The organism is Paracoccus haeundaensis, assembly GCF_006239215.1.
Classification (GTDB): domain Bacteria; phylum Pseudomonadota; class Alphaproteobacteria; order Rhodobacterales; family Rhodobacteraceae; genus Paracoccus; species Paracoccus marcusii.
Genome location: NZ_VDDC01000012.1, coordinates 56296 through 111160, shown reverse-complemented (window position 1 = coordinate 111160; position 54865 = coordinate 56296). Strand labels below are relative to the sequence as shown.

Below are 54865 nucleotides of genomic sequence, written 5' to 3'. Positions count from 1 at the left end.
ATGCCCCGTCAGCGGCCGATGGACCAGCAGGTCCGACAGGTTGACCAGCTTGCCCACCGCGCGCCGGCGCGACAGCTGTCCGGTCGCGTCCACGGTCGCCACGCCGGCGCTGTCATAGCCGCGGTATTCCAGCCGCTTCAGCGCATCGACCAGCTGCGGGGAAACCTCGTGGTTGCCCAGGATTCCGATGATGCCGCACATCAGCGCGCCTCCTTCTTCAGCCGCAGCGCCGCCATCAGGCGGGTCGCCAGGCCCGGTTTCGTGACCTGGCGGGCCCGGCCGATGGCCAGGGCGCCGTCCGGGATGTCCTCGGTGATGGTGCTGCCCGATCCGGTCATGGCGTCCGCGCCGACATGGACGGGGGCCACCAGCATCGTGTCGCTGCCGATGAAGGCGCGCGGGCCGATCGTGGTCCGATGCTTGGAGACGCCGTCGTAATTGCAGGTGATGGTACCAGCGCCGATATTCGTGTGCTCGCCCACATGGGCGTCGCCCAGATAGGTCAGGTGGCCGACCTTGACGCCCTCGTCCAGGACGGCGTTCTTGATCTCGACGAAGTTGCCGACATGGACATCCGTGCCCAGTTCGGCGCCGGGGCGCAGACGGGCAAAGGGTCCGACGGTGGCCCCTTCACTGACATGGCAACCCTCCAGATGGCAAAAGGGCAGGATCTCGGCGCCCGATTCCACCGTCACGCCGGGGCCGAAGACGACGTTCGGCCCGATCACCGCGTCGCGCCCGATGACCGTGTCCAGCGCCAAAAAGATGCTGCCCGGATCGGTCAGGGTCACCCCATCCTCCATCAGGGCCGCACGGGCACGGGCCTGGAAGGCGGCCTCGGCTGCGGCCAGTTCGGCGCGGGTGTTGATGCCAAGCGTCTCGGCCTCGTCGCAGATCACGACGTCGGCGCGGCGCCCCTCGGCGCGGGCCAGGGCCACCAGGTCGGTCAGATAGTACTCGCCCGCGGCATTGTCGTTGCCCAGTCCCACGATCAGGCGGCGCAACAGATCGGCCTGCAGCGCCATGACGCCGGAATTGCACAGCACGATCTCGCGGGTCGCAGCGTCGGCGTCCTTGTACTCGACGATACGCTCCAGCCCGCGGTCGGTGACGACCAGCCGCCCATAGCGGCCGGGATCGTCCGCCTCGAAGCCCAGGACGACCAGATCGGCGGGGTGGGCTGCCAGTTCGTCCAGCGTGTCCTGGGCGATGAAGGGGGTGTCGCCATAAAGGATGATCACCCGCCCCTCAAAACCTTCCAGGCTGGGCAGGGCCTGGCGCACGGCGTGCCCGGTGCCCAACTGTTCGGCCTGCAGCACGGTCTCGGCCTCGGGGTCCAGCTTGGCCACCGCCCGGGCGACGGCGTCCGCGCCGTGGCCCGTCACGACCACGATCTGTTCCGGCTGCAGGTTGCGCGCCGCGCGCAGCGCATGCCCGACCAGCGGCACCCCGCCAAGACGGTGCAGGACCTTGGGCAGGTCCGATTGCATCCGGCTGCCCTGTCCCGCCGCCAGAACCACGACCGCCAATCCAGCTTCCGACATCACCGCCCCCATCGCCTGTTTGCTTTTTCGTCACGGCGTTCTAATCGGGGCGGGACGCGCTGGAAAGGCCCGGCGCGGTCACCTTTGTTTTCCGAACATTTCCACGGGGGATGGCGCATGGCGGGTACGGTGGTCTTCGATCTGGACGGAACGCTGGCGGATACGTCAGGCGATCTGGTCGCGGCGGCGAATGCGTGCTTTCGCGCGCGGGGCCTGGGCGACCTGCTGGACCCGGTCGCGGATGCGCTGATCGCGTTTCATGGCGGACGGGCGATGCTACGGGCGGGCTATGGCCGGATGTCGGATGATACGCTGCTGCCGCCTGGTGCCGAGGATGAGGATTTCGACAGCCTGCTGTCCCATTACGGCGCGGCGATCGCCGTGCACACGCAGCTGTATCCGGGGGTCGAGGCGGCGCTGGACCGTCTGGCCGCCGACGGGCACCGCCTGGCCGTCTGCACCAACAAGCCAGAGGGCCTGGCCGAGACGCTGCTGCGCGAACTAGGCATCCGCGACCGGTTCGGCGCCATGATCGGCGCAGACACGCTGCCGGTGCGCAAGCCCGACCCGCGCCCCTATCAGGCCGCCGTCGAGGGCGCGGGCGGCACCGTCGCGCGGTCGTTCCTGGTGGGCGATACCGAGACCGACCGCAAGACGGCCGCGGCTGCCGGGGTGCGCGTCGCACTGGTCAGCTTCGGTCCCGAGGGCGAGGCGATCTCTCGCCTGGCGCCCGAGGTTCTGCTGGCGCATTTCGACCAGCTGCCCGCCATCGCCCGCGACTGGCTGGGCTGAGGGCCTATTCGGCCTCGTCGGCGGACTTGGCGTTCAGCTGGCCATAGTTCTGGGCGCCGATCGTCTCGAACAGGTGGATCTGCGTCTCCAGGAAGTCGATATGGCCTTCCTCGTCCTGGATCAGCTCCTCGAACAGCATCTTGCTGGGATAGTCGCCGACGGCGTCGCAATGGTCGCGCGCCTCGATGTACAGCGTGCGCGCGTCATGTTCCGCGGCCAGATCGCTGTCCAGCGTCTCGCGCAGGTTCTGTCCGATTCGCAGCGGGTCCAGCCGCTGCAGGTTGGGATGACCCTCCAGAAAGATGATCCGCTGGATCAGCTTGTCGGCGTGGTTCATCTCCTCGATGGATTCGGCGCGCGACTTGGCGGCGATCTTGCCGAAGCCCCAATCCTCCTGCAGACGATAATGCAGCCAGTACTGACTGACCGCCGTCAGCTCAGAGCGCAGTGCGGCGTTGAGATACTCGATGACCTTGGCGTCGCCCTTCATGGGTGGCATCCTTCTTGCTGTCGGTTCTGGCCCGCAAAATCGGCGGTGCGACGCCCAGCTTATCGCACGCGCGCATGGTGTCCAGAAACAGCGGCATGCAGCCCCCGCAATCGGCGCGCTTGCCCAGGGCGTGATAGATCTTGCCCGGCGTGATGATGGTCTGTGCATCCGCCGCGCGCATCCAGTCGATGGCAGCGCCGATGTCGTGATCCGAGATCATGGCGCAGTGGCAGACGATCATGGCGGGCTCCTGTCGGGCGGAGACTTACCAATTCTGTCGGGCTTGTAAAGTCCGACGTTTTCGCTTTGGCATCACGGCTGCTTGACGCGGGCGCGGGCGGGCCGCAAAACCCCGTGCCATGAAGCTGTCCGATTTCGATTTCGACCTGCCCGCCGACCTGATCGCCACGCGGCCCGCCAAGCCGCGCAGTTCCGCACGCCTGCTGCTGGCGGAAGGCGGGGCCATTGCCGATCGCCATGTGGGCGATCTGCCGCAGATCCTGCGCCCCGGCGACCTGCTGGTGCTGAACGACACCAAAGTCATTCCCGCCCGCCTGACCGGCACCCGCGCCCGCCAGACCCCGCAGGGCGAGGCCGTGGCGCGGATCGAGGTCACGCTGCTGGAACCCGCGGCCGAGGGCTGGCAGGCGCTGGCCAAGCCGCTGCGCAAGCTGCGCGTGGGCGAGGTGATCCGGTTCGGCGACGCCCTGTCCGCCAGCGTGGCCGAGATGACCGCGACCGGCCTGCGCCTGGTCTTCGACGCCACGGGTGATGCGTTCGACGCGGCGCTGCAGCAGGTGGGGGCGATGCCCTTGCCGCCCTATATCGCGGCGCTGCGGGCGCCGGACGACCAGGACCGCGACGACTATCAGACGGTCTGGGCCGCGCGGCAGGGCGCGGTCGCGGCCCCCACGGCCAGCCTGCATTTCGACGCCCCCCTGCTGGAGACGCTGGCGGCGCAGGGCGTCCAGTTCGTGCATGTGACCCTGCACGTGGGGGCGGGGACGTTCCTTCCGGTCAAGGTCGACGACGTCACCACCCACCGGATGCACGCCGAATGGGGAGAGGTGTCCCCCGAGGCCGCCGAGGCGATCAACCGCGCCAAGGCCGAGGGCCGCCGGGTGATCCCGGTGGGCACCACCGCCCTGCGCCTGATCGAATCGGCCGCCCCCCAGGTCGGGCGGATCGCGCCGTTCCGGGGCACGACCGACATCTTCATCTATCCCGGTTATCAATTCCGGGTGACCGACGGGCTGATGACGAACTTTCACCTGCCCAAATCCACGCTGCTGATGCTGGTTTCGGCCCTGATGGGGTCCGAGAAAATCCGGGAAATCTATGGACATGCGGTCGAACGGGGCTATCGTTTCTTCAGCTATGGCGACGCGTCGCTGCTGATCCCCTGAGGTCGGTTTCCTGCTGGCATCGGGGCCCCGTCGGGCATAGGTCGGGCATTCCGCCCCCACGCCCCTGAACAAGACGAGACCCGCGATGATTTCGGTGTTGCGCACCACATGGCCGCTGCTGCTTGGCATCCTTCTGCTGATGGTCGGCAACGGCATGCAGGGCACCCTACTGGGCATCCGCGGCGGGATCGAGGGCATTCCGACCTTCCAGATGTCCATCGTCATGGCCAGCTATTACGGCGGGTTCCTACTGGGCAGCCTGACCGTGCCGGACCTGATCAAGAACGTCGGCCATGTCCGCGTCTTTGCCGCCCTGGGGTCGCTGATCAGCGCCGTGCTGGTCCTGTTCGCGGTCGAGCCGCACTGGATCAGCTGGACGGTCCTGCGGTTCCTGATCGGGTTCTGCTTCTGCGGGGTCTATGTCACGGCGGAAAGCTGGCTGAACGCCGGCTCGACGAACGAGAACCGCGGCCAGGCGCTGTCGCTCTACATGATCGTGCAGTTGCTGGGCATCGTGATCGCACAGGCCCTGCTGAACGTCAGCAGCCCGGCGGGCTATCTGTTGTTCATCATCCCGTCCGTGCTGGTGTCGCTGGCCTTCACGCCGATCCTGCTGTCGGCCCAGCCCGCGCCGCAGTTCCAGACGATCAAGCGGATGTCCTTTGCAAAGCTGTACAAGGCATCGCCGCTGGGCTGCGTGGGGATCTTCCTGATCGGGGGCGTGTTCTCGGTCCTGTCGGGCATGTCGTCGGTCTGGGGCGCCCAGATCGGGCTGTCGGTGGCGCAGATCAGCCTGTTCGTGGCCGCGATCTATGCAGGGGGGCTGGTCCTGCAATATCCGATCGGCTGGATTTCGGACCGCTATGACCGGCGCAAGCTGGTCCTGGGCATGTCGGCCATCGGCGGGCTGTGCGGTCTGGTGACCGTCGCGGCGCAGCCGGGAACCCTTGGCCTGGTCATCGCTGGGGCGATCATGGGCGGGGTCGCGAACCCGGTCTATGCGCTGCTCTTGGCCTATACCAACGACTATCTGGATCAGTCCGACATGGCGTCGGCATCGGCGGGCCTTCTGTTCATCTATGGCATCGGCAGCATGGGCGGGCCGATCATCACCGGCTGGATGATGGGGATCATCGGGCCCGACGGGTACTGGGTCTACATGGGCGTCCTGCTGGCGCTGCTGACGGCCTATGCGGGATGGCGCACCACGCAGCGTCGTGCCCTGACCCCGGACGAACAGGGCAGCTTTGCGGTCATCACGCCCAACGCGACCCCCCTGGCGGTCGATGCGGTGCTGGAGGAGGCGCAGTCGGACGACCCGTCGCCCCAGCCTGCGACCTGACCGCCCGCTTGCCGCCTTGGGGCAAATGGTTTAACGCTGAACTATAATTCATCAGCGGGGGACCCGATGGCCCAGAATTTCGACTTGGTGGTGATCGGCGCAGGGCCGGGCGGCTATGTGGCCGCGATCCGGGGCGCGCAGCTGGGCCTGAAGGTGGCCTGCATCGAACGCGAGCATCTGGGCGGCATCTGCCTGAACTGGGGCTGCATCCCGACCAAGGCCATGCTGCGCTCTGCAGAGGTCTATCACCTGATGCACCGGGCCAAGGAATTCGGGCTGAAGGCCGAGGGGCTGGGCTATGACCTGGACGCGGTCGTGAAGCGGTCGCGCGGCGTTGCCAAGCAGCTGTCCGGCGGCATCGGCCACCTGTTCAAGAAGAACAAGGTGACGGTGATCATGGGCGAGGCCAAGCTGGCCGGCAAGGGGAAGGTCACCGTCAAGACCGATAAGGGCACCGAGGAGGTGACCGCGAAATCCATCGTGCTGGCCACCGGCGCGCGGGCGCGCGAGCTGCCGGGGCTGGAGCCGGACGGCAAGCTGGTCTGGAACTACAAGCACGCGCTGGTCCCGCCGCATATGCCGAAGAAGCTGCTGGTCATCGGGTCGGGCGCCATCGGCATCGAATTCGCCAGCTTCTTCAACACGTTGGGCGCCAAGACGACCGTGGTCGAGGTCATGGACCGCGTCCTGCCCGTCGAGGATGCCGAGATCAGCGCCTTTGCCAAGAAGCAATTCGTCAAGCAGGGCATGACGATCATGGAAAAGGCCGCGGTCAAGAAGCTGGACCGCAAGGGCTCGACCGTCACCGCCCATATCGAGGTCGGCGGCAAGGTCGAGACGCAGGAGTTCGACACGGTGATTTCCGCCGTGGGCATCGTCGGCAACACCGAGGGACTGGGCCTGGAGGAGGCCGGGATCAAGGTCGATCGCACCCATGTCATCACCGACGAATACTGCCGCACCGGGGTCGAGGGCGTCTATGCCATCGGCGATCTGGCCGGCGCGCCCTGGCTGGCGCACAAGGCCAGCCATGAGGGCGTGATGGTGGCCGAGCTGATCGCGGGCAAGCACCCCCATGCGATCAAGCCGGGCAGCATCGCGGGCTGCACCTATTGCCACCCCCAGGTCGCCTCGGTCGGCCTGACCGAGGCCAAGGCCAAGGAGCAGGGGCTGGACATCAAGGTCGGCCGCTTCCCCTTCGTCGGCAACGGCAAGGCCATCGCGCTTGGGGAACCGGAAGGCATGATCAAGACTATCTTCGACGCCAAGACGGGCGAGCTTCTGGGGGCGCACATGGTCGGCGCCGAGGTGACCGAACTGATCCAGGGCTATGTCATCGGGCGCCAGCTTGAGACGACCGAACAGGACCTGATGGAGACGGTCTTCCCGCATCCTACCTTGTCCGAGATGATGCACGAATCCGTGCTGGACGCATACGGGCGGGCCATCCACTTCTGATCGCGGCTGGAACACGGGAACGAAGGGGGGCGGTTTTGCCCCCCTTTTTTTTCGTTAGTCGGCCGGTGTCAGCGTGGTGATGCCCGCGGCCGCGGCACGGGCCAGGTCGGGGTCCAGCGACATGCCGATGTATTCGCCTCGCCGCCACAGGCCTGCCAGGTCGTCGTAATGGCGCGACAGCGGATGACCCGACTGTCCGGTCGAGGTGATGAACACCGAACTGTCCGGGTCCGCCAGGTCGATCACGCTGCGATAGCCGGCCCCGCCGATCGCCTGATAGGGGTCGTCGCCGGTGCCGATCATGCCGGTGCGGGCCACGGTGAACTCTCCGCCCGAGATCGACTGGGTGATGTTCATGATCCAGCCAAGCGCGGGCAGCGCGCCCAGGCCCGGATGCACGTGACGCGCCTGATGCGCGTCGCCCCACCGCCAGCTGGTCACGTCGGGACCGTATTCGGCGGTCAGGTCCAGTATGGCGCGGTCCAGCGACTGGCGGGCAATGGTCGCGCAATCCTCGGTCGCGGCGCTTTGGACCACGTCGCACCAGGCGGCGGCGCCGTCGCGATCGCGGAACACCGCGTCGATGAAATGCGGCTGAAGGCGGATCAGGTCGTCGGCCAGCGGCCCCAGCTCGTCCCGAACCAGGCGGTCCTGCAGCGCGCCCATCCAGGCGGCATAGATCAGGGGTTCAGGCAGGTGCTCGTTCATGGCGCCGTCCCATTCGGCCAGCAGGGTCAGGGCGTCCTGACGTTGGCGTTCCGGAGTGCCGGGCGCCGCCGGATCGCCGGTGAACCACAGGTTCGCCCCCACCAGCGGCAGCAGGGCGCGGGCCGCAGGGCTGACGACGTCCAGCTGTGCGGCGATGAAGCTGTCGCGGGAATGCACCTCGCGCCCGCCCAGCAGCCCGGACAGCCGGTCATGGCGCAGCCCGTCGGCCTCCGGCTCCTCCGTCGCGAGGGCAAGCCCGTCCTGCGGGCGACGCGCCTGGGTCGCCAGCGACACGGTGCCCTGCCATGCGGTTTCGGTCAGCCAGCCGGGCGAGGGCAACGCGCCCTTGGTCGGATGGTCGTCGGCCCGCTGGGGTGCCGCGCCTGCGGCCAGCCGGGTGACGATCTCTCCCTGCGCCAGGGTTACGTCCAGCGCCGGGGCGACCACGTCGGCCAGGGCGCGGGTCGCCTGATCGGCGTCGCCGGCCCGCATCAGCGCCATCAGCGCGGACATCGTGCGGTCGCGCTGCGACAGCCCCGTCCAGCGCAGCGATGGGACATGCCCGATGGGCGTCACGTCGCGCAGACCCGGGTCCAAGCCGGGAACGACGGGACCGTTCTGCGTCTCCCGCAGGGTGATGGTCTGGGGGGGCGCGTCCAGAACGCGGATCACCTCGGTCCGGGTCTGGAACTCCGTCCAGCCCTGCGTGCCGCGATAGCGGTCGGTGTTGCCGGGCTGGACCTCCTCGATGGCGATGTCGGCCACGTCCAGGTCCAGCGGCGTCAGCGCCCAGGACAGCGTCGGATTGCGCCCCGACAGGACCAGCGGCATGCCTGGCACCGTGGCCCCGATCACCCCGCCGCCTTTTAGCTCCAACCGTGCCAAATAGTACAGCGACGGCACCGTCAGCCCGGCATGCAGGTCGTTGGCCAGCAGCGCGGCCCCCGCGGCCGTCCGCTGTGCCTCGGCGCCGAAGGCGTTGCCGCCAAGCGCCTGTTCGGGGCGCAGGAAGCCAAGCGGGTCATAATCCGCCTGCGGGTCCAGGCGCCGTTCGGGCGCACCAAGGCGCGCACCGGGAAATAGCCCCGCATAGTCGGGCAGGGCGGCAGGTATGCCGGCCCGGTCGACGATCTGCATGCCGCGTTCGGGCCAGGCCAGGGCCAGCCGGGCGCGCAGGATCTCCTCTCCCGCGGAATCGGTTCCGGCCGCCGCCATCAGCTTCAGGATCGCCAGCGAATCGGCGGGCTGCCAGAAGGTGATGACATCCGGGAACAGGAAGAATTCGGGCGCGCCGCGCCCCATCGCACCGTCGTTGACGATGCGGATCCACTGGTTCACCCCGTCGGCATAGGCCTGCAGCGCCGCAAGCGTGTCATCGTCCTGCACCTCCAGCGAAGCCTGGGCCGCGCGCTGCAGGCCCAGCCTGCGGATCAGGTCGTCGGCGGGCAGGGCGCGAGGGCCATGGACCTCGGCCAGCCGGCCCTGCGCCGCGCGGCGCAGCAGAGTCATCTGGAACAGCCGGTCCTGCGCATGGGCCAGGCCCAGGGCAAAGAACACGTCCGCGTCGGTCTTGCCGAAGATGTGCGGCACATTCTCGGTCGAGCGCACGATCTCGACCGGGGCGGTGATGCCCGTCACCGGATAGCTGGCGGTATAGTCGGGCAGGGACCGCACGGCGAAATACCAGACCAGCACGGCGGACAGGACCGCCAGGACGATCAGCGCGATGGTCAGCCGCAGAAGCCAGCGAAACAAGGTCAGCATGTGCGGGCAGGTCCTTGGCCGGGGGCGCGGCACGGGTTGACCCTGCGGCGCATGGATGGTGGTGTGTTGCATAGGACAGGCGCGCGGGCATTTCAACGCACCCCCGCGCGACGGGCAGCGACCCGAGGGAGATTTGCATGGCCAAGACGGCGTTTCTGGGACTGGGCGTGATGGGCTTTCCGATGGCCGGGCATCTGGCCGCAGCGGGACATCAGGTGACGGTGTTCAACCGCAGCCCGGCCAAGGCCGAGGCCTGGGTCGGCCGGCACGGCGGCGCCTCTGCGGCGACCCCGCGCGAGGCGGCGCAGGGCGCGGATCTGGTGATGTGCTGCGTAGGCAATGACGACGACCTGCGCCAGGTATGCCTGGGGCCCGACGGGGCCTTCGCGGGCATGGCGCAGGGTGCGGTCTTCGTCGATCATACGACGGTGTCGGCCAAGGTGACGGAGGAGCTGGCGCAGGCGGCGGCGGAGGCGGGCATCGGCTATGTCGATGCACCCGTATCCGGCGGTCAGGCGGGGGCCGAGAACGGCCAGCTGTCGATCATGTGCGGGGGCACGGTCGCGGATTTCGATCGCGCCGCGCCGGTCATCGATGCCTATGCCAAGATCTGTCGCCGGATGGGCGATGTGGGCGCGGGACAGATGACCAAGATGTGCAACCAGATCGCGATCGCGGGGTTGGTTCAGGCGCTGTCGGAATCGCTGGCATTCGCGCAGAAGGCGGGGCTGGACGTGGCCGATGTCGTCGAGGTGATCAGTCAGGGTGCGGCCGGCAGTTGGCAGATGGTCAACCGTCATGCGACCATGCATCGCGGCGAATTCGAACACGGGTTCGCCGTCGACTGGATGCGGAAGGATCTGGCGATCTGTCTGCAGGCAGGGGACCAGCTGGGTGCGGCGCTGCCGGTCACGGCACTGGTCGACCAGTTCTACAAGGACGTGCAGGCGATGGGCGGCGGCCGGTGGGACACCTCGTCCCTGATCGCGCGGCTGACCCGCTAGGGACGGGGAACGACAAAAGGCGGGATGTCCGCCTCTAACGAAGGGACTTGGGGGATGGCGGATCACAGCCTTGCCGGACAGATCGAGTTCGAGATCACCGGCGTGAACGAGCAGGAAGCCACCGGAGAGATGACCGTGACCGCGGGCATCCTGAACCCGTTCGGAACCATCCATGCGGGTGCGCTGGTCTGGTTCGCGGACGTGGTCGCGACGAACCTGGTCCTGGGCGGAGAGCAGCCGCAGGAGGGCATGGACAACTTTCCCGTGGCGATCACGCTGAACGCCCAGCTGCTGACCAACCGCCGCGACGGGGTTCTGACCGCGCTGGCATCCTGGATGCGGCGCGGGCGACGCATCTCGACCGTGCGCACGCAGGTCACCGATGCGGACGGGGCAGTGCTGCTGGACCTGACCTCGACCCATGTCAGTGCCCGCTGACCCTGCGGCACCATCGCGCCGGGCGGGTTGAAACGCCCGGCAATCGCGTCATCATGGCGCCATGATGGAGGAGACGTCATGGACGGTCTGATGATGCACCGCCCGCTGCTGCAAAGCGGGCTTCTGGATTTCGCCGCCGAGAGCTTTCCCGATGCGCGTATCGTGTCGCGCCGGGTCGAGGGAGACCTGCACCGACAGAGCTGGGCCCAGACCCGTGCCCGCGCGGTCCAGCTGTCCGTCGCGCTGGAGGGTTTGGGCGTGGCGCCCGGCGACCGGGTCGCGACGCTGGCCTGGAACGGGCACCGCCATCTGGAGATCTATCACGCCGTGCCGTCCATCGGAGCGGTCTGCCACACGATTAACCCGCGGCTGTCGGCCGACCAGATGGTCTTCATCGCGCATCACGCGGGCGACCGGCTGCTGTTCACCGACCTGAGCTTCGTGCCGCTGCTGGAAAAGCTGCAGGACCGTCTGCCGTCCATGCGCTATGTTGTCATGACCGACGCGGCGCACATGCCGCAGACGACGCTGGATGCGCTGTCCTACGAGGACCTGCTGGCGGGGCAGCCGACCGACCGAGTCTGGCCGGATTTTCCGGAAACGACCGCATCGGGCCTGTGCTATACGTCCGGGACTACGGGCGATCCCAAGGGTGTTCTGTATTCGCACCGCTCGAACATGCTGCACGCGCTGGCTACGGCCGCGGTGCTGGGCCCGGACCTGGGACCGCAGCCGCGCATCCTGCCGGTGGTGCCGCTGTTTCACGTCAACGCCTGGGGTCTGCCCTTCACGGCCCCGTTGATCGGGGCCAGCCTGATCATGCCCGGCCCGGCGCTGGACGGAGCCAGCCTGTGGGACCTGTGCCAGACCGAGGGCGTCGAAAGCGCCTGGGGCGTGCCCACCATCTGGCAGGGGCTGTTCGCCGAGATCCAGTCCCGCGGGGCCAAGCCCGCGGCGCTGCGCCACATCGTCGTCGGCGGCAGCGCGATGCCCCGCAGCCTGACCGAGGGCTTTGAACGTCTGGGCATCGACGTGAACCACGCCTGGGGCATGACCGAGACCTCTCCGCTGGGCAGCCAGGGGTCGCTTACGCCGGCGCAGCGCGATCTGCCGTTCGACCGGCGCATGGCGCTGAAGCAGGCGCAGGGGCGGCGGGTGTTCGGTGTCGAGATGAAGATCGTGGACGACGCGGGCACGCGCCAGCCCCATGACGGCCAAGCCATGGGAGAGCTGTTCGTGCGCGGCAACACCGTGGCCGCCGGTTATCACGACAATGCCGGTGCGACGGCGCGCGCGATCGACGCAGACGGCTGGTTCGGGACAGGCGACATCGCCTCGATCAGCGCCGACGGCATCCTGACGCTTCGCGACCGGGCCAAGGACCTGATCAAGTCGGGTGGCGAATGGATCAGTTCGATCGACGTCGAGAACCTGGCGGTCGCCCATCCGGACGTGGCGCAATGCGCAGTCATCGCGCTGCTCCATCCGAAATGGGATGAACGCCCGCTGCTGGTGATCAAGCCCAAGGGGGCCGCCCGACCTGGGCTGGAGGAGATGCGGTCCCATCTGGGCGCGCATCTGGCCAGCTGGCAGCTGCCCGACGACGTCGTCTATGTCGACGAGATGCCCCTGACGGCGACCGGCAAGATCAGCAAGCTGACCCTGCGGGAGCAGTTCCGCGACCACGTCCTGCCCGACCTGCGGGGCCAGGCGGCTGACTGACCCAAGGGCGGGTCAGGGATCCTGCGCCTGCAGGGTGGACAGCACATAAAGGCGGAGGGCCGTGGCCAGCCCGATCTGCGGCGGCCGGGCATGGTCGATTTGTCCGATCAGCGCGGCGCGGGTCAGGTCGCGCGCTGCGGCCTGAGTCGCCAGCGCCTTCCAGAACGCATCTTCCAGCGACACCGACGTGCGGTGCCCGTCGATGGTCACCGACCGCTTCAGCGGCGGTGTCATGGCGGGCAGGTCGATCATTCGTCAGGCGTGTCGCGCCGATGCGCGTCCAGCACGCCGGCCGCGCGGTCGCGTTCTGCGTGGCGCGCGTCGCGCAGCGGCTTGGCCTCTCCGTGCAGGGCGGCGTTCGCGTCGCCCTTGGCGCGCTTGGCGTCGCGGTCGCGGGCCTTGCGGGCCTGGCGCAGGTTGATGATGCGGGTCATGGCGGTCCGTGAAACGACGAAGGGCGCGCCACTGTGGCGCGCCCCCCGGCCTTGGGTCAAGAGGGTCAGCCCTTGGGGCTGATCATGTCCTCGGGGCGGACGACGCGGTCGAAGGTCTCTCCGTCGACGAAGCCCAGGGCGATGGCCTCCTCGCGCAGCGTCGTGCCGTTCTTGTGCGCGGTCTTGGCGACCTTGGTGGCGTTGTCATAGCCGATGGTGGGCGCCAGCGCCGTCACCAGCATCAGCGATTCGCGCATCAGCTGGTCGATGCGCTTCACGTTGGCCTGTGTGCCCACGACCATGTTGTCGGTGAAGCTGGAGGCCGCATCGCCCAGAAGCTGCATGGATTGCAGCACGTTGTAGGACATCATCGGGTTGTAGACGTTCAGCTCGAAATGCCCCTGCGACCCGGCAAAGCCCACGGCGGCGTCGTTGCCCATCACATGCGCGCAGACCATCGTCAGCGCCTCGGCCTGGGTCGGGTTCACCTTGCCCGGCATGATCGACGATCCCGGCTCGTTCTCGGGCAGGATCAGTTCGCCAAGACCCGAACGCGGCCCCGACCCCAGCAGGCGCATGTCGTTGGCGATCTTAAACAGCGATCCGGCCACCGTCTTCAGCGCGCCCGAGAACATGACCATCGCGTCATGGGCGGCCAGCGCCTCGAACTTGTTCGGCGCGGTGACGAAGGGCAGGTCGGTGATCTTGGCGATTTCCGCGGCGATGGCGGTGTCCCAGCCCTTCTTGGTGTTCAGGCCGGTGCCGACGGCCGTGCCGCCCTGGGCCAGCTCATAGATGTCGGGCAGGCAGGATTTCACCCGCTCGATCCCCTTGCGGACCTGATGGGCATAGCCACCGAATTCCTGACCCAGGGTCAGCGGCGTCGCATCCTGGGTGTGGGTACGGCCGATCTTGATGATGTCCTTGAACTCGGCCGACTTGGCCTCCAGCGCGGCGGCCAGCTTCTCCAGACCCGGCAGCAGCGTGTCGCGTGCCAGCATGGCGATGCCCACATGCATCGCGGTCGGGAAGGTGTCGTTCGACGACTGCCCCATGTTGCAGTGGTCGTTCGGGTGGACGGGTTTCTTGGACCCCATCTCTCCGCCCATGATCTCGATCGCGCGGTTCGAGATCACCTCGTTGGCGTTCATGTTCGACTGGGTGCCGGACCCGGTCTGCCAGACGACCAGCGGGAAGTTGTCGTCGAACTTGCCTTGGAACACCTCGGTCGCGGCCTGCTCCATTGCATCGGCCAGATCGGCGGGCAGGTCGCCCGAGGCGCGGTTCACCCGCGCGGCGGCCAGCTTGATCGCGCCCAGGGCGCGGATGATCGGCACCGGCTGGCGTTCCCAGCCAATCGGGAAGTTGATGATCGAACGCTGCGTCTGCGCGCCCCAGTATTTCGAGGCGTCAACCTCCAGCGGGCCGAAGCTGTCGGTTTCGGTGCGGGTCTTGGTCATCGGGTCGCTCCCTCACGGTTTCGTGGCGGGTTGTAGCGGTCCGGGCCATCGGGCGCAATTCGTATGCAACGGTATGCTGGCGCAAACAGCGCGCTCAGTCGTCCAGCGCATGCATCGCCGCGCGCAGGCGCGGGGTCAGCGCGTCGGGCAGGGGCAGGATCGGTCGGGGCGGCTGCGCGTCGGTCAGGTCCATCAGCCGGGCGCAGGCATGAACGACCCGCAGGCTGCCATGGGCCTGGAACAGGTCCCACATCGGCTGGAACCGCGCCTGCCAGCGGGCCGTTTCGGGCCGGTCGCCCGCACGGGCGGCACACGCCAGGGTCAGCGTCTGGTCGGGCCACAGGCCCGCCGCCACGCTGAACCAGCCGTCGGCATGGTTCAAAAGCGCGTCGGGACAGCCCCAGTCGCCGCTGTAGCCGATGGCGAAATCGGGCGGCAGATCGGCGCGCAGGGCCGCGATCTGGCCTGCGAAGTCCCCGCCTGCGGGCAGCGGCATCTTGACCGCCGTGACGGTCGGCAGCGACGCCAGCCGGGCAATCAGCGCGGGCGAAAAGGTGAAATGCGTGGTCGATGGATTGTTGTAGATGCAGATCGGCAGGTCCGACGCCCCTGCGACGGTTTCGAAATGCCCAAAGACCTCATCCTCGGTCAGGGGGGTGTAGGACATCGGCGCCAACAGCAGGCCCGTCGCCCCCGCATCTGCCGCATGACGCGCCAGCGCGGCCGAGGTGTCGCTCCGCAACGCGCCCACGCCCGCGATCACCGGCACCCTGCCGCCGGCGGCGTCCAGCGCGGTCTCCAGCACCTCCCGGCGCTGGTCGGCCTCCAGATAGGCATAGCCGCCCGTCGATCCCAGCACGCCGATGCTGTCCACGCCCGCCCGCGCAAGGCGCAGGATCAGGCGGCGCAGGTCGGCGGGCAGGGGACGGCCCGCGGCGTCGGTCGGCGTGATCGGAAAGGCCGACAGGCCGCGCATGGTCATGGCGCTATTTCCGCCAGCGGTCCAGGCGCACGACATCGGCGCCGCCCGACGGGGGCGTGTCGTCGCCGTCATCCTCGGCGTCCAGCTGGTATTCGGCGTCGGCCTCGGCGTCCTCATCCTCGTCGTCGTCGCTGTCCTGCGTCTCGAAGCGCAGGCCGAATTCGACGGACGGGTCCACGAAGGTGCGCAGCGCATCGAACGGGATCTTCAGCGGTTCCGGCTGGTTGCCGAAGTTCAGCGTGATGGTGAAATGGTCGGGCTGGATCGTCAGGTTGTCGAACCAGTGCTGGATGACGATGGTCATCTCCTCGGGATAGCGTTCGCGCAGCCAGTCCGCCATCTCGACACCGTCGTCGCGGGTGTCGAAGGTGATGAAGAAATGATGCTCTCCGGGCAGACCGTCGCGGGCGACCTGGCGCAGCACCTCGGCGATCAGCCCCTGCATCGCGCGATGCATCATTCCGCCGTAATCCAGTCCCGATCGCGCCATGACGTCACCCTACCTTTTCTTGCCGGCAAGCATAGGGATATGACCGGGGATGAAAAGGGGGGCGGAGGTGGATTCCGCGTCCCCTCACGCCGCGCGGTCCAACAGGTCCCGCCGCAACGCGCGCAGATCGGCCGCCATGGTCGCCGCGGGCTTTGGGCCGAACCATTCCAGCGATGCACCCATCCCCGCCGGCACCACGCGCAGGAACGCCGCATAATCGACGGCACCCGTCAGCAGCGGGCACATGCCGTCACGGCTGCTGCGCGGATCGTGGACGTTGTCCGGGTGAAAGACCGACAGGCGGTCGCGCGCGGTCACGGATTTCAGGTGCAGGTGATCGACATGTTCGCGCAGCGCGGCGAATGCAGATACGGGGTCGGCGCCCGACTCCCACACATGCAGCACGTCGAAGTTCACGCCGACCGCGGGGTGGTCCAGCGCATCCAGCAGGTCCAAGGTCGCGGGCAGGCTGTCGGCCAGGGTCTGCGGATGCGTCTCGACCGCGATGCGCAGGCCGCGGTCATGGGCCATGTCGGCCGTCGTGCCCAGGTCGCGCATGATCGCGCGGCGCTGGTCCGCCCCCGCCTGATCGCGCCCTACGCCCCCCGCGAACAGCCGCAGCCGTGGCGCGCCCCAGGTCCGGGTCAGGTCCAGCAGGTCGGCCGCGTCGGCGCGGCTGAAACCGGCAGTGCCCAGGGGCAGATAGCCCGCCAGCATCGGCACCGGGGGACGCTGCGGCAGGTCACGCCATTCGACGGCCAGCGTGCGGGCATGCGGGGCCCAGATCTCCAGCCCGTCGAACCCTTCGCGGGCGACATAGCGGGCCAGGTCGCGGGCGGTCACGTCCAGGTGGCGGAAGGCCACGGAACAGGCATTGATCCTCATGCGCGCGCCCTCTGCCAGCGGTCGAACCACTGGCCCACGGTGGCCTTGATGCCCCGTTCCAGCAGGGTCAGCCGGTCCAGATCGGCCAGCACCTGCAGCAGATCGTCGCCGTCACCGCCGCGGGCAAAGGCCACCGCGCGCAGATGGGCCGCGTTCAGCCCGCCATGCAGCGCCGCGATCCGGTCGCAGCATTCCTCGAACGCGTCGTGATCGGCGCCCTCGATGTCGCCGAAGATCGCCAGCGCGTGCTCATAGGCGTATTTGCGGATCGCGATGACCGGCAGTTCGCGCAGCGCGGGTTCCAGATCGGCGCGCGGCAGGTCTGCGACATGGGCCTGCACGATGCGGCGGATCGCGTCGATCAGCGGCACGGCCTGCGCGTCGAAGGTCGCGTGGTGCATCGCGGCGATGGTCGCGTCGTTCGCGGGATGCGCACCCGCATTGTCGAAGGCGAAGCCTCCGGCCACGGTGGGTGCCAGGAATGCCGCCCGCAGGTCGCGGGCGGGCAGCGGCCCCTCCCACCGGAAATCCGGGTCGCGCATCAGCCAGGTGTCGGGGTCCGCCGTGGGCTCCAGCAGGGCATAGTGGGGAAAGCTGGCCTGGGCGAACTTGTTGTCGCGTTGCGGCAGCAGCGCCATGTCGACCATCGGCATGACGTAGCGGCCGGGCCGCCAGTCGGCCAGTAGGGCGTGCAGGCGGTCCAGGTTCCGCGCACCCGGCGCGGCATCCTCATGCCAGCGCGTCACCTGCAGGCCGAACAGGCGACCAGCCCAATGCAGATAGAAGCCGTGATCGATCCCCGGCGCGTGATAGGACAGGCGCATCCTGTCGTCGACGATCACCTGCCCGTCCCACAGGCCCAGATACAGCGGGCGGTGGTCGATCCCGCCGCGGTCCTTCAGCGCCTGACACAGGCAGCTGACGACGCAATGGACCTTGATGTCGACAGGTTCATCGGGCGCGGGGGTCACGCCCGCCAGCGCCATCGACAGCGCCTGCACGGTCATTCCGGGGGCGCGGTCGAACGTATCCTCGGCCATGGTGATGCCCGCCTCGTCCAGGTGCAGCATCAGCGTCATCAGGGCGACCGAATCCAGGCCCAGGTCATGGCCAAGACGCGCGTCGGGACCAAAGGCCGCCATGCGCGGGCAGGCCATCGGACCGGCCAGGATCGCGCGGATGCGGTCCTGCATGTCCTGCGGGGCGGGGATGGGGCGAGGGTCGGTCATGTGGGGGCCTCCAACAGTGTTTCGGCAAGGGCGCGGCGGGCGATCTTGCCGTTCGCGCCACGCGGCAGGGAGGGCAGGCGGACCAGACGCACCGGCCGCTGGCGCGGCGACAGCAGGGCCGCCAGATGGGCGTCCAGCCGCGCCTCGGCGATGTCGCCGGCATAGGCAAGCGCCGGGCGCTGATGCGCGACGGGGTCCGGGACGGCGAATGCCACCGCGTCGGTGATGCCCGGCAGGCTCAGGGCCGCAGTCTCGATATGGGCGGGATAGACGTTCAGGCCCGCGACATCGATCACCTCGGCCTGGCGCCCGGCAAAGATCAGGTGGCCGCGGGCGTCGATCACGCCCAGATCGCCGGTCTGCACCGTCGCGCCTGCGGCATGGACGGAGACGGGGCCGGGTGCGTCCCGTCCGGCCTGCAGGCGGACATGCGGCAGGGGCAGGCCCATATCCTCGGGCCGGTCGGGGTTCTGGGCGATGGCTAGGCATCCCGCCTCGGAACAGCCGTACTGCTGGAACAATTGGCGCGACGCCCCGCGGATCGCGTCGAACCACCGCTGCGGCAGCACCGTCCCCGACGACATCACCGCGTGCAGCCCCTGCGCCCCGGCCAACCGCGCCAGCACATGCAGCAGCGGCGGTGCGGCATAGATCAGCGGATCGCGGAACTGGGCCAGCTGGCGCAGGATGGCGCGCGGGTTGGCGTGGTCCAGCACCACCGGAGCATGTCCCCGTGCCTGTCCGACCAGCACCCCGGCGATCAGTCCATAGGAATGGGTGATCGGGGCCGCGATCACCGGCGTCATCCCGGCCGCCTGCGGAAAGGCCTGCAGATAGGCGTCGATCTCGGTCTGGATGGCGGCCCAGCTGCGGGCGATGATCTTGGGTGCGCCGGTGGTGCCCGAACTGGTCTGGATCAGCACCCCACTCGGCGCATGTGGCGCGTGCTGTCCCAACCCCTGCAGACCCGCATCGGTCATCATCAGGTCGCAGCCCGCCCGCCTTGCCAGATCGCGTGCCTGATCGGGGGGCGTTTCCGGGTGGATCGGATGACAGGACGCGCCCGCATCCCGCAGGCGCAGGATCTGCGTCAGGCAGGCGGCGCGGTCAGTCATCAACAGTGCGATGCGCGTGCGGTCGGGGTCGCGGCCGGCCAGCAGGTCGGGGGCGTCCGGGCCGAACGGATCGATCAGCGTGTCGTTCAGGTGGAACAGGCGGGTCATGGCGGGCTCCTTCAGCGGGTTCGGCGCAGGATGGGTTTCGGTGCGGCCCAGCAGCCCCGCGGCCAAGCTCTCCGCCGGAACCATCGCGGCGTCGGTGCGCAGGCTGGGGGCATGGGGCAGGGCGGCGCGGGCCAATCGCCAGAAGATCGCTTCGGGCAGGTGGCCGGTGCGGTGCAGCAGATCCGCCAGATCCGACAGCACGTGGGTAACCAGACAGTCGGCCACCAGATCGCGCAGGTCGGTGGCCCGGCCCATGCGGTGATAGGTGCCGTCCGGTGCCTCCGCCATCGCCGGTTCGATGGCCGCAAGGTCCGGGGCGGGCAGGCTCAGCCGGTCCGGCAGGTATTCCAGGCTTTCGCTGAAATCGCGGGCCACCAACCCGGTCGGCCAGCCGCCGTCATGGGTGATCAGCAGGTTCTGGCCATGTGCCTCCAGCGCGATCCCGTGATGCGTCATCAGGCGCCAGGCGGGTTGCAGGATCGTCAGCAGCCGCGCGGTCCAGGCGTGGGTGCCATGCGCGGCCAGCCAGGGCGCGATCAGTGCGCGTCCGTCCGACTGGGTCAGCGACAGGGCCGACAGGGGCATGGCACCTGGGGGCGGGGGGCTGCGCCGGATCGCGGCCAGCCTGCCGCCCAGCAGGTCGCGTGCGACGATGGCCGCGCCATGTTCCGGCAGGATCGTCAGCCCGGCCAGGTGCTGATCGGACGCCACCACGCGCCCCAGCCAGTCCGAGATGGCCGGCGCCACCGCCACCGACCACGGCACCAAGTCGCGGACCGAGGAGGTCACCCCCACGCCAAGCGACAGCTTCAGGTGATCGCCCCCGTCGCAGGCGGCTAATGTCCGCAGCGACGCCGTGGCCTGCATCCGCGGCCCGTCCACCGGCGGCGCCCGCAAGGCCCCGCGCGCCATCAGCGCCTGCACCGCCGGGTCACGTTGCAGGCACCGCCACTGCCACGGGTGGACCGGGATGGCCCCCGGCGGCGCCCAGCCCTGCGCGGGGTCCGTTCCTGCACGCGTCACGATTGCGGGGTCGACCGACAGCCAGACCGGCACGATGGTCCTGCCGCCTTCCGGGCCGAAGGCGGCATTGTCGGCGTCCGAAAACCCGGCGCGGGTCTTGAAGCCGGGATGATAGGGATGCCCCTCGATCAGGCTCGCCTCCAGCGCCGGGCCTTTCAGCGACAGGCGGTTGTCGCGAACCGGCCCCGCCGCGCGCAGGAAATGCGCGCTGCGCCGCATGGCGGTCATCAGCGCCGCGGGATCGTGGCCGGCCTTGGCCAGCGCGCGTTCCAGGTCGTCCGGTTTCAGCAATCCGCCGGTGGTATCGCGCGGGTCGTCCAGCAGCCTGACACGGCCGCTGGCCTGCAGTCGATGTGGCGCCCGGATGGCCAGGTCACCCACCGTCCAGCCGCCCTGCGCCGGGCGCAGGATGCCTTCAAAGGCCAGCGCCTCTATCGTCTGGCGCAGGGCGCGGGTCTCAGGCGACATCTGACAGCATCCCGGCATGGGCCAGCGCGGGCAGGGGGTTTGGCACGCGGATCATCGGTGCGCGTTCCCCGGGGATCAGCAGCTCGTCCACACCGCCCAGCTGGGTCAGCAGATTTCCCTTGGCGGGCAGATGCGGCTGCGTCAGCCAGCGGCGGGCCAAGGCGCCGCCATGACCCGGCAGGCGGGTCAGACCGCCAAGATGGGCTGCCAGCGCAGACAGCGCCCGCCGCTCTGGCCAGATCCCGTCCAGCGCCATGCGGTGGACCACGCCAAACACCTGGTTCACGATCAGCGAATAGGTCAGCGCGTCCTCTGCCTCGGCGCGCGGATAGACCAGGTTGGGAATGGCGCGCAGCGTGGCGCAGGCCATGTCGTCGGCCACATAGAAGCCCTGGTTGTCGCGGATGTCGCAGCGGTGCGGCAGACCTTGGGACAGGTCCAGCAGGGCGTTCTGCTGATGTGCCTCGACCGCGATCCCGGTGGCGTCATACAGGCGCAGCAGAGGGGCGACGGCGCAGTCCAGATAGGCGTCGAACCAGGCGGCCGGGTCGTGCCCCGCCATGACCTGCGCCAGCATCGACGGCCGTCCCGGCAGAGGTTCGGCGACGAGGCCCGCGACCTGCATCACCTGCCCCCCGCGCCCCCCGCGCCACGGGTTGCGGCGCAGGATCACCTCCAGCCCGGATTCGATGCGACCGGGCAGGGCCAGGGTCAGCCAATGCGGGTCGTCGATCAACCGCAGCCGCCCGAACCGCCCCTGCAGCGCGCCGATGCGGGCCGACATCGCCGCGCCCGCCAGCAGTTCGTGACGCTTGTTCACGCGCTGCGAGTTGGTGATGGTGACCGGCAGCGACACCTTGACCTGCCACGGGCTGTCGCCGCGCCACAACGTCCGCACCGAGGATGTCGCCCACCACGCCGGTCCCACCGGTCCCAGCTCGCGGATGGCGCCCTGCGACAGCAGCGCGGCGATGGCCGGATCGCGGCTGGCGCGGTCCCAGGTCAGCGGATGCGCGGGCAGCAGGATGCGTCCGGGACCGGGGTCCAGATCCATGCCCGGCAGTTCGCGCACACGGTCAGGGTCGGTGCCTGCGATCAGGTCTTTGCGGACCGACAGGCCGACAAGGTGCAACGCGCCGCACCAGTCCGGGGTCATCGCGCGTTCCTCGGGCAGGGACATGCCGGACAGCGCCTTGGGGCAGGGATGCATCCAGTGGCCGAAGATCACCGCCTGTTCGGCGGTCAACCAGTCGGGTGCGGGGTGCGGCCGCGCCAGGCGCTGTCCGCAGATCGTGGCGATCCGATGACGGCTGGCCTGCACGCGGCGCGCCAAGGCGGCGCCTGCAGGTCCGTGATCGCCTTTCAGTCGGTCCAGGATCAACGACAGCGCCAAGGCCGGGTCGATGGAGCGCGATCCGTCCGGCCCGTGCCGGATCAGCCCGCGGATGCGCGGCATTCCCGATACCATCGGCGCATCGGTCAAGACCTCCAGCCAGCCGCCGGCGACCGGGACCAGATCGCACCCGCCGCCCAGCTCGCGCCTGTCGCAGATCAGAAGGGCGCGCAGGCTGGCCAGATCGGCGATGCCCTGCGCGTCGGACGCAGGGCAGGGATCGGGCAGGGTGCCGGCCCCCGGACCTGCTTGTTCAGGATGACGGACAGCCAACAGGCACGGGTCGGAAAAGGTCATCTGCGCCTCGGAGTGCGGCCATGGGCCGTGGGATCACGAGGCTGGCAGATGCTGGCAAGGCGTGGGTTATTATTGTTTATTATTTATGTCAAGTATATCCCATGAACGTGCAGGTATTGTCGCGTCCGCTACCACAGGTCGATTGTCGGGGTACTGTCAGCCGCCGGCGCCATCCCGCCGAGGCGGCTGGCCTGCGCCCGCAGTTCCAAGCCAGCCGCGGCTTGGCCTAGGTCGCAGGGCTGCCCCGGCGGGGTCTGCTGCGCCAGCACGCTCAGGAACCGCGACAGCCCCTCGACCTCTTGACGCAGCAGGTCGGCGGCCTGCAGTGACTGGGCCGCCGCATCGGTCACCTGCAGCATCGCGCCCAAGGCGGCATCGATCCGCCCCAGGCCTTGGGCGATGCGATGCGCCTCGGCGGCGGCGCGATGCAGGGCCGCGTTCAGGCAAGGATCGGGCGTCGCCGTCATTGCAGCTTGCCCGTCACCGATTCGATGCAGCGCAGCAACGCCTCCTTGGTGAAGGGCTTGGCGATGAAGTTGTTCATGCCGGCGCGCTGGCCCCGCTCGATCATCTCGCGCGTGGCGGTGCCGGTGATCAGGATGAAGCCGATGCGCTGGGTGCTGGGATTCTGTCGCAGCGCCTCCAGCAGGCCAAGGCCGTCCATTCCGGGCATGTTGTAATCCGAGATGACCAAATGAACCGGAGCCGCGGCCAGTCTGCGGAACGCCGTCTCTCCGTTCGCCTCGTACTGGACATTGACCAGGCCGGCCCAGTCCAACGCCTGTTCGATCAGCGATCGGCTGATGGTCATGTCGTCCACCACCATCACATGAAGGTTCGATTTCAGTGCCATGTTGTCCCTTTCACGTCCTGGCAGAGGCCGGCGTCGCATTGCGCCGGTATTGGGTTGTGCCTGTCGCGGCGAACAGGCCCGCGGCCGGACCGTCCAGCCGTTCCGAATGACCGATGAACAGCGCGCCGCCCTCGTTCAGGGCGCCACCGAAGCGCAGCCACAGGCGCTGGCGCGCGGCACTGTCGAAATAGATCGCGGTGTTGCGGCAGAAGATTACGTCGAACCTGCCGGAAAATGGCCAGTCGTCATGCAGGTTCAGTTCGCCGAACCGCATGATGCGCCGGACTTCAGGTTTGGCCTCGAAGCCCGCGGCGTGGGGCTGGAAATACCGCTTGACTTGGGCGGGGGGGACCGGTGCCAGTGCATCGGATGCAAAGCGGCCCTGCTGGGCGCGGTCCACCATCTCGGGGTCGATGTCGGTGGCCAGGATCAGAACGTCATGCTGCGCCGCGTCGGGAAACGCGTCCAGCAGCGTCACGGCCATCGAATAGGGCTCCTCGCCCGAGGAGGAGGCCGCTGACCACAGCCGCAGCCGCCGTCCGGCGCGGGCCTGGGCGATCAGCGGGGGCAGGACCTCCTGCGCCAAGGCCTGGAAATGGTGACCCTCACGGAAGAAGGCCGTGACGTTCGTCGTGATGGCCGACAGCAGGTGGCGGCGTTCCTGCGGTCCGTCAGGCCCTTCCAGACGGTCGCAATAGGCACCGTAATCGGGCAGCGTCAGGACCCGCAGGCGGCGGTTCAGGCGCGCCATCAGCAGGCTGCGCTTGGATTCCGACAGGATGATGCCGCTGTCCTGATGCACGATCGCGGCAATCTTGCGGAATTGTCCATCGGTCAGAACCGGCCCCGCGGGGGTGGGGACCGAAAGGGGTGCTGTTCTCACGCGTCGACCCCGTGGGCCGCGGGCAGCAGCTGCGCCAGGTCGATCTTGCGCAGGATGCGGCCGTCCTCCAGCGTGATCATGCCGACGATGAACTCGCGCGCGGGGTTCGACGCAATGTCGGGTACCGCCTGGATGTGATCGTCGTTGATGGGCAGGATGTCGGACACCAGGTCCGCCAGCAGCCCCACGATCCGCCCGGCATGCATCGCGATGATGACGACATGGCGGTGGGACGGCGTCGCGGCGCCAAAGCCGAGCCGCGCCGACAGGTCGACGACCGTCACGACCGATCCGCGCAGGTTGATCACGCCTTTGACGTAGTCGGGCGCGTGGGGCAGCATGGTCGTTGGGGTCCAGCCACGAATTTCGCGGACCAGCCCGATGTCGATGCAGAAGTCCTGGTCGGCCAGCTTGAAGGCCACGACGTCGCTTTTGCCGACGGAATTATGCGAGATGGATTGCAGCATGCGTCACCCGTTCGATGCCATGGCGGCCATGCGGCGGCCCTGGTCGTTGGACATGGAAAGAAGGATTTCTTCGGGATCGATGATCAGGGCGATCTTTCCGTCGCCCAGGATCGTGGCGGCCGACACGCCCGGCACGCGGCCATAGTTCTGCTCCAGGCTTTTGATCACCACCTGCCGCTGATCGAAGATCGCGTCGACCCGGAAGGCTGCGCGCCTGCGGCTGTCGGTCTCGACCACGATCAGCACGCCGGTGTCGGGACCCTCCGCGGGCCGGGTGACGCCGAAGCTGGTGCACAGGTCGATGATCGGGATCAGCTCTCCGCGATTGGACAGCAGCTGCGATCCGTGGCCCACGCCGTGCAGCATCGTGTTCTCGGGGCGCAGGGTTTCCTGGACCGCGGTGATCGGCAGGACCATCGTCTGGTCGCCCAGCTGGATCAGCATCCCCTCGACGACCGCCAGCGTCAGCGGCAGCGCGATCGAGAAGGTCGTGCCCTGACCCTCGGTCGACTGGATCATCACGCGGCCGCCCAGGTTCATGATCTCGCGGCGCACCACGTCCAGGCCGACGCCGCGACCGGACAGGGCCGACACCTCGTCCTTGGAGGAAAAGCCTGGCAGGAACAGCAGCTGATCGATCTCGGCGGGCGACAGGTTGGCGCCGGGCGCGATCAGGCCGCGATCCTCGGCGATCTGGCGCACCTTGGCGCGGTTGATGCCGCCGCCATCGTCCGACACCTCGATCTGAACGCGACCGGACCGATGGGCGGCCGACAGGGTGATCGTGCCTTCCTGAGGCTTGCCGCGACGCTGGCGCGTCACGCTATCCTCCAGCCCATGATCGACCGAGTTGCGGATCATGTGCGTCAGCGGTTCGACCAGGCGTTCGATCATGGTCTTGTCGACCTCGGTCTGCTCGCCGATGGTGATCATGCGGACGGGCTTGCCGGTGGCGTCAGCCGCCTCGCGCAGGATGCGGTGCATGCGCTGGAACACCAGCTTCAGCGGTTGCGCCCGGATCGCCATCACGCTTTCCTGGATGTCGCTTGCCAATTGCCGGATCGCATCCAGGCCGGCGACGACGTCGGGCTGTTCGTGCAGGCCCGCCGTCTGGATCACCTGGGAAAGCATCGCCTCCTTGATGACCAGTTCGCCGATCATGTTCATCAGGCGATCGACCCGGTCCAGCGCCACGCGGATGGTCGGTGCGGCCTGGGCGCTGTCCTGTTGCTGGACCGCACGCGGCGGGGCGGAGGTGGGGGCATCGCGGACGATCTGGGCGGCGGGGGCGATGTCGGCAGGCGCGGCTGCGGGTTCGGGGGTGGGCGCGGGCAGGTCGTCCTCGGTCAGCGGGCGGACCGTCAGCGCGCAGCAATCCTCGACGAACTCGAACACGGACATGACATCGGGCTGGCTTGCCGCGCCGGTCAGGCGGACCTGCCACGACAGCGCGGGCTGTTCGGGCGACCAGTCCTCCAGCATAGCGACCGCGTCGCAGTCCAGGTGGACGTCCGCATCGCCCAGCTTGCGCAGGGCGTTCAGAAGGGCCATCGGATCGTTGCCCGAACGGTACAGCTGAAAGGTGGGCGTCATCTGGACCAGCAGGCCCGACGCCGGCGGCGGGACCGGATCGAAGGACAGCGGCATGTCGAAGTCCAGCGAGATCGGCGTGAACTCGAACGCGGTCTCCTCGGGGGTTTCCGTGTCGATCAGGGCCGCCAGTTCGGTCATCAGCCCGTCGACCTGGGCCTGATCGGTATCGCGGCCCGACCGGGCGCTGGCGACCAGATCCGTCAGGCAGTCCGAACAGCGGTGCAGCAGCGCCATGATCTGGGGCGTCACATCCAGCCGGTCCGACCGGACCAGGTCCAGGACAGTCTCGAAGCGGTGGGCAAAGGTGACCAGCGTGGTCAGGCCGAAGGCGGCGGCGCCCCCCTTGACCGAATGCACGGCACGGAACACGGCATGCACCGTTTCCACGTCGAAGCCGGGCTGCTCGATCTGGCGCAGGCCGGTGGCCAGCACCTCCAGCAGCTCGTCGCATTCGACGAAGAACATGTCGCGGAATTCGTCCATGTCAGCCATCGTCAGCGCCCCAGGACCTTGTCGATGACGGCGATCAGACGCTCATCCTCGAAGGGTTTCACGATCCAGCCGGTGGCCCCCGCGCTGCGGGCGCGTGCCTTCAGGTCGGCGCCGCTTTCGGTGGTCAGGACCAGGATGGGCACGTCCGCATAGGCGCCGGTCGCGCGGACGTTCTCGATCAGGCCGAAGCCGTCCATGCGCGGCATGTTGATGTCGGTGATGATCAGATGCGGATCGGCCTCGCTCAGCGCGCCGACGCCGTCCACGCCGTCCACGGCCAGGAACACGTCAAAGCCCGCATTGCGCAGGGCCTTGGACACAAGCGCGCGGATTGTCGGCGAATCGTCGACCGCCAGGATACGGGTCGTCATGCGGTTCCCCCGGTTTGAAGAAGCTGGACCGAGGCGCCGACAGCCTGGATCGTGGTCAGAAACGGGTCCGAGGCGTCACGGATCGACAGCGTCTTGCCGTCGGCCTGCCACTGCTTGCGCGCTGCGATCAGCAGTTCGACCGCAAGGGTGCCCATGCGCGCGACCCCGGACGCATCCAGGACCGCATCCGCGCCCCGATGGTCCAGCAGGGTGCGGGCAAAGGCAGAGACGGCCTTGCGGTCGAACGTCTCGGGCAGGGGCAGGGCATGCATCTCAACTACCTCGTATTGTCGTCGGCGTCCCCATCGCTAACAGCCATGAGTTAAGGAACCATTGCTGCCATGGATTAATTTCGCGTCCGGCAAGTCTCTCACGGGAAACGATATTTTAATCTTTCCCGGCGATGGTCCCCTGACCCATCCAGGAGTGTCCCTGTGTCGAATCCGGTCCTGTTGATCGTTGACCCGAACCCCGCCCGCCTGACCGCCCTGCTGCGCCGATGCGAGGAACAGGGCGGTGTGACCGTGCTGGGCGCCACCACGCCCGGCGAGGCCTATGTGCTGATCGAACTGCACCTGCCGCGCCGCGTGGCCGTGGCCGCCGAATTCGCCGAATCGATCGAATTCGACGCATTGGCGGACATCCTGACAATGATCGACGCGGGCGTGGTCATCTATGGTCAGATGCGTGTGCCGGCGAGCGGATATCCGGTGATGTCCAGCCCGGAACAGATGCTGTCGCGCCTGTTCGGTGGGCTTCAGCCCGCCCGCGCCGCACCGATCCGTGCCGCAGACCCCGTACCACCCACGGACGCGGCGGCCGGGCTGATCCTGCTGGGCGCCTCGACCGGCGGAATCACCGCGTTGGAGGCCGTGCTGGCCGGATTTCGCGCCGACTGTCCACCGACGATGATCGTGCAGCATATTCGCCCGGGCTTTGCCGAAGGGCTGATCCGCCGGCTGGATCAACTGCTGGCGCCGCAGGTCGTGGCGGCCCAGGACAACATGCCCCTGCGACGGGGCGTCGTCTATCTGGCCGCCGCGCCTGACAGGCATCTGGGCGTGACCCTGCGGGGCGGACCCCGCGCGCGTCTGTCCGCGACCCCGCCCGTATCCGGGCACCGTCCGTCCGTGGACGTGCTGTTCTCCGACGGTGCGGCGATTGCCGATCGTCTGGACATCCGTGCCGCGCTGCTGACGGGGATGGGGGCCGACGGTGCGCAGGGGCTGTGCGCGCTGCGTCGGGCAGGGGCGCACACGATCGCCCAGGACCGTGCCACATCCGTCGTCTGGGGCATGCCGCGCGTCGCGGTGGAGCTGGGCGGTGCGGTCGACGTGCTGCCCCTCACGCGCATCGGCCAGACGCTTTTGACGCGGGAACCCGCCCGCCTGCGGAGGCTGTCATGATCCGCGATGCCGCGACGCGCGTCATCCATGTCGTTCAGGGCGAACATGCCATCAGCGACGATCCTGACGCGATCCTGACCACCGTCCTGGGGTCCTGCGTGTCGGCCTGCATCATGGATGCGGACCGGGGTATCGGCGGGCTGAACCACTTTCTGCTGCCCGATGCGGGGCCGGGCGGCCCCGACATCCGCTATGCCGCCGCCGCAATGGAAGTTCTGGTGAACGGGCTGATGCGCCGCGGCGCCGTGCGCAGCCGCCTGCGCGCCAAGCTGTTCGGCGGCGCACGGATGATGGCCGGCCTGCCCGACATCGGCCAGCGCAATGCCGACGCCGCCCGCCGCTTCCTGCAGGACGAGGGCATTCCGCTGATCGCCAGCGACCTCTGCGGCACGCAGGCGCGGCGCATCCGGTTCTGGCCCGTCATCGGTCGGGTGCAGCTGCACCTGCTGGGCGAGGCCCGCGCACCCGTTCGCGAACAGCCGATGCCGCAGCGTGGCGGCGACGTCGAACTTTTCTGACCAACCTCCGCCGACAGCCGCGGCCCAACTGACACATCGACCCGCGATGCGCCCTCGTGGCGCCTCGCCATCCCCGTTCCGGAGAAAGACATGATGATGAAGAATACCCGCATCGCGACGCGCATCGCGGCAGGCTTTGGCCTGATCCTGCTGATGCTGGCGGTGCTTGCCGGCTTTACCTGGAACCGGATGGACCGGTTGCAGGCCATCGACGCCCAGGCCCATGATGCCGAGGTGCTTGCGCTGGCAGCGGCGGACATCAATTTCGGCGTGGCCCAGGCCGGTCTGGCGCTGGACGATTTCATGGTTTCGGCCTCGGATGCGGATCGTCAGCGGGTGCAGGACGGCATGACCTCGGTCATGGTGCTGGCGGAAAAGGCGCAGGCCCTGGGTAGCCCGCATGCAGGGGCCTTGGTCGCGCTGAAGGAGCGGCATGTGACCGAGGCCGAACAGCTGTTCGACAGCTTCCAGCCGCTGTCTGCGCTGACGGCACAGATGCGCGAGCTGGGCATCACACACCGCCGCAACATGGAACAGCTGCAGACCCTGTACCAGCAGCGTGGTGATCGCGATGCGGCTTATGCCGCGCTGCAGGCCGCCAACGAATTCCTGGTTGCGCGCGTGCGCATCGACCGCTTTCTGGAAGGCAGCGCCGTGAAGGATTTCGACGACGCGGCCGCGCCCTTCCAAAGGTCACGGCAGGCCTTGTCCGATCTGCAGCCCCGGGTGATGGGCGATGACGCGCGCACGCTACTGGCGACCACGCTGTCCGGTATCGCCGAATACTGGTCGATGGCGCAGCAGAGCCGGACGCTGGAGCTGGTCGTGCGCGACCATCTGGCGACGCTGTCGCTGACCGAGATCGAGGTCCTGGCCGCCGTCGAACGGATCCGCGACGACGCCATGTCCAGCCTTGCCCGGCTGGAGGAGGAGGCAGCGGCGGTGATGGATGCCACGGTGATGTCACTGCTGGCAGGGGTCGCGGCCACGATCGTGATCGGCGCAGTCATTGCCGCATGGATCTCGCGTGATCTGGGGCGTCGCCTGGCGGTGACGGTCGACCAGACCAACCGGTTGGCGCGGGGCGATCTGGACGTCGAGATCCGCGGAACCGAGGGTCGCAACGAGCTGGCACAGCTGGCCCAGGCCCTGGCGATCTTTCGCCAGAACGCGGTCGAGGCGCGCACCTTGGCCGACGAGGCCCGCCGCCTTGAGAACGAGGCTGCCGCCGCCCGCGATATCGAGGCCCGCCAGCAGGCCCGGGTCGTGCGCGACATCGGTGCCGGGCTGAATAGGCTGGCGCAGGGGGACCTGACACAGCAGATCCCGAACCCGCCGTCGGACCCGTTCCCGGCCGGCTATGACGGGCTGAGAGAGGCGTTCAACAGCGTCGTGTCGAACCTGACCGGCACCATCAACCGCATCACCGACGTCGCCGATCAGGTCCGGGGTGGCGCAAGCGAGATCACCTCGGCCGCGCAGGACCTGGCCTCCCGGGCCGAGACGCAGGCCGCTACGCTGGAGCAGTCCGCTGCGGCCCTGAACCAGATGAACGCCAGCGTCACCTCGACCGCCGAACGCGCGCGTAATGCCGAGCAGGCCAGCCGTCAGAACCGCGACATCGCCGAAACCAGCGCCGAGGTCGTGCGCGACGCCGTGACCGCCATGCGCGGAATCGAGGCGTCGTCCGACCAGATCACCCGCATCATCGGTGTCATCGATGACATCGCGTTCCAGACCAACCTGTTGGCGCTGAACGCGGGCGTCGAGGCTGCCCGTGCCGGAGAGGCCGGCCGCGGCTTTGCGGTCGTCGCTTCAGAGGTGCGGGGCCTTGCACAGCGCGCCTCGGATTCCGCGCGGGAGATCAAGTCGCTGATTTCGCAGTCCGCATCGCAGGTCAAGGCGGGGTCCGCCCTTGTGGGGCGGACGGGCGACAGCCTTGGTCAGATCCTGTCCAAGGCGCACGAGGTGTCGGAACAGATCACCGCGATCTCGCTTGCGGCCAACGAACAGGCGATCGGCCTGGCCGAGGTGAACACGGGCGTGAACCAGCTGGATCAGGTGACCCAGCAGAACGCCGCCGTGGCCGAACAGGCCAACGCCGCCGCCGCATCGCTGCAGCAGCGGTCCGAGGATCTGATCCGCGAGATTGCCGGGTTCCGGATCGGCAGCCGCACCAGCCGGCCCGAGGTGGTCCCTACACGTGCATCGGCGCCGCTTCCCGTGGTCGAACCGGTCCCCCTGCGTGTCGTAGGTGGCCGCGGCGAAGGCCAGATGTTCGAGTTCTAACCGAAGCGACCTGCACCATGTCCGACCCGCGCCGATCCTGTCGGCGCGGGTTTCGCATTGCGGCCATGCCCAAGTGCCTTTCCGGCACGGCCCCGATCGGCTAGATCAGGACCGGGTTACGCAGAATGGGACATCGGCATGCTGCCTTGGGTGCAACTGGCCAGCGCGATCGCGCCGGATGGCGACACGCTGCGGCTGATGCGGCGGGGCGACGAATTCTCGATCAGGCTGCAGGGCGGAAACGAGCTGATGAATAGCCGCTTGGGTAGGTCCGAGGAGGCTTTGGCGACGCTTGCGCTGGACCGGCTGGCCGACCGGCCCGCGCCGCGGGTGCTGATCGGCGGGTTGGGTATGGGGTTCACCCTGCGCGCGGCCCAGGCCGTGGCCAGCCCCCAGGCCCGGCTGATCGTGGCCGAGATCGTGCCCGAACTGGTCGGATGGGCGACGCAGCACATGGCGGCGGTCTTTGGCGGCTGCCTGTCCGACCCGCGGGTTCAGGTGCGGATCGGCGATGTCGGCGCGCAGATCCGTCAGGCCACGACGGCGTTCGACGCGATCCTGCTGGATGTCGACAACGGTCCCGACGGGCTGACGCGGACCGGGAACGATGCGCTGTACGGGACGGCCGGTCTGCAGGCGGCGCGGCGCGCGCTGTCGCCCGGCGGCGTGCTGGCCGTTTGGTCGGCAGAGCCGGACGCCGCGTTCGAACGACGCCTGGCCGGGTGCGGCTTTGCCGTCAGCACGCATGGGGTGCGCGCCGGCGGGTCGGGCCGCGGATCGCGGCACGTGATCTGGATCGGCGTGCGGCGGGATGACTGAACCGCGCGCCCTGTTGGGGCGCGCGGCGCAAGGTTAGACGGCCTGACGGTAGGTCTGCTGATGCAGCTGCGGGCGCGGGGCCGCCATCGTGAAGCTGCTGACGATGCGTGTCAGGTCCTTGACCTCTGCGTTCAGCAGGGTGCTGGTGGCGTTGGCTTCCTCGACCATCGCGGCGTTCTGCTGGGTCACGTCGTCCAGGTACCGGACCGCGCTGTTGATCTCGGAGATGCTCGACGACTGGCGTTGGGCGGTGGAGGACATCTCGGTCACGATCCCCTCGATCTCGTTGAAGACAAGGATGATGTCGGACAGCGCCTGGTGCGTCGCGCCGACCAGCGACACGCCATGTGTCGTCTGCTGGACGCTGCGGTCGATCAGGGTCTGGATGGTGCGCACCGCCTCGGCCGATCGTTGGGCCAGGGCGCGGACCTCGGCGGCGACGACGGCAAAGCCGCGGCCGGCCTCACCGGCGCGGGCGGCCTCGACGCCGGCGTTCAGGGCCAGCAGGTTGGTCTGGAAGGCGATCTCGCTGATCACGCCGATGATCTGGCCCATCTCTCCGGCGCTGGAGGAGACGTCGTCCATCGCGGTGCGTGTCTGATCCATGATCTGGCTGCCATGCGCGGCGACCTGGCGGGCGCGGGCCGCCATCTCCTCCGCCTGGCGGCTGCGCGTGGCTGAATCGCGCACGGCCTCGGTCATCTCGTTCAGCGCGGCGGCGGTTTCCTCCAGGCTGGCCGCCTGCTGTTCGGTGCGGCGCGCAAGATCGTCGGAGGCCGCCGCGATCTCGCCGGTGCCGTTGCCGATCTGGCCGGCGGAATGGCGCACCGATCCGATGATGCTGGCAAGCTGTTCGACCGTTTCGTTGAAGCGGGTGCGGGCCGACAGTTCCGGGTCCAGCCGGGTGGTCAGATCGCCTTCGGCCAGACGGCCAAGGGCGCCCGACAGGGCCTCGAAGGCACGTTGCTGGGCATCCTCGACCTCTTTGCGGCGACCGTCGATCTGGTCCAGATAGGTCGAGATCGACAGGTCGATGTCCAGCAGGGACGCCCGCATCAGGACCGAGATGTCATCGGCCAGGCGCTTGCGGCTGGCGGCGGTCCAGGCGCGGCGTTCGCCCAGCATGTCGCGGATCACATAGTCCAGCACAAGGCCATAGCCACCGATGTACCAGCGCGGCTCCAGCCCGATCCGTGCATGCACCGCGCCGATGCGGCGGACCGACAGCGCATAGTCGGCGCCGAACTCTCCGGATGCGATACGGGCCCAGTGCTGGGCCTGGCTGCTTCTGGCGCGCTCGGTATGGGCATTGTCGGTGAAATATCGGCGCAGGACGGGGGTCGCCGCGATCTTGGTGTAGAATTCGGACAGGGCCGGGCCAACGCTGGCCGCGATCCGGGGGGCCAGGGCCTTGAGCCGGGCCTGCGCCGGGGCGTCCAGGCCCAAAAAGTCCAGCCTGTCCTGCAGGTGGATCGTGTCGTGGGAATCGGGGTGTGTCACCGCTTGATCCTTTCGCATGGCAAAGGCGGACAAGCGCAGCAATAGACCCCGCGCGTTAAGGAACGCTGAATACCGGACAGGGCGGTTCAAAAATATCACGGGGGATAAGGTGCAGGATTCTGTTGCCAGGCTCCTGCGGGCCCCGCCTTACGCTGCTAGGCGCAAGGGCTTAGGTTTCGATCTTGCGGACTGCTTACGCAGCCAGCGCGACCGGAGCACGGTTGTCATTGGCAACTGTACGTTTTGCACCGATAACGGTAGTAGCTCACCGAGACAAAGCATAACCCCTTTAGACGTTCGTCGATCCTGTTTCGGCCCCATTCGCCCCCAATGAAGGGTTGTTTGGTGGAGCCGCCGGGTACCGCCCCCGGGTCCGATCCGCTTATTACGAGCGCGTTTATGTCCATAGTCGGAATTGCTTCCGACAGGACCGATATAGGTCATCGGCACGGATGCGGCAAGGGGTCGGAACCCCGGGCCTTGGGTGCGGGTTTGACCGCAGACCCACAACCGGAGAGAACGATGACCTTCCGCACCCTGACCGCCGCCGCCCTGATCCTGTCGCCCACCGCGCTGATGGCGCAGGAGGCCATGCGCGGTGCCCCGCCGGCCGATGCGATGGCCCTGTCCGAGATCGTCGCCAAGATGGAGACGGACCTGTCCGCAGAGCTGGGCTATATCGAGGATATCCAGTGGGACGACGATGGCTATTACGAGGTCGAATACCGCACCCAGGACAACCGCGAGGTCGAGATGCGCGTCGATCCGACGACCGGCGAAGCGATGGCGCGCTGATTGCGCCATCCAGAATGCGAACGGGCGGCCCTTGCGGCCGCCCGTTTCGTTTTGTGCGTCAGGCCACTTTGGCCAAGGGTTGCGCGGTCTGTTCGATCAGCGCGTCATGCAGGGCCTTGATGCCGGGCGCCAGCGCCGTGCGTTCCAGGATGAACTGCACGTCCACCGGCCGCGGTCCCTGTGTTGCCCCGATCGCCTCCAGCCCCGCGGCCGCCAGCGCGTTCAGACCGCGGCTGAGCACCGCCAGGCCCTCTAGGTCGCGGCCCACGGCCGAGGCCATGGCCACCGCCCGCGACGACACCTGTGCCGAGGGATAGCGTTCGGCCAGGTCCTTTTCCACGCGGCGCAGCACCTTGAGGCTGCTGTCGACATAATGCGTGATCGTGTTGGCGTTGGACACCTTGCTGACGATGCGCACGCGGTGGCGGGTCAGCACCTCCAAGATGAACGCGTCATAGCCCTTGGCGCCGACCATGTCCTGTTCGAACAGTTCCAGCGCAAAGACGTTCAGGCCTGTCACGATCTCCACCGCCGGGGTGGGGGCGGGCTGGTCGTCGATCAGCGTGCCGGGATCATGCGGCTCGAACGCGTTGGTCACGCGCAGGGGGACGCCGGACTGGCGCAGGGTCTTGGCGGCCTTGGGGTGGATCGCCTCCATTCCCAGGTTCGACAGCTGGTCGGCCACGTCATAGTTCGTGCGACCCAGCTTGCGCACCGCATCCGCCCCGACCAGGTTCGGGTCGGCCGAGGACAGGTGGAATTCCTTGTGGATGATCGCCTCGCGGGCGCCGGTCAGTGCCGCCAGCCTTGAAAACGTCACCTCGGAATAGCCGCGGTCGAATTCGCGCATCAGCCCCTCGGTGCACTGGGCGTATCCCGTGACGATGGGCATTTCGGTCGTGGGATCGACGCCGGCCATCGCGCCGGTGATTCGCTCCTCCAGCGTGACCTGTTCCGTGTCGCGCCATCCCGACAGGTCGACGAACCGTGCCTGGATGCCCACGCGCTGCAGCATCAGGGTGGTGACGAAGGCGGAATGCGCCTCTCCCAGTCCCGACAGCAGTTCACGCGTGTGCAGCATGTGTTCCTCCAGCCGGAAATGGCCATAGGAGCACAGGCGCTGCAGGTCGATCAGGCAGTTGCGCGCCCCGACCAGCCGGTCGCGGACAAAGGCGTCGGCGCGTTCCAGGTCACCGGGATGATCCAGAACCGCCCGATGCGCCTCGATCATCGCCTCGCTGGCACGGTCTAGCGCGGCCAGCCAGCCGTGATCGCCGTCGCCCGACGCGAAGGCGGCGTAAACGCCCGGCTCTCCGGACTTCTTGTGTTCCAAAAGCAGGTTCGTGATGCCGCCAAAGGCCGACACCACGAAGATCCGGCCATAGGGCGCGTCGCGGTCGGCGATCAGCACCGTGTCGCGCAGCTCGTGCACGCGCGACATCGACGTGCCGCCGATCTTCTCGACCGTATGACCCATCACGCGGTCTCGGCAGGGGCGTAGCTGCCGTCCTCCTGATGCACCTCGGTCCCGGTGACGGGCGGGTTGAAGCAGCAGGCCATGACCAGCGTCTCCTCGGCCCGCAGGATGTGCTTGTCATGCAGGTTCAGCGCATACATCACGCCGGGCGTGATCTCATGCGTCTCGCCGGTGCCCAGATCGGTGATCGAGCCCTTGCCCTGCATGCAGAACACGCTTTCGAAATGGTGCTTGTAGTGGAACTGGTGCTCCGATCCGGCCTGCAGCGTGGTGATGTGGAACGAAAAGCCCATCCCGTCATCGGCCAGCAGCATCCGGACCGAATTCCATTGCGCATCCGACACCGAACGGTCGGTGTCCTTCAGTTTGTTGAAATCACGTACGATCATGTGAATTACTCCGCAGCAATCTTGGTGGTGGCAAGGACGTCGCGGGCGGCATCCAGCAGGATGTCGAAGCCGCGCGACAGCAGCGTGTCGGGGGTGGTCAGCGGGGCCAGGACCTTGACGACCTGATCCTCGTTGCCCGATGTCTCGATGATCAGCCCGCCGTCGAAGGCGCGCTTGCAGATGGCGGCCGCCAGATCGCCCGATCCGACGTCGACGCCGCGCATCAGGCCGCGACCCTTCAGATAGGCGCCGGGCACCAGTTCGGCCAGTTCGGTCAGCCGGGTCTGGATCAGGTCGGCGCGCCGCGCCAGATCTGCCTCGAACGCGTCGTCGGACCAGAACTTCTCGATCGCCACGCGGGCGGTCACGAAGGCATGGGTGTTGCCGCGGAACGTGCCGTTGTGTTCGGCCGGACCGAAGACGTCATGTTCCGGGCGCACCAGAACCATCGCCAGCGGCAGGCCAAAGCCCGAGATCGATTTTGCCAGCGGCACCAGGTCGGGCATCACGCCCATCTCCTCGAACGAGAAGAACTTGCCCGTGCGTCCGCAACCCGCCTGGATGTCGTCCATGATCAGCAGGGCGCCGTGGCGCTTGGCGATATCCGCGATGGCGCGGACGAATTCGGCGGACGCGGCGTTCAGGCCGCCTTCGCCCTGCACGGTCTCCAGCATGATGGCGGCAGGGGCGTCGATGCCGCCCGAATTGTCCGACAGCATTTGGTCCAGCAAGGCCGCGCTGTCCAGCCCGTCGGCATAGCCGTCGAACGGCACGCGGGTCACGCCCTGCGTCTCCATCCCGGCGCCACCGCGATGGTATCCGTTGCCGGTCGCGGCAAGCGCGCCCATCGTCACGCCATGAAAGCCATTGGTGAAGGCCACGACATTGGTACGGCCGGTCGACTTGCGGGCGATCTTCATCGCCGCCTCGACCGCATTGGCACCGGTGGGGCCGGTGAACATCACGCGATGATCCATGCCGCGCGGCGTCAGGATGTGGCGTTCAAAGGCGTCAAGGAACGCCGCCTTGGTCGTGGTGTGCAGATCCAGGCCGTGCGCGATTCCGTCACACGCGATATGGTCGATCAGTGCGGACTTCATGTCCGGATCGTTGTGACCATAGTTCAGCGACGAGCAACCGGCCAGAAAGTCGATGTAGTCGCGTCCGTCCGCACCGGTCATCACCGAGCCGCTGGCTTTGGTGAAGACTGTGGGAATCCCCCGGCAATAGGATCGGGCCGCGCTTTCGCGGCGTTCGAAAATGGCGGTTCCGGGCATGGTGGCGGTCATGTCTTTGGGCATGGGAAGTCCTTTCGCATCATGTGCGTCAGTCTGAATGCTTCGACGGGCAAAGGGATCAGGCGGCGCGGGCCTGACCGGCGTGACGGGGCAGGGTGATCGTGACCATATGCTCGGTCGCGTGCCGTCCGTTGAAATGATCGTTGCGGGTATAGTGAGGATCGTCGCTCAGCCGCCCGCCCTGCTGGCGGGCAAAGCTGCGGAACAGAGCCCAGGACGCGTCGTTGTCGCGGGTGATCGTCGTATTCAGCCGCTGCGCATCGGCGCATTCATCGCGTTCCACCAGATGCGTCAGCATCTTGCGGGCCAATCCCAGACCGCGCGCATCCGGTCCGACAGCAACCTGCCACACGAAAAGCGCGTCCTCGTTCGGGATCATGTGCCCCGAGATCCAGCCCACGATCTGGTCGTCCAGCAGTGCCACGACACAGGTGTCGCGGAAATGCTCGGCCTGCACCAGATTGCAATACATCGAATTCTCGTCCAGCGGCTTGCAGGTCCGGACCAGCTCCCAGATGGCGGCGCCATCGGTCGGGTCGGGCTTGCGCAGCGTCAACTGGCGGGGGCGTTCGAGTTCTTGCACGTCTTTGGGCATGGGCGGCGGATCCTCAATTGCTTCGTCCCTCTAACTAGTCAAAACGCGTCTTGGTTGCAACCTTGGCGTGGAAAATACGCGGGATTTCGTCTAAGACCTTACGCTGGCGTGATATTTGGACACGGCCGCGTGACCGCGAGGTTCGCCTGCCGAAATATCAGGTTCCGAAAGCATGCCATATTGCCCTGTTCCGCGCGCTGATGGCATACAGGAGGGCATGAGCCAGCCGCCCGCCATTCCGCGTACCGACGCCGCGCTGATCGCGCTGCGGCGGATCCTGCGCGCCACCGAGCATTATGAACGCGACCTTGCCCAGGCCGCCAAGCTGACCCCTGCCAAGCTGCGCGTCCTGCAGATCCTTGCCGGAACCGAGACGCGGTCCGCCATGCCGACCCAGCTGTCGACCCAGATGGGCGTCAGCCAGGCGACCGTGACGGCGCTGGTCGATCAGCTGGACAAGCTGGGCCTGACGCAGCGTCAGCGGTCCAGCACCGACCGCAGGCAGCTGCACGTGATCCTGACGGATGCCGGGCTGGACGCGCTGCGCAACGCGCCCGACGCGCTGCAGCAGCACTTCGTGACCGGTTTCCAGGCCCTGCAGGATTGGGAACAGGCGATGCTGGTCGCATCGCTGGAACGCGTCGCGGCGATGCTGAATGCGCAAGGCATCGATGCATCGCCGCTGCTGACCCTGGGCGACATCAGCCGCCCGCGCGGCTGATCAGGTCGCGCTGCCCCAGGGGCCGTGCGGATCGTCGATCCCGTCCAGGCGCTGGAACCCGTGGGCACCGAAGAAGTCGCGCTGCGCCTGGATCATGTTCGCGGTACCGCGCGCGGTGCGCATCATGTCGAACCACATCAGCCCGGATGCCAGGGCGGGCAGGGCGTGGCCCGCGGCGATGCCCTGCGACACCACCCGGCGCAGACCCGGCAGGGCGCCTTCGATCAGGTCGGCGAAGAACGGCGCCATGATCAGGTTGCGGGCCGGATCGTCCGCCAGCGCGTCGGCCATGTCGTTCAGCATGGTCGACCGGATGATGCACCCCGCCCGCCAGACACGTGCGATCTCTGGCAGGTCCAGCGTCCAGCCGAACCGTTCCGAGGCGCCCGCGATCATCGTGAAGCCCTGTGCATAGCACAGGATCTTTCCCGCGATCAGCGCCTGTTCCAGATCGTCGGGCGTCAGGTCGACCGCGCCGGGGGCGGCGCCGAATCGGGCCTGGCCCGCCTGCCGTTCGTCCAGGCGCGCGCTGACGTTGCGGGCCATCACCGCAGCCTCGATCACCGGGATGGGCGCGGACAGGTGCTGCGCCTCGATGGCGGTCCAGCGGCCGGTGCCCTTCTGGCCGGCGCGGTCCAGGATCACGTCGGGCATCGCGGCTCCGGTATGCGGGTCCCGCGCCGCGGTGACCTTGGCCGAGATCTCGATCAGATAGCTGGACAGCGTGCCGCGGTTCCAGTCGGCGAAGATGTCGGAGATCGCCGGGGCCTCTAGCGTCAGCCCGTCGCGCATCAGGCCATAGGCCTCGGCGATCATCTGCATGTCGGCATATTCGATGCCGTTATGGACCATCTTGACGAAATGCCCCGCGCCCGCGTCGCCCATCCGTGCGGCACAGGGGGTGCCGTCATCGGCCTTGGCGGAGATGGCGGTCATCACATGCGCCACGCGGTCCCAGTCCGCGGCGTCGCCGCCGCCCATGATCGCGGGACCGTGGCGTGCGCCCTCCTCTCCGCCGGACACGCCCATGCCCAGGAACCGGAAGGGCAGGCCGGCCGCGGCGCGGCGGTTGGTGTCGTGAAAATCGGCATTGCCCGCGTCGATCACCAGATCGTCGGCGTCCAGCAGCGGCGCCAGCGCCTGCAGCTGATCGTCGACCGCCTGTCCCGCCGGGACCATCAGGATGATCGCGCGCGGCGGCGTGATGGCCTGGACCAGCGCCTGCAGGGAATCGGTGGGGATCACGCGGGGGGCCAGATCGCCGGCCTGGGCAGCAAAGCGGTGCGTAACCTCGGTCGTGCGGTTCCACACGGCAATGGGAAAGCCCTTTTCGGCGATATTCATGGCCAGGGCGGCCCCCATCGTCCCAAGCCCGATCAGCCCGATTTCTGCCTGCGCCATCGCCGTCCTCCTGCGGATAGTTTGGTCGCGGTTTACGCTAACGGCCGGGCGGTGTCACGGGGGCGCGGCCCCGGACGCAGATCAGCGTCTGCAGCCCGGTCGCGACATGGGTCCGCGCGGATCCGTGGACCGCATGGACGTCCAGCTGGCACACGGTCAGCGTCCGGCCCGCCTTGACGACCCGGCCGATGGCCTCCAGCCAGTCGCCTTGCGCGGGGTTCAGCAGGTTCAGCTTGAATTCGGTCGTCAGCACGTCGTCGCCCTGGGGGAACAGCGTCAGCGCGGCATAGCCCCCGGCGCTGTCGGCCAAGGCCGTGGTTGCGCCGGCATGAAAATATCCCATCTGCTGGGTCAGTTCCGGCCGGAAGGGCAGGCGCAGCGTGACCTCGGCAGGGCGGATGGCGGCGATCTCGGCACCAAGATGGCGCATCAGGCCCTGGTTGCGAAAGCTGTCCTCGATGCGGGCGATGGTGTCGGGTGTCAGGGTGGTGGGGGTCAAGCGCTGCTCCTCCTGCTGGCTTGGGCGCAGTCTGGGCGCGGGCGGGGCAGGGGAAAAGCCCCGATGGCGGGACGGACGCGGGGTCACCATGCGAAACGGGGCCCGCATGGGGCCCCGTCGCGGTCATTCGGCGGTCTGGTTCAACCGCGGCGGGTGACCGCCTGCAGGGCCAGCGCGCCCAGGGCGATCTTGACCATATCGCCCAGGATGAAGGGTGCGACGCCCACGGCAAGCAGCCGGTCGGCCGGCACGAAGGCCGACAGCCAGATCAGGCCGGGCACATAGATCGCCACGGTCCCGGCCAGCATCGCCACCGCCCGCATGCCCAGGCCGCGGCCCTGCGCCAGCGCGCCGGTCACGATCATGGACAGGGCCATGCCGATCAGAAAGCCGGTGGTAGGCCCCGCCAGATAGGCCAGGCCCAGCCCGCGTTCCGGCGAACCGGCAAAGACCGGCAGCCCGGCCAGCCCCGCCGCCATGTACGCCCCCATCGCGGCCAGGCCGAGGCGCGGCCCCAGACCGGCGGCGATGACCAGCACAGCCAGCGTCTGCAGCGTCATCGGCACCGGCCAGAACGGCACCTGCACCCTGGCGCCAAGCGCGATCAGCGCGGCGGCGGCCAGGGTCAGTCCGATCTTGGCGCCAAGGCTTTGTTCGGCGATGCGGTCGCGTGCGAGCAGCATGGGATGTCCCTTTCATCGAGATGTCGCGAATCGAGGGCAGCCTGCTGCGCCCCGGTTGCCGCGCATCAGACCCCAAACGGGGGGGCACGCACAAGCCTTCAGATGACAGGCGCCGGACATGCGGCCGCAAGGCCCTGTCGACGCGGCATTTTCGATGCTCGAAACGCTGCGCCAAAATGTCGCAATCCGGCGACCGCAGGGGTCACCGGACGGATGCGGCCGGAAACCCGATACCTATTTACAGGGCGCGCGCGCACGTAAGGGCGGCCACCGTGCCTCGATGCGCAATTTTCGGTCGTCAGCGCCGATTTAGCCGCCCCAAGCGACTGTTTTCCGCCGACCAAGGGTGCTAAGCCATCCGCCAATTGCATGCCGCGACAAGGGTTCGAGACATGGCTGACGACTATCCATCGGTGGACCGCGTCATGGGAGGGCCTGCGGGCTGGATCTCGATCGCGTTCCCGACGATCCTGTTCCTGTACTTCCTGGGACTGCTGCCGGAAATCGCGCAAGGCCCGCAGGTCTATGGCTTTGACTGGGTGCCCTCGCTGGGGGTGCAGCTGTCGGTCCTTCTGGACGGGCTGTCGATGACATTCGCCCTGCTGATCACCGGGATCGGCGCGGCGGTCACGCTGTATTCGGCGCGCTATCTGGGCGATCACCCGGATTATCCGCGTTTCGTCAGCTATCTGCTGATGTTCATGGTCGGCATGCTGGGCCTGGTCCTGGCCGACAACCTGATCATGCTGTTCGTGTTCTGGGAGATCACGACCATCGCGTCCTATCTGCTGATCGGCTTCAACGCCGACAGCGCGGCGTCGCGCCGGTCCGCGCTGCAGGCGCTGCTGGTGACGGGGACGGGGGGGCTGATCCTGCTGGCCGGCCTGATCGTGCTGGGCACGGTCGCGGGCACGTCGCAGCTGTCGCAGATCGTGACGATGGGCGACATGATCCGCGCGCATCCCTGGTACCTGGGCATCCTGCTGCTGTTCCTGGCGGGCGCGTTCACGAAATCGGCGCAGGTGCCGTTCCACTTCTGGCTGCCCAACGCGATGGCGGCCCCTACGCCCGTATCGGCCTATCTGCATTCGGCCACGATGGTGAAGGCGGGCGTGTTCCTGATGGCGCGCATGAACCCCGCGCTGGGCGGGACGGATGCGTGGTTCTGGATCCTGACGCTGTTCGGCGGGGTCACGGCGGTCTTCGCCTCGGTCATGGCGCTGCGCCAGACCGACATCAAGCAGGTGCTGGCCTATACCACGCTGATGGCGCTGGGCACGCTGACCATGTTCATCGGCGCGGGCACGCATTACGCCATCGTCGCGGCAATGCTGTTCCTGGTGGTGCATTCGCTCTACAAGGCGGCGCTGTTCCTGATGATCGGCATCGTCGATCATGCCACCGGCACGCGCGATGCGGGTGTCCTGGGCGGCCTGTCCAAGGCGATGCCGCTGACCGGGCTTGCCGCCGCGCTGGCCGCGATCAGCATGGCGGGCATTCCGCCGATGATCGGCTTTATCGGCAAGGAATTCATGTACAAGGCCGGCATGGGGCTGGACGGGTTCGGCGCGTTCTGGGTGACCGCGATGGCCTTCGCGGCATCGGTCCTGATGTTTGCCGTCGGCGGCATCGTCGCGCTCAAGCCGTTCCGCGGCGATCTGCGCCCGACCCCCACCACTCCACATGAGGGGCCGTGGGCGATGCTGGCGGGTCCGCTGGTCCTTGGCGCACTGTCGCTGATCTTCGGCCTGCTGCCGGGCGTGCTGGGCCACTACCTGGTCGGACCCGCCACCCATGCCGTCTTCGGAGAGGTCCGCGAGGTGCACCTGTACCTGTGGGGCGGCATCAACATGGCGCTGATCCTGTCGCTGCTGACCTTCCTGGCGGGCTGGCTGGTCTATCGCCGCCATCAGGCGATCCGCGATCGCCTGGCCGCGTTCGAGGCGCGCAGCCCGATCGATTTCGACGCGGGCTGGGACCGTCTGCTGGACGGGTTCAAGGCCTTCGCCGCCTGGCAGACCAACCTGATCCAGACCGGCAGCCTGCAGCGCTACATGGCCGTGATGTTCGCGACCTTTGTCGTGATGGTCGGCGGCTCGTATCTGATCAAGGGCGCGTTCCAGGGCGTGCCGGGCCTGTCGGCCGAGGGCGTGCACCCGATCCAATGGACGGTGCTGGGCCTGATCGTGGCGGGCGCGATCCTGACCGTCTGGACGCACAGCCGCATGACGGCCATCGCCGGGATGGGCGCGTCGGGCATCGGCGTGTCGCTGATCTTCATCATGTTCAGCGCCCCCGACGTGGCCATCACCCAGCTGCTGGTCGAGGTGCTGGTCGTCGTGCTGGTCAGCGTCGTCATGCTGCGCCTGCCCTATCTGCCGCGCCGGTCCAAGACCCGGTTCCGCACCGGACACGCGGTCATCGCGGGGGGCGCGGGCCTGGTCACGACCTTCTTGCTGATGTCGGTGATGGCGACCGATTTCGACCGCCGCCTGACGTCCTTCTTCGAGGCCGCGTCCTATCCCGAGGCGCATGGCCGCAACATCGTCAACGTCATCCTGGTCGACTTCCGCGCCTTGGATACGTTCGGAGAGATTACCGTCGTGGCCATCGCCGCCATCGCCGCGTTCGCCCTGCTGCGCGGTGCCACCCGCCGCAAGCCCGAGGAGGAGAGCTGAGATGCAGTCGCTGATCCTGACCACCACCACGCGCCTGCTGGCGGCCCTGCTGCTGATGTTCTCGGTCTATGCGCTGCTGCGCGGGCACAACCTGCCCGGCGGGGGCTTCATCGGCGGGCTGATCGGGGCCACGGCGTTCATCCTCTATACCATCGCCACCTCGGTCGACGAGGCGCAGGCCGCGCTGCGCATCGATCCGTCGAACCTGGCGATGGCGGGCCTGGGCGTCGCGGCCCTGGGGGGCATCGGCGCGGCCTTCGCGGGCCAGCCCTTCTTCACCGGACAGTGGCTGTTCCTGTTTCGCGACGGCGACAGCTATGTGCCGCTGTCCACCGTCCTTGTCTTCGACATCGGAGTCTACATGGCCGTCTTCGGCGGAATCCTGACCCTGGTCTTTGCCCTGGAACAGGAGATCTGATTTGGAAATGCTGCTTGCCCTGTCCGTCGGCGTCCTTGTCGCCGCGTCGGTCTATCTGATGCTGGACCGCAACATCCTGCGCTTCCTGTTCGGGCTGGCGCTGCTGTCGAACGCGGTCAACCTGCTAATCTTTGCCAGCGGCCGTCTGACCCCGGGCGCGCCCCCGCTGATTGATGCGGGCGAATATGCGCCCACCGGCGTCGTCGCGAACGCCCTGCCGCAGGCGCTGGTGCTGACCGCGATCGTGATCGGGTTCGGCCTGCTGGCCTTCACCCTGGCGCTGGTCTATCGCGCGTTCATGACCCTGGGCACCGTCAACAGCGACGAGATGCGCGTGGCCGAGCCCGTCGATGCGGGCAAGGAGGCCGGGAAATGAGCTGGCTTCTGGTCTATCCGATCCTGATCCCGCTGCTGACGGCGGTCCTGTCCTATCTGTTCCGCAAATCGCCCGCCGGGCGCTGGATCTCTGTCGCGGGGACGGTCGCGCTCTTGCTGGCCAGCGTCGTCCTGATGGCCGAGGTGCTGGAGGAGGGCGTCGTCGCCGCCCAGATGTCCAACTGGCAGGCGCCCTTCGGCATCACGCTGGTGGCCGACCTGCTGGGTGCGGTCATGGTCGTCATCACCGCCATCACCGGCCTCGCCACGGTGATCTATACCCTGTCCGAAATCCCCCAACGGCTGGAACGGCTGGGTTTTCACGCCCTGCTGCAGACGCTGCTGATGGGCGTCTGCGGGGCCTTCGTCACGGGCGACCTGTTCAACCTGTATGTCTGGTTCGAGGTCATGCTGATCTCCAGCTTCGGCCTGCTGGTGCTGGGGGCCAGCCGCGAACAGCTGGACGGCGGCATCAAGTACGTGTTGTTGAACCTGGTCTCGACGATCATGTTCCTGGCGGGAACCGGTCTGCTGTACGGCCTGACCGGTACGCTGAACATGGCCGACCTGCACCTGGCCGTCCGCGAGGTCGAGAATACCGGCCTGCTGACCACTGTCGCGGTGATGTTCATGGTGGCCTTCGGCGTCAAGGCGGCGCTGTTCCCGCTGTTCTTCTGGCTGCCGGCCTCCTATCACACGCCCCCGGTGGCGGTGTCGGCGATCTTCGCGGGCCTGCTGACCAAGGTGGGCGTCTATGCCCTGATCCGGATGTTCACGCTGGTCTTCGACCAGGATGTCGGGTTCACGCACACGATCCTGCTGTGGGCGTCGGTGGTGACGATGGTCACGGGCGTTCTGGGCGCTGCGGCGATGAACGACTTCCGTCGCATCCTGTCGTTCCACATCATCAGCCAGATCGGCTACATGGTCCTGGGACTGGCGCTATACACGCCGCTTGGCCTGATGGGGGCGGTGTTCTACCTGGTCCACCATATCATCGTGAAGGCGAACCTGTTCTTCGTCGCGGGCGTGGCCAAGCGCATTGCCGGATCGACCGATCTGGCGCGCATCGGCGGCCTTTACGCCCATGCGCCGGTGCTGGCCTTCCTGTTCCTGATCCCGGCATTCTCGCTGGCGGGCTTTCCGCCGCTGTCGGGCTTCTGGGCGAAATACGTGGTCGTCAAAGCCGCGCTGGACCTGGAAATGTGGTTCGTGGCCGGGGTGTCGCTGGCGGTCGGTCTGCTGACCATCTTCTCGATGACCAAGATCTGGGGCTCGGCCTTCTGGCCGGCGCATCCGGACGGGGTCAAGCCGCGTCTGTCGGACCTGCCGATGGGCGACCGGATGGCGCTGATGCTGCCGATCGTCGCGCTGGCAGCGCTGACCTGCATCATCGGCCTGTTCCCGGAATCCTTCGTGCTGTTCGCCGAACGGGCGGCCGCGCAGCTGCTTGATCCGACCGACTATGTCACGACCGTCCTGGGGGTGCAGCCATGAACCTGTTCGCCATCAACATGGTGCTGGCCTTTGCCTGGGTCGCGTTGACCGGCGGGTTGACCCTGGGGGGACTGACGACCGGCTATCTGGTCGGCATGGCCGCGATGTGGCTGGTCCGTCCGCTGTTTCCCGATACCGGGGTCTATTTCCGGCGCCTCTACTACTGGACGCGGCTGATCGTGATGTTCGTCTATGAACTGGTGGTCAGCTCGATCCCGGTCGTGCGCGACGTGCTGACGCCCGGACAGTCGTCGCAGCCCGCGCTGATCGCGGTGCCCATCACGGTGACGACCGACCTGCAGATCACGCTGCTGGCCAACTTCATCTCGCTGACCCCGGGCACGCTCAGCCTCGACGTGTCCGAGGACCGCAGCACGCTGTATATCCACGCAATGTTTGGCGACGACCCGGACGCGATCCGCGCGCAGATCCGCGACCGGTTCGAGGTCTGGGTCCGCGAGGCGACGGAGTGAACGACATGACCCTGCTGGAATTTGTAATCCTGTTCGGCTTTGCCCTGGTGATCCTGGGCGTCGTGCTGGCCGCGATCCGGCTGGTGCGGGGGCCAAGCCTGGCGGACCGGATCGTGGCGCTGGACCTGATGACGGTGCAGCTGGTCTCGTTCGGCGGCCTGACGGCGCTGCTGTCGGGCAGCGCGGGCTTTCTGGATGTGGCCGTCGTGCTGGCACTGGTCGGCTTTCTGGCGACCGTGTGCCTGGCGCGCTATCTGGAGCGTCGCATTCTGCTCAAGGCGGAGGAACTGACATGATGCATGACATCATCGTGGCGATCTTGGTGCTGTCCGGCGGCATTTTCTGTTTCGCGGCGGGGATGGGGGTGCTGCGGCTGCCCGACCTGCTGACGCGGATGCATGCCTCGACCAAGGCGGGAACGCTGGGTTCGGGCCTGATCCTGGTGGCCGTGGCCGTGCAGTTCGCCGAAGGGACGGTCATCGCGCGGGCGGTGGCGGCGATCCTGTTCTTGCTGATGACCGCGCCGGTCGCGGCCCATCTGATCGGCCGAGCGGCCTTTCGCACTGGCGTGCCGATGGTCGACCGGACCGTCTGCGAGGACGGCGTGGCCGACGCGCTGCGCGCCCGTCCGGGCGAGCAGGCGCCGGACTAGGACCTGTGCCCCGGCGGCGGGCGACGGGGCTTTTCAACGCGCTGCCGTGGGCGTAAAGCTGTCCAATTGGCGGACGAACCGCCCGATCTGAAAGAGCGCATGAGCCAGGACATCCCCACCATCACCCGCACCGAAGACCTCGCCCGTTTCTGCGAGGCCGCAAAGCTTGCCCCCTATGTGACCGTCGACACGGAGTTCCTGCGCGAGCGGACCTATTGGTCCAAGCTGTGCCTGATCCAGCTGGCGATCCCGCCGGCATCGACGGCCAAGACCGGCGGGGGCGACGTCGTCTTGGTCGATCCCCTGTCCGAGGAGCTGTCGCTGGAACCGCTTTATGACCTGTTCCGCCACGAGGCGACGGTCAAGGTGTTCCATGCCGCCCGCCAGGATCTGGAGATCTTCTATCACGACGCGCAGCTGTTCCCGGTGCCGCTGTTCGACACCCAGGTCGCGGCCATGGTCTGCGGTTTTGGCGAACAGGTCGGCTACGAGACGCTGGTCCGCAAGATCGCCCGGGCCGACCTGGACAAGTCGTCGCGTTTTACCGACTGGTCGCGCCGTCCGCTGTCGGATGCGCAGGCCGCCTATGCGCTGGCCGACGTGACCCATCTGCGGGTGATCTATGAATACCTGTCGGCCGAGCTGAAGAAGACCGGCCGCGAGGCGTGGCTGGCCGAGGAGATCGCGGTCCTGGAGGACCCCGAGACGTATATCACCCGCCCCGAGGAGGCCTGGCTCAAGGTGCGCACCCGCACCAACTCGCCCCGCTTTCTGGCGATCCTGCGCGAACTGGCGCGGTTCCGCGAAAGCTATGCCCAGGCCCGCGACATCCCCCGCAGCCGCGTCTACAAGGATGACGCGATGATCGAGTTGGCCTCGACCAAGCCGCTGACCGAGGCCGATCTGGGCAAGTCCCGTCTTCTGCTGCGCGAGGCGCGCAAGGGCGACATCGCCAACGGCATCCTGGCCGCGGTCAAGGCCGGGATCGAATCCAAGGACCTGCCCCAGCCCAAGGGCGACGAACCCGGCAAGCCCGGCAATGCCGCCCTGTCGGACCTGCTGCGCGTGCTGCTGAAGGCCAAGGCCGATGCGGCTGGCGTCGCGCCCAAGCTGATCGCGTCGTCGTCCGAACTGGACGCGCTGGCCACCGGCAGCCGTGACCTGCCGGCATTGCAGGGCTGGCGGGCCGAGGTCTTTGGCCGCGACGCTTTGCGCCTGGCCGCCGGGGAGATCGCGCTGTCGGCCAAGGGCGGCGCGGTCCGGGTCGTGCCGGTCGGATAGGCGATGCACCCGCCGGTCGCCCTGACGCGCCCCTGGCCCGAGGATGCCGACGACATCGCGGCAGCCCTGGCCGATTGGGACGTCGTGCGCTGGCTGACCACGCTGCCCTGGCCCTATGGCACGGCTGACGCGCGCGATTTCATCGCGGCCGCGGGGTTGGACGAACATGCGATCCGTCTGGACGGACGGCTGGTCGGCATGGTCCAGGCGGGCCGCGTCTTTGGCATCTGGATCGCACCGGACCGGCAGGGGCAGGGGATCGGCCGGCGCGCGGGCGTGCTGGCCCTGTCGCGCCTGTTCCTCTCCGGCGCGACCGAGGTGCATGCCCACTGCCTGATCGGCAACGACCGTTCAGCGCGCCTTCTGGCTTGGCTGGGGTTTCGGCCCTATGGTCGGACGGTGCTTCAGTCGCGCCCGCTGCGGGCCGAGGTTCCGGCCGAGATGCTGCATCTTGACCGTGACACGTTTCAGCAGCGCCACGCGATCGCGTTGACGACGCCGCGCCTGCGCATCGACGCGGTGACCCCCGACGACCTGCCCGCGCTGCACCGCATCGTGACCAAGCCCGACGTGGCGCGGATGCTGCTGCGCTATGACCCTGCCATGACACTGGACGATGTCCAGCCGCTGTTGCTGCAGGGCGCGTTGCTTCCGCCGTTGCGGCTGGCGGTCCGATACAGGGGGCAGGTCGTCGGCATCGTGGGCCTGTCCGAAGGCCCACCGCCGCGCCTGAACTATTTCCTGGACCCCGCCCATGCCGGGCAGGGCTTGGGGCAGGAGATGGTCGCCGCGGTCTTTGCAGAACTGGTGGCGCGGTTCGACCCGCCCGAGGTTCTGGCAGGTGCCTTCGTCGACAATGATGCGTCGCGCAAGATCCTGAAAAACCTCGGTTTCCGTCGTGGCGAGGATATGGAGCTGCAGAGCCTTGGGCGTGCGACGCCGGCGCCGGCCGCGCTGTATCGCTGGCGGCCGGGGCTGCTGGGCTAGGCGTCGGGCTGTCGGGGCTGAATGACCCGGAACAGGGCGCGCCGTTCCTCGGGGGTTTCGGCCTGGGGGAAACCGCGCAGGGGCTTTTCCGCTGCGGGTTTGTCCGGCAAGGCCCCGCGCGGCTTGAAATCGGCGCGTCCTTCGGCAAAGCCGATGGCCGAGGGCGAGGGCTTGACCGTCGTGCCGCCTTCGATGATCGGCATGACCTCATCCGCCAGGATGTCGAAGCGGCGGGGCGCGATGCCGGTGTCGCCCTCTGCCACCAGGCAGCCCAGGGCGCGGGTGACGTCGCCCAGATCCGACCGAAGCGGCAGCAGCAGCATCTGGGCGTTCAGCTGCGGGCGGCCATAGTCGGGCTTGCCCTGCAGCGTCAGCCGCGCCATCTGGGGCGCCTTGAACACGCTTTCCAGCACGTCCGAGAACCGTCCCCGCGACGATGTGTTCAGGAAGGCGCAGACGGGCATGCCGCGCACCTCCATGCCCATCAGGTCGATCAGGTGCCGCCCCGCCAGACGCAGGCGACCCGCGCCCGGCGCGATGCGTTCCAGGATGAACGCGTAATCCAGCGTGCGCGCGATGCCCCGCGGATCGACATCCGACCGCGCCGGTATGGCCCGGCCCTTGCGGATGCCGTCCCAGTATTCGCGCATCTCGCGCAGAACGCGGTCCGGCGTGCAGGTTTCATAGTCCTGCAGGCGCACGATCCGTCCCATGGCATCCTGGGGCGGCATTCCCGGCTTGGTGTCTGGTCCGTCTTCCCGGTCCGGCACGGTCAACCCTTTACTCTCTCCGGCCACGGCCGGTCACTGCTCACCCCTGACAATAGCGCGTTCCCCGCCCGCTCGCCGAGTCATTTAATGAACGAATGGTTAAGATGCCTTCCGGTTGCGGGTCTTGACCCCTGCGGCGCGACGGGGCATCCCCGGACGCATCGCGACCAACCGCCAGGGAACATGCCGCCATGATCGAACGCACCGGCCTGATGGTCATCCTGTCATCGCCCTCCGGGGCGGGGAAATCCACGCTGGCGCGGCGGTTGATGGACTGGGACGCGGGGCTGCGCTTTTCGGTCTCGGCCACCACGCGGGCGCCGCGGCCCGGAGAAATCGACGGAGAGCATTACCATTTCACCACCCGCGACGGCTTTCTGCGGATGGTCGCCGAGGGGCAGATGCTGGAACATGCCGAGGTCTTCGGAAACCTTTACGGCAGCCCGCGCGGGCCGGTCGAACAGGCGATGCTGGCCGGGCGCGACACGCTGTTCGACGTCGACTGGCAGGGCGGCCAACAGATCCGGGCATCGGCCCTTGGGGCGCATGTCGTGTCGATCTTCGTGCTGCCGCCGTCGCTGCCCGAACTGGAACGCCGCCTGCGCGGCCGCGGCCAGGACAGCGACGCGGTCATCGCCGGGCGCATGCAGAAAAGCCGATCCGAGATCAGCCACTGGGCCGAATACGATTACGTTCTGGTCAACGACGACCTGGACCAGACCGAGGCGCGGATGCGTGCCATCCTGACGGCGGAACGCCTGCGTCGCGACCGGCAGGCGGGGCTGGGCGCCTTTGTCCGCGACCTGATGTCCGAAGGTGTCGCATGATCTGGTCGCTGGACGGGATCACGCCGCAGATCGACCCGCAGGCCTGGGTCGCGCCGGACGCGCAGGTGATGGGGCGGATCGTACTGGCGCCGGGCGCCTCGGTCTGGTTCGGGGCGGTGCTGCGCGGTGATACCGAGGTGATCGAGGTGGGGCAGGGCAGCAATGTCCAGGACTTGTGCGTGCTGCACACCGATCCGGGCCATCCGCTGGTGATCGGGGCCGATTGCACGATCGGGCACCGTGCGATCCTGCACGGGTGCCGGATCGGCGAAGGTGCGCTGATCGGCATGGGGGCGACGGTGCTGAACGGCGCGGTCATCGGCGCGGGTGCGCTGATCGGGGCGGGGGCGCTGATTCCCGAAGGCAAGGTGATCCCCGGCGGCGCGCTGGTCATGGGCGCCCCGGGCCGCGTCGTCCGGATGCTGGACGCCGATGCGCAGGCGGGGCTGCGGGCATCCGCGGCGCGGTACCGGGACAACGCAGCGCGGTTCCGGGCCGGGCTGTCGCCGGCGGGGGACTGACGCGATGGCGGCCGGGCCGCGCCGGGTCGAAGGGTTCCTGGACGGCATTCCGCTGCCCATGCTGGCCGTCGACCGCGAGGCGCGGGTGATCGCCGCCAATCCGCTGGCGCTGGCGCTGTTCGGTCCGGGCCTGGTCGGGCGACCGTTCGTGACCGTGCTGCGCCATCCTGCCATCGTGCAGGCCGTGGACTGGGTCCTGGACCCGGAGGGGGTGCCTGCGCCTACGCCTGATCAGACGCTGCCCACGGCGCCGGACGGGGTCGCCACCCTGCGCGCCACCTGCGTCGCCGACGGCCGCGAGATCCTGGCCGAGGTGACGGTGGCGCCCCTGCCAAGCCCCCTGGGGCGTGGCGCGACGGTCGCCGTCCTGGACCGCAGCGTGGCCGAGGAGGCCGAGCAGATGCGCCGCGATTTCGTGGCCAATGTCAGCCACGAGCTGAAGACCCCGCTGACCGCCATGACCGGCTTCATCGAGACGCTGCGCGGTCCGGCGCGCGACGACGCCCGCGCCCGCGACCGGTTTCTGGACATCATGGAACGCGAGGCCGCGCGCATGAACCGCCTGATCAGCGAGTTGCTGTCGCTGAGCCGGGTGCAGGCCGAGGAGCGGTCGCGCCCCTCGGGCCGGGTCGATCTGCCGGGGCTGCTGCGTGGAACGCTGGCCATGCTGGCGCCGCGCATCCAGACCGTCGGGGTAAGCGTCGCGACCGAGGGGTTGGACATCGACCTGCGCCTGCCCGGCGACGGCGACCAGCTGACCCAGGTGTTCCAGAACCTGATCGAGAACGCGGTGAAATACGGCGGATCGGGCGGCGTGCTGCGCGTCACGCTGTCGCGCATCGCGCACGAACCGCTGCTGCGCGGGCCGGCCTGGGCCGTGGCCATCGAGGACCGCGGCGATGGCATCGAGGAGCAGCACCTGCCGCGCCTGACCGAGCGGTTCTATCGCGTGGACACCCACCGGTCGCGCGAACAGGGCGGTACCGGGCTGGGTCTGGCCATCGTCAAGCACATCGTGAACCGCCACCGTGGCCGGCTGCGGATCGAGAGCCGGGTGGGGCAGGGCAGCCGCTTTACCGTGATCCTGCCCGAAGGGCTGGCGCGCGGCTGACGGGTCGCGGCCTCTCGCCCTTGGCGGTGGCTTGGCCTATAAGCGGGCGAACGGATTTTTCAGGGGATGTCGTCATGTCGCAATCACCGCAGGTCGATCCCGCCAAGCTGGCCGCCGCCAAGGCGGCGGTCGCGCTGGTCGAGGACGGGATGAGGCTGGGCCTTGGCACCGGCTCGACCGCCAGCGTCATGGTGCGCGAACTGGCCGCCCGCGTGCAGGCCGAGGGTCTGTCCCTGCGCTGCGCCGCGACGTCGCGCGCCACGGCCGAGCTGGCCGAGAGCCTGGGCCTGCGCATCGAGAGCCTGGACGACATCGGCTGGCTGGACATGACCATCGACGGCGCGGATGAGGTCGATCCCGACCTGCACCTGATCAAGGGCGGCGGTGCGGCGCATCTGCGCGAGAAGATCGTGGCCGCCGCCAGCGACCGCATGGTGGTCATCGCCGATCCCGGCAAGGTGGTCGAGACGCTGGGCGCCTTTCCCCTGCCGGTCGAGGTGCTGGAATTCGGGTTCGAGACCACGCGCAAGCTGATCCGCCGCGCGCTGGAGGGGCTGGAGCTGGGCGAGCACGACATCCTGCAACGCCTGAAGGGCAGCGACCCGGTCGTCACGGACGAGGGCAACCTGATCCTGGACCTGCATCTGGAGGTGATCCCCGATCCGTCCGGCCTGGCGCGGGCGCTGTCCTGCATTCCCGGCGTCGTCGAACACGGGCTGTTCCTGGGGATGTGCGATCTGGCCATCATCGGCCGCGAGGATGGCAGCGTGATCGAACTGGCGCGCAACGACATCGACGCCGACATGCTGGCGCAGGAAGGGGAATGACGTGACCTTCGACTATGACCTGTTTGTCATCGGCGGCGGCTCGGGCGGGGTGCGCGCGGCGCGGATCGCGGCGGGCGAGCACGGCGCCAAGGTCGGCCTGGCCGAGGAGAGCCGCATGGGCGGCACCTGCGTCATCCGCGGCTGCGTCCCGAAAAAGCTGATGATCTTTGCCTCTCAGGCCGGGCTGATGGCCGAGGAGATGCGCGGCTATGGCTGGTGCGACGCGCAGGCCGAGGCATTCGACTGGGAGGTGTTCCGCGAGAAGCTGGACGCCGAACTGTCGCGCCTGGAGGTGATCTATCGCGCCGGCCTGACCCGCGCGGGGGTCGAGATCCACGACCAGCGTGCCACGCTGGACGGCCATCACCGGGTCCGGCTGGCCGACGGTACGACGAAGACCGCCCGCCACATCCTGATTGCGGCCGGCGGCCGTCCCGCGCCCATCGGCATTCCTGGAGAGGAGCTGGCGATGATCTCGGACGACCTGTTCCTGATGGACAGGCTGCCGAGGCGCATCCTGCTGGTCGGCGGCGGCTTCATCGCCTGCGAATTCGCGACGATCCTGGCGGGGCTGGGGGTGGACACGGTGCAGGCCTATCGCGGCGACGCGGTGCTGCGCGGTTTCGACCGCGAGGCGCGCGACCTTGCGACGCTGCAGCTGAGCGCGGTGGGCGTGGACCTGCGCCTGGGCCTGACGCCCGCGGCGCTGGAACGCGACGGCGACGGCATCCGCGTGCGGTTCGACGACGGATCGGACGATCGTTTCGACGCCGTGCTGATGGCGACCGGGCGCGACCCCTATACCCGGGGTCTGGGCCTTGAGACGACCGAGGTCCGCACGAAACCC

At 68.1% G+C, this 54865-nt stretch carries 57 protein-coding genes and 1 other RNA gene (2 of these 58 running past the window's edge); 27 read left to right on the top strand and 31 right to left on the bottom strand.

Annotation, left to right across the window (positions count from 1 at the left end; all coding sequences use genetic code 11):
• On the bottom strand, window positions 1-201 hold the beginning of the coding sequence (glmS, locus tag FHD67_RS07860; RefSeq protein ID WP_139598374.1) for a glutamine--fructose-6-phosphate transaminase (isomerizing). The gene continues 1617 nt to the left of window position 1, outside the view; the window shows 201 of its 1818 coding nt (coding positions 1-201); it begins with the start codon at window positions 199-201; its stop codon lies beyond the left edge, outside the window.
• The gene (gene glmU / locus FHD67_RS07855) at window positions 201-1544 is read right to left on the bottom strand and encodes a bifunctional UDP-N-acetylglucosamine diphosphorylase/glucosamine-1-phosphate N-acetyltransferase GlmU (protein ID WP_139598373.1); all 1344 of its coding nucleotides are present in this window, start codon (window positions 1542-1544) and stop codon (window positions 201-203) included. Before glmU ends, glmS begins: the two co-directional genes overlap by 1 nt.
• A 117-nt stretch (window positions 1545-1661) precedes the next feature.
• Here glmU and FHD67_RS07850 point away from each other — a divergent pair, with 117 nt between their 5' ends.
• Complete coding sequence (locus FHD67_RS07850) at window positions 1662-2336, top strand: HAD-IA family hydrolase (RefSeq protein ID WP_139598372.1); 675 nt, start codon at window positions 1662-1664, stop codon at window positions 2334-2336.
• Window positions 2337-2340: 4 nt separating this feature from the next.
• Here FHD67_RS07850 and bfr read toward each other — a convergent pair whose 3' ends face one another.
• Together bfr and FHD67_RS07840 are read right to left on the bottom strand one after the other, a co-directional pair.
• Entirely contained in the window at window positions 2341-2826 is a 486-nt protein-coding gene (gene bfr / locus FHD67_RS07845) for a bacterioferritin (protein WP_045998827.1), read from the bottom strand.
• A complete protein-coding gene (locus tag FHD67_RS07840) occupies window positions 2774-3067 on the bottom strand; it encodes a (2Fe-2S)-binding protein (RefSeq protein WP_139598371.1) in 294 nt (97 codons plus the stop codon). The genes bfr and FHD67_RS07840 overlap by 53 nt, the downstream gene beginning before the upstream one ends.
• 118 nt (window positions 3068-3185) lie before the next feature.
• On the opposite strand from FHD67_RS07840, the gene queA reads away from it, so the two are divergent.
• From queA to lpdA, 3 genes are all read left to right on the top strand, one after another.
• Window positions 3186-4232, top strand: coding sequence for a tRNA preQ1(34) S-adenosylmethionine ribosyltransferase-isomerase QueA (queA, locus tag FHD67_RS07835; RefSeq protein WP_139598370.1), 1047 nt, complete (start codon window positions 3186-3188; stop codon window positions 4230-4232).
• Between the two features lie 85 nt (window positions 4233-4317).
• Window positions 4318-5574 (top strand): MFS transporter, encoded by a 1257-nt coding sequence (locus FHD67_RS07830; protein ID WP_045998830.1) that lies wholly within the window; start codon window positions 4318-4320, stop codon window positions 5572-5574.
• Between the two features lie 66 nt (window positions 5575-5640).
• Window positions 5641-7032 (top strand): dihydrolipoyl dehydrogenase, encoded by a 1392-nt coding sequence (lpdA, locus tag FHD67_RS07825; RefSeq protein ID WP_045998831.1) that lies wholly within the window; start codon window positions 5641-5643, stop codon window positions 7030-7032.
• Between the two features lie 54 nt (window positions 7033-7086).
• Here lpdA and FHD67_RS07820 read toward each other — a convergent pair whose 3' ends face one another.
• Window positions 7087-9504, bottom strand: a complete 2418-nt coding sequence (locus tag FHD67_RS07820) for a penicillin acylase family protein (RefSeq protein ID WP_139598369.1) — start codon at window positions 9502-9504, stop codon at window positions 7087-7089.
• Window positions 9505-9641: 137 nt separating this feature from the next.
• Here FHD67_RS07820 and FHD67_RS07815 point away from each other — a divergent pair, with 137 nt between their 5' ends.
• The 3 genes from FHD67_RS07815 (at window position 9642) to FHD67_RS07805 (ending at window position 12668) form a co-directional block, all read left to right on the top strand.
• A complete protein-coding gene (locus FHD67_RS07815) occupies window positions 9642-10508 on the top strand; it encodes an NAD(P)-dependent oxidoreductase (protein ID WP_045998833.1) in 867 nt (288 codons plus the stop codon).
• 54 nt (window positions 10509-10562) lie between these two features.
• Window positions 10563-10946 carry a PaaI family thioesterase gene (locus tag FHD67_RS07810; RefSeq protein WP_045998834.1) on the top strand — a complete coding sequence of 128 codons (384 nt, stop codon included), beginning with the start codon at window positions 10563-10565 and terminating at the stop codon, window positions 10944-10946.
• Between the two features lie 78 nt (window positions 10947-11024).
• Window positions 11025-12668: a long-chain fatty acid--CoA ligase gene (locus tag FHD67_RS07805; protein WP_139598368.1), complete on the top strand. Its 1644-nt coding sequence runs from the start codon at window positions 11025-11027 to the stop codon at window positions 12666-12668.
• A 12-nt stretch (window positions 12669-12680) separates the two neighbouring features.
• Here the strand turns inward: FHD67_RS07805 and FHD67_RS07800 are convergent, their stop codons facing one another.
• The 16 genes from FHD67_RS07800 to FHD67_RS07725 all read right to left on the bottom strand — a co-directional run bounded on the left by FHD67_RS07800 (window position 12681) and on the right by FHD67_RS07725 (window position 27483).
• The gene (locus FHD67_RS07800) at window positions 12681-12920 is read right to left on the bottom strand and encodes a ribbon-helix-helix domain-containing protein (protein WP_084693622.1); all 240 of its coding nucleotides are present in this window, start codon (window positions 12918-12920) and stop codon (window positions 12681-12683) included.
• Window positions 12917-13102, bottom strand: a complete 186-nt coding sequence (locus FHD67_RS07795) for a DUF4169 family protein (protein ID WP_139598367.1) — start codon at window positions 13100-13102, stop codon at window positions 12917-12919. Before FHD67_RS07795 ends, FHD67_RS07800 begins: the two co-directional genes overlap by 4 nt.
• Before the next feature lie 65 nt (window positions 13103-13167).
• Window positions 13168-14562: a class II fumarate hydratase gene (fumC, locus tag FHD67_RS07790; protein WP_139598366.1), complete on the bottom strand. Its 1395-nt coding sequence runs from the start codon at window positions 14560-14562 to the stop codon at window positions 13168-13170.
• A gap of 94 nt (window positions 14563-14656) precedes the next feature.
• The gene (locus FHD67_RS07785) at window positions 14657-15544 is read right to left on the bottom strand and encodes a dihydrodipicolinate synthase family protein (protein ID WP_045998838.1); all 888 of its coding nucleotides are present in this window, start codon (window positions 15542-15544) and stop codon (window positions 14657-14659) included.
• A 4-nt stretch (window positions 15545-15548) separates the two neighbouring features.
• Window positions 15549-16034: an SspB family protein gene (locus FHD67_RS07780; protein ID WP_045998839.1), complete on the bottom strand. Its 486-nt coding sequence runs from the start codon at window positions 16032-16034 to the stop codon at window positions 15549-15551.
• Window positions 16035-16118: 84 nt separating this feature from the next.
• Window positions 16119-16919 carry a sugar phosphate isomerase/epimerase family protein gene (locus FHD67_RS07775; RefSeq protein WP_045998840.1) on the bottom strand — a complete coding sequence of 267 codons (801 nt, stop codon included), beginning with the start codon at window positions 16917-16919 and terminating at the stop codon, window positions 16119-16121.
• Window positions 16916-18148, bottom strand: coding sequence for a DUF6005 family protein (locus tag FHD67_RS07770; RefSeq protein WP_139598365.1), 1233 nt, complete (start codon window positions 18146-18148; stop codon window positions 16916-16918). Before FHD67_RS07770 ends, FHD67_RS07775 begins: the two co-directional genes overlap by 4 nt.
• Window positions 18145-20862, bottom strand: a complete 2718-nt coding sequence (locus FHD67_RS07765) for an IucA/IucC family protein (protein WP_176695078.1) — start codon at window positions 20860-20862, stop codon at window positions 18145-18147. Before FHD67_RS07765 ends, FHD67_RS07770 begins: the two co-directional genes overlap by 4 nt.
• Entirely contained in the window at window positions 20852-22552 is a 1701-nt protein-coding gene (locus tag FHD67_RS07760; RefSeq protein ID WP_139598363.1) for an IucA/IucC family protein, read from the bottom strand. The genes FHD67_RS07765 and FHD67_RS07760 overlap by 11 nt, the downstream gene beginning before the upstream one ends.
• 128 nt (window positions 22553-22680) lie before the next feature.
• A complete protein-coding gene (locus FHD67_RS07755) occupies window positions 22681-23019 on the bottom strand; it encodes a hypothetical protein (RefSeq protein WP_139598362.1) in 339 nt (112 codons plus the stop codon).
• Window positions 23016-23405 (bottom strand): response regulator, encoded by a 390-nt coding sequence (locus FHD67_RS07750; RefSeq protein ID WP_045998843.1) that lies wholly within the window; start codon window positions 23403-23405, stop codon window positions 23016-23018. The genes FHD67_RS07755 and FHD67_RS07750 overlap by 4 nt, the downstream gene beginning before the upstream one ends.
• A 10-nt stretch (window positions 23406-23415) precedes the next feature.
• On the bottom strand, window positions 23416-24288 hold the full coding sequence (locus tag FHD67_RS07745; RefSeq protein ID WP_246071260.1) for a CheR family methyltransferase: 873 nt from the start codon (window positions 24286-24288) through the stop codon (window positions 23416-23418).
• A complete protein-coding gene (locus tag FHD67_RS07740) occupies window positions 24285-24755 on the bottom strand; it encodes a chemotaxis protein CheW (protein WP_042250654.1) in 471 nt (156 codons plus the stop codon). Before FHD67_RS07740 ends, FHD67_RS07745 begins: the two co-directional genes overlap by 4 nt.
• A gap of 3 nt (window positions 24756-24758) precedes the next feature.
• Entirely contained in the window at window positions 24759-26840 is a 2082-nt protein-coding gene (locus FHD67_RS07735; RefSeq protein WP_139598361.1) for a chemotaxis protein CheA, read from the bottom strand.
• Between the two features lie 2 nt (window positions 26841-26842).
• Window positions 26843-27211, bottom strand: a complete 369-nt coding sequence (locus tag FHD67_RS07730; protein ID WP_127898852.1) for a response regulator — start codon at window positions 27209-27211, stop codon at window positions 26843-26845.
• Window positions 27208-27483 carry an STAS domain-containing protein gene (locus FHD67_RS07725; protein WP_139598360.1) on the bottom strand — a complete coding sequence of 92 codons (276 nt, stop codon included), beginning with the start codon at window positions 27481-27483 and terminating at the stop codon, window positions 27208-27210. Before FHD67_RS07725 ends, FHD67_RS07730 begins: the two co-directional genes overlap by 4 nt.
• A gap of 162 nt (window positions 27484-27645) precedes the next feature.
• Between FHD67_RS07725 and FHD67_RS07720 the strand changes: the two genes are divergently transcribed.
• From FHD67_RS07720 to FHD67_RS07705, 4 genes are all read left to right on the top strand, one after another.
• Window positions 27646-28617 (top strand): CheB methylesterase domain-containing protein, encoded by a 972-nt coding sequence (locus FHD67_RS07720; RefSeq protein ID WP_139598359.1) that lies wholly within the window; start codon window positions 27646-27648, stop codon window positions 28615-28617.
• Window positions 28614-29135 carry a chemotaxis protein CheD gene (locus FHD67_RS07715; protein WP_127898850.1) on the top strand — a complete coding sequence of 174 codons (522 nt, stop codon included), beginning with the start codon at window positions 28614-28616 and terminating at the stop codon, window positions 29133-29135. Before FHD67_RS07720 ends, FHD67_RS07715 begins: the two co-directional genes overlap by 4 nt.
• Window positions 29136-29225: 90 nt before the next feature.
• Window positions 29226-31424 carry a methyl-accepting chemotaxis protein gene (locus tag FHD67_RS20895; protein WP_246071259.1) on the top strand — a complete coding sequence of 733 codons (2199 nt, stop codon included), beginning with the start codon at window positions 29226-29228 and terminating at the stop codon, window positions 31422-31424.
• Window positions 31425-31562: 138 nt separating this feature from the next.
• Window positions 31563-32243 carry a spermidine synthase gene (locus tag FHD67_RS07705; RefSeq protein ID WP_139598358.1) on the top strand — a complete coding sequence of 227 codons (681 nt, stop codon included), beginning with the start codon at window positions 31563-31565 and terminating at the stop codon, window positions 32241-32243.
• Between the two features lie 33 nt (window positions 32244-32276).
• Here FHD67_RS07705 and FHD67_RS07700 read toward each other — a convergent pair whose 3' ends face one another.
• On the bottom strand, window positions 32277-33743 hold the full coding sequence (locus FHD67_RS07700; protein WP_246071258.1) for a methyl-accepting chemotaxis protein: 1467 nt from the start codon (window positions 33741-33743) through the stop codon (window positions 32277-32279).
• A gap of 108 nt (window positions 33744-33851) precedes the next feature.
• Window positions 33852-34208, bottom strand: a transfer-messenger RNA (tmRNA) gene (ssrA, locus tag FHD67_RS07695).
• A gap of 57 nt (window positions 34209-34265) precedes the next feature.
• On the opposite strand from ssrA, the gene FHD67_RS07690 reads away from it, so the two are divergent.
• Window positions 34266-34538 carry a PepSY domain-containing protein gene (locus FHD67_RS07690; RefSeq protein ID WP_084693624.1) on the top strand — a complete coding sequence of 91 codons (273 nt, stop codon included), beginning with the start codon at window positions 34266-34268 and terminating at the stop codon, window positions 34536-34538.
• A gap of 58 nt (window positions 34539-34596) precedes the next feature.
• Here the strand turns inward: FHD67_RS07690 and FHD67_RS07685 are convergent, their stop codons facing one another.
• From FHD67_RS07685 to ectA, 4 genes are read right to left on the bottom strand one after another with little or no spacing between them, the layout of a single operon-like run.
• Complete coding sequence (locus FHD67_RS07685) at window positions 34597-36015, bottom strand: aspartate kinase (protein WP_139598394.1); 1419 nt, start codon at window positions 36013-36015, stop codon at window positions 34597-34599.
• Window positions 36015-36404 carry an ectoine synthase gene (locus FHD67_RS07680; RefSeq protein WP_127898845.1) on the bottom strand — a complete coding sequence of 130 codons (390 nt, stop codon included), beginning with the start codon at window positions 36402-36404 and terminating at the stop codon, window positions 36015-36017. Before FHD67_RS07680 ends, FHD67_RS07685 begins: the two co-directional genes overlap by 1 nt.
• A 5-nt stretch (window positions 36405-36409) precedes the next feature.
• Window positions 36410-37705: a diaminobutyrate--2-oxoglutarate transaminase gene (gene ectB, locus FHD67_RS07675; RefSeq protein WP_139598356.1), complete on the bottom strand. Its 1296-nt coding sequence runs from the start codon at window positions 37703-37705 to the stop codon at window positions 36410-36412.
• A gap of 55 nt (window positions 37706-37760) precedes the next feature.
• Window positions 37761-38297 (bottom strand): diaminobutyrate acetyltransferase, encoded by a 537-nt coding sequence (ectA, locus tag FHD67_RS07670; RefSeq protein ID WP_139598355.1) that lies wholly within the window; start codon window positions 38295-38297, stop codon window positions 37761-37763.
• A 217-nt stretch (window positions 38298-38514) separates the two neighbouring features.
• Between ectA and FHD67_RS07665 the strand changes: the two genes are divergently transcribed.
• Window positions 38515-39018 carry a MarR family winged helix-turn-helix transcriptional regulator gene (locus FHD67_RS07665; protein WP_045998853.1) on the top strand — a complete coding sequence of 168 codons (504 nt, stop codon included), beginning with the start codon at window positions 38515-38517 and terminating at the stop codon, window positions 39016-39018.
• Here FHD67_RS07665 and gndA read toward each other — a convergent pair whose 3' ends face one another.
• The 3 genes from gndA to FHD67_RS07650 form a co-directional block, all read right to left on the bottom strand.
• Window positions 39019-40419 carry an NADP-dependent phosphogluconate dehydrogenase gene (gndA, locus tag FHD67_RS07660; protein WP_139598354.1) on the bottom strand — a complete coding sequence of 467 codons (1401 nt, stop codon included), beginning with the start codon at window positions 40417-40419 and terminating at the stop codon, window positions 39019-39021.
• A 37-nt stretch (window positions 40420-40456) separates the two neighbouring features.
• Window positions 40457-40918 carry a PaaI family thioesterase gene (locus FHD67_RS07655; protein WP_342775277.1) on the bottom strand — a complete coding sequence of 154 codons (462 nt, stop codon included), beginning with the start codon at window positions 40916-40918 and terminating at the stop codon, window positions 40457-40459.
• Window positions 40919-41058: 140 nt separating this feature from the next.
• Window positions 41059-41601 carry a biotin transporter BioY gene (locus FHD67_RS07650; RefSeq protein ID WP_139598353.1) on the bottom strand — a complete coding sequence of 181 codons (543 nt, stop codon included), beginning with the start codon at window positions 41599-41601 and terminating at the stop codon, window positions 41059-41061.
• A gap of 392 nt (window positions 41602-41993) precedes the next feature.
• Between FHD67_RS07650 and FHD67_RS07645 the strand changes: the two genes are divergently transcribed.
• From FHD67_RS07645 to FHD67_RS07605, 9 genes are all read left to right on the top strand, one after another.
• The gene (locus FHD67_RS07645) at window positions 41994-44279 is read left to right on the top strand and encodes a putative monovalent cation/H+ antiporter subunit A (protein WP_139598352.1); all 2286 of its coding nucleotides are present in this window, start codon (window positions 41994-41996) and stop codon (window positions 44277-44279) included.
• Between the two features lies 1 nt (window position 44280).
• Window positions 44281-44697: a Na+/H+ antiporter subunit B gene (locus FHD67_RS07640; protein WP_139598351.1), complete on the top strand. Its 417-nt coding sequence runs from the start codon at window positions 44281-44283 to the stop codon at window positions 44695-44697.
• A 7-nt stretch (window positions 44698-44704) separates the two neighbouring features.
• Window positions 44705-45073 carry a Na+/H+ antiporter subunit C gene (locus FHD67_RS07635; protein WP_232303266.1) on the top strand — a complete coding sequence of 123 codons (369 nt, stop codon included), beginning with the start codon at window positions 44705-44707 and terminating at the stop codon, window positions 45071-45073.
• Window positions 45070-46569 (top strand): Na+/H+ antiporter subunit D, encoded by a 1500-nt coding sequence (locus FHD67_RS07630; RefSeq protein ID WP_139598350.1) that lies wholly within the window; start codon window positions 45070-45072, stop codon window positions 46567-46569. Before FHD67_RS07635 ends, FHD67_RS07630 begins: the two co-directional genes overlap by 4 nt.
• Entirely contained in the window at window positions 46566-47042 is a 477-nt protein-coding gene (locus FHD67_RS07625) for a Na+/H+ antiporter subunit E (RefSeq protein ID WP_045998861.1), read from the top strand. The genes FHD67_RS07630 and FHD67_RS07625 overlap by 4 nt, the downstream gene beginning before the upstream one ends.
• Before the next feature lie 5 nt (window positions 47043-47047).
• Complete coding sequence (locus tag FHD67_RS07620; protein WP_052715060.1) at window positions 47048-47338, top strand: monovalent cation/H+ antiporter complex subunit F; 291 nt, start codon at window positions 47048-47050, stop codon at window positions 47336-47338.
• Window positions 47335-47694: a monovalent cation/H(+) antiporter subunit G gene (mnhG, locus tag FHD67_RS07615; RefSeq protein WP_052715061.1), complete on the top strand. Its 360-nt coding sequence runs from the start codon at window positions 47335-47337 to the stop codon at window positions 47692-47694. Before FHD67_RS07620 ends, mnhG begins: the two co-directional genes overlap by 4 nt.
• A 111-nt stretch (window positions 47695-47805) precedes the next feature.
• The gene (gene rnd, locus FHD67_RS07610; RefSeq protein ID WP_139598392.1) at window positions 47806-48975 is read left to right on the top strand and encodes a ribonuclease D; all 1170 of its coding nucleotides are present in this window, start codon (window positions 47806-47808) and stop codon (window positions 48973-48975) included.
• A gap of 3 nt (window positions 48976-48978) precedes the next feature.
• The gene (locus tag FHD67_RS07605; RefSeq protein WP_139598349.1) at window positions 48979-49962 is read left to right on the top strand and encodes a GNAT family N-acetyltransferase; all 984 of its coding nucleotides are present in this window, start codon (window positions 48979-48981) and stop codon (window positions 49960-49962) included.
• On the opposite strand, the gene FHD67_RS07600 is transcribed toward FHD67_RS07605, so the two are convergent.
• Window positions 49959-50732, bottom strand: coding sequence for a PAS domain-containing protein (locus tag FHD67_RS07600; RefSeq protein WP_246071257.1), 774 nt, complete (start codon window positions 50730-50732; stop codon window positions 49959-49961). The genes FHD67_RS07605 and FHD67_RS07600 overlap by 4 nt on opposite strands.
• A 194-nt stretch (window positions 50733-50926) precedes the next feature.
• Between FHD67_RS07600 and gmk the strand changes: the two genes are divergently transcribed.
• The 5 genes from gmk to gorA form a co-directional block, all read left to right on the top strand.
• Entirely contained in the window at window positions 50927-51559 is a 633-nt protein-coding gene (gene gmk, locus FHD67_RS07595) for a guanylate kinase (protein ID WP_176695079.1), read from the top strand.
• Window positions 51556-52080 carry a gamma carbonic anhydrase family protein gene (locus FHD67_RS07590; RefSeq protein WP_045998864.1) on the top strand — a complete coding sequence of 175 codons (525 nt, stop codon included), beginning with the start codon at window positions 51556-51558 and terminating at the stop codon, window positions 52078-52080. The genes gmk and FHD67_RS07590 overlap by 4 nt, the downstream gene beginning before the upstream one ends.
• Window positions 52081-52084: 4 nt before the next feature.
• Entirely contained in the window at window positions 52085-53191 is a 1107-nt protein-coding gene (locus FHD67_RS07585) for an ATP-binding protein (protein WP_045998865.1), read from the top strand.
• A 74-nt stretch (window positions 53192-53265) separates the two neighbouring features.
• Window positions 53266-54018 (top strand): ribose-5-phosphate isomerase RpiA, encoded by a 753-nt coding sequence (gene rpiA, locus FHD67_RS07580; protein ID WP_045998866.1) that lies wholly within the window; start codon window positions 53266-53268, stop codon window positions 54016-54018.
• Window position 54019: 1 nt separating this feature from the next.
• Window positions 54020-54865, top strand: partial view of a glutathione-disulfide reductase gene (gene gorA / locus FHD67_RS07575; RefSeq protein ID WP_139598348.1) — the 5' portion only. 534 nt of this gene lie beyond the right edge of the window; only the first 846 of its 1380 coding nucleotides appear in the window; the start codon lies at window positions 54020-54022; the stop codon falls past the right edge of the window.

Excerpts from the sequence above, each read along its gene's own strand:
- glmU (WP_139598373.1), bottom strand. The coding sequence starts at position 1,544 with ATGTCGGAAGCTGGATTGGCGGTCGTGGTTCTGGCGGCGGGACAGGGC.
- FHD67_RS07850 (WP_139598372.1), top strand. The coding sequence starts at position 1,662 with ATGGCGGGTACGGTGGTCTTCGATCTGGACGGAACGCTGGCGGATACG.
- bfr (WP_045998827.1), bottom strand. The coding sequence starts at position 2,826 with ATGAAGGGCGACGCCAAGGTCATCGAGTATCTCAACGCCGCACTGCGC.
- FHD67_RS07840 (WP_139598371.1), bottom strand. The coding sequence starts at position 3,067 with ATGATCGTCTGCCACTGCGCCATGATCTCGGATCACGACATCGGCGCT.
- queA (WP_139598370.1), top strand. The coding sequence starts at position 3,186 with ATGAAGCTGTCCGATTTCGATTTCGACCTGCCCGCCGACCTGATCGCC.
- FHD67_RS07830 (WP_045998830.1), top strand. The coding sequence starts at position 4,318 with ATGATTTCGGTGTTGCGCACCACATGGCCGCTGCTGCTTGGCATCCTT.
- lpdA (WP_045998831.1), top strand. The coding sequence starts at position 5,641 with ATGGCCCAGAATTTCGACTTGGTGGTGATCGGCGCAGGGCCGGGCGGC.
- FHD67_RS07820 (WP_139598369.1), bottom strand. The coding sequence starts at position 9,504 with ATGCTGACCTTGTTTCGCTGGCTTCTGCGGCTGACCATCGCGCTGATC.
- FHD67_RS07815 (WP_045998833.1), top strand. The coding sequence starts at position 9,642 with ATGGCCAAGACGGCGTTTCTGGGACTGGGCGTGATGGGCTTTCCGATG.
- FHD67_RS07810 (WP_045998834.1), top strand. The coding sequence starts at position 10,563 with ATGGCGGATCACAGCCTTGCCGGACAGATCGAGTTCGAGATCACCGGC.
- FHD67_RS07805 (WP_139598368.1), top strand. The coding sequence starts at position 11,025 with ATGGACGGTCTGATGATGCACCGCCCGCTGCTGCAAAGCGGGCTTCTG.
- FHD67_RS07800 (WP_084693622.1), bottom strand. The coding sequence starts at position 12,920 with ATGATCGACCTGCCCGCCATGACACCGCCGCTGAAGCGGTCGGTGACC.
- FHD67_RS07795 (WP_139598367.1), bottom strand. The coding sequence starts at position 13,102 with ATGACCCGCATCATCAACCTGCGCCAGGCCCGCAAGGCCCGCGACCGC.
- fumC (WP_139598366.1), bottom strand. The coding sequence starts at position 14,562 with ATGACCAAGACCCGCACCGAAACCGACAGCTTCGGCCCGCTGGAGGTT.
- FHD67_RS07785 (WP_045998838.1), bottom strand. The coding sequence starts at position 15,544 with ATGACCATGCGCGGCCTGTCGGCCTTTCCGATCACGCCGACCGACGCC.
- FHD67_RS07780 (WP_045998839.1), bottom strand. The coding sequence starts at position 16,034 with ATGGCGCGATCGGGACTGGATTACGGCGGAATGATGCATCGCGCGATG.
- FHD67_RS07775 (WP_045998840.1), bottom strand. The coding sequence starts at position 16,919 with ATGAGGATCAATGCCTGTTCCGTGGCCTTCCGCCACCTGGACGTGACC.
- FHD67_RS07770 (WP_139598365.1), bottom strand. The coding sequence starts at position 18,148 with ATGACCGACCCTCGCCCCATCCCCGCCCCGCAGGACATGCAGGACCGC.
- FHD67_RS07765 (WP_176695078.1), bottom strand. The coding sequence starts at position 20,862 with ATGTCGCCTGAGACCCGCGCCCTGCGCCAGACGATAGAGGCGCTGGCC.
- FHD67_RS07760 (WP_139598363.1), bottom strand. The coding sequence starts at position 22,552 with ATGACCTTTTCCGACCCGTGCCTGTTGGCTGTCCGTCATCCTGAACAA.
- FHD67_RS07755 (WP_139598362.1), bottom strand. The coding sequence starts at position 23,019 with ATGACGGCGACGCCCGATCCTTGCCTGAACGCGGCCCTGCATCGCGCC.
- FHD67_RS07750 (WP_045998843.1), bottom strand. The coding sequence starts at position 23,405 with ATGGCACTGAAATCGAACCTTCATGTGATGGTGGTGGACGACATGACC.
- FHD67_RS07740 (WP_042250654.1), bottom strand. The coding sequence starts at position 24,755 with ATGCTGCAATCCATCTCGCATAATTCCGTCGGCAAAAGCGACGTCGTG.
- FHD67_RS07735 (WP_139598361.1), bottom strand. The coding sequence starts at position 26,840 with ATGGCTGACATGGACGAATTCCGCGACATGTTCTTCGTCGAATGCGAC.
- FHD67_RS07730 (WP_127898852.1), bottom strand. The coding sequence starts at position 27,211 with ATGACGACCCGTATCCTGGCGGTCGACGATTCGCCGACAATCCGCGCG.
- FHD67_RS07725 (WP_139598360.1), bottom strand. The coding sequence starts at position 27,483 with ATGCATGCCCTGCCCCTGCCCGAGACGTTCGACCGCAAGGCCGTCTCT.
- FHD67_RS07715 (WP_127898850.1), top strand. The coding sequence starts at position 28,614 with ATGATCCGCGATGCCGCGACGCGCGTCATCCATGTCGTTCAGGGCGAA.
- FHD67_RS20895 (WP_246071259.1), top strand. The coding sequence starts at position 29,226 with ATGATGATGAAGAATACCCGCATCGCGACGCGCATCGCGGCAGGCTTT.
- FHD67_RS07705 (WP_139598358.1), top strand. The coding sequence starts at position 31,563 with ATGCTGCCTTGGGTGCAACTGGCCAGCGCGATCGCGCCGGATGGCGAC.
- FHD67_RS07690 (WP_084693624.1), top strand. The coding sequence starts at position 34,266 with ATGACCTTCCGCACCCTGACCGCCGCCGCCCTGATCCTGTCGCCCACC.
- FHD67_RS07685 (WP_139598394.1), bottom strand. The coding sequence starts at position 36,015 with ATGGGTCATACGGTCGAGAAGATCGGCGGCACGTCGATGTCGCGCGTG.
- FHD67_RS07680 (WP_127898845.1), bottom strand. The coding sequence starts at position 36,404 with ATGATCGTACGTGATTTCAACAAACTGAAGGACACCGACCGTTCGGTG.
- ectB (WP_139598356.1), bottom strand. The coding sequence starts at position 37,705 with ATGCCCAAAGACATGACCGCCACCATGCCCGGAACCGCCATTTTCGAA.
- ectA (WP_139598355.1), bottom strand. The coding sequence starts at position 38,297 with ATGCCCAAAGACGTGCAAGAACTCGAACGCCCCCGCCAGTTGACGCTG.
- FHD67_RS07665 (WP_045998853.1), top strand. The coding sequence starts at position 38,515 with ATGAGCCAGCCGCCCGCCATTCCGCGTACCGACGCCGCGCTGATCGCG.
- gndA (WP_139598354.1), bottom strand. The coding sequence starts at position 40,419 with ATGGCGCAGGCAGAAATCGGGCTGATCGGGCTTGGGACGATGGGGGCC.
- FHD67_RS07650 (WP_139598353.1), bottom strand. The coding sequence starts at position 41,601 with ATGCTGCTCGCACGCGACCGCATCGCCGAACAAAGCCTTGGCGCCAAG.
- FHD67_RS07645 (WP_139598352.1), top strand. The coding sequence starts at position 41,994 with ATGGCTGACGACTATCCATCGGTGGACCGCGTCATGGGAGGGCCTGCG.
- FHD67_RS07640 (WP_139598351.1), top strand. The coding sequence starts at position 44,281 with ATGCAGTCGCTGATCCTGACCACCACCACGCGCCTGCTGGCGGCCCTG.
- FHD67_RS07635 (WP_232303266.1), top strand. The coding sequence starts at position 44,705 with ATGCTGCTTGCCCTGTCCGTCGGCGTCCTTGTCGCCGCGTCGGTCTAT.
- FHD67_RS07630 (WP_139598350.1), top strand. The coding sequence starts at position 45,070 with ATGAGCTGGCTTCTGGTCTATCCGATCCTGATCCCGCTGCTGACGGCG.
- FHD67_RS07625 (WP_045998861.1), top strand. The coding sequence starts at position 46,566 with ATGAACCTGTTCGCCATCAACATGGTGCTGGCCTTTGCCTGGGTCGCG.
- FHD67_RS07620 (WP_052715060.1), top strand. The coding sequence starts at position 47,048 with ATGACCCTGCTGGAATTTGTAATCCTGTTCGGCTTTGCCCTGGTGATC.
- mnhG (WP_052715061.1), top strand. The coding sequence starts at position 47,335 with ATGATGCATGACATCATCGTGGCGATCTTGGTGCTGTCCGGCGGCATT.
- FHD67_RS07605 (WP_139598349.1), top strand. The coding sequence starts at position 48,979 with ATGCACCCGCCGGTCGCCCTGACGCGCCCCTGGCCCGAGGATGCCGAC.
- FHD67_RS07590 (WP_045998864.1), top strand. The coding sequence starts at position 51,556 with ATGATCTGGTCGCTGGACGGGATCACGCCGCAGATCGACCCGCAGGCC.
- FHD67_RS07585 (WP_045998865.1), top strand. The coding sequence starts at position 52,085 with ATGGCGGCCGGGCCGCGCCGGGTCGAAGGGTTCCTGGACGGCATTCCG.
- rpiA (WP_045998866.1), top strand. The coding sequence starts at position 53,266 with ATGTCGCAATCACCGCAGGTCGATCCCGCCAAGCTGGCCGCCGCCAAG.